This is a genomic window from Curtobacterium sp. LFS084 (genome assembly GCF_047977705.1).
Lineage (GTDB): Bacteria > Actinomycetota > Actinomycetes > Actinomycetales > Microbacteriaceae > Curtobacterium.
In genome coordinates this window covers 1-47,115 of sequence record NZ_JBFPFM010000027.1, presented here as the reverse complement: position 1 = coordinate 47,115, position 47,115 = coordinate 1, and the positions used below count along the sequence as shown (strand labels likewise).

Sequence of the window (47,115 nt, the reverse complement as noted above, 5' to 3'; positions counted from 1 at the left end):
CGGCGGGGGGGCCGGATGGGGGCGGTGGCGGCCGCCGGGTCGTCGGCTACACCCCCGTCCGTCTGGGGGGGGCGGGCCCGGGCGCCCCCCCGCCTCCTGTCCGTCCGTGGTCCCGCGCGTCCGCCGCGCACGCCCGGTTTCGGCCTGAGCGACAGTTCACGCGCTCCGGAGCGCGTGAACTGTCGCGCAGCGCGAAACGCGCCGCGCTATGCGACAGCGACCTCCGGCTCCGGCTCCGGCTCGGCCGACCGCTGCTGCACGCGCTGCCCGACCACGGCGGACACGCCGTCCTGCCGCATCGAGACGCCGTAGAGCGCGTCCGCGATCTCCATCGTGCGCTTCTGGTGCGTGATCACGATGAGCTGCGACGACGCCCGGAGCCGCTCGAAGACGCTCAGGAGCCGCCCGAGGTTGGCGTCGTCGAGCGCCGCCTCGACCTCGTCCATGATGTAGAACGGCGACGGGCGGGCGGTGAAGATCGCCACGAGGAGCGCCACCGCCGCCAGCGACCGCTCGCCACCGGACAGCAGCGTCAACCGGTCGATCTTCTTGCCCGCGGGCTTCACCTGCACCTCGATGCCCGTGTGCAGCAGGTCGTCGGGGTTCGTCAGCGTGATCGACCCGGAGCCCCCGGGGAAGAGGATCGGGAAGATGACGTCGAACGCCTCCTTCGTGTCGTCGAACGCGGACTCGAAGATCGTCTGCATCTTCCGGTCGAGCTCGTCGATGATCGTCATGAGGTCGGTGCGGGTCTTCTGCAGGTCCTCGAGTTGCTCGGCCAGGAAGGCGTGCCGCTGCTCGAGCGCCTGGAACTCCTCGAGCGCGAGCGGGTTCACCTTGCCGAGCTGGCCGAGGTCGCGTTCGGCCGCCTTCAGCCGCCGCTCCTGCTCCGCGCGCACGTACGGCACGGTCTCGACGTCCGCGGGGTCGACGTCGTCGGTGGCGTCGAACTCGGGCAGTGCGGGGCCACCGGGCAGCGTCGACTCGGCGTCCACCAGTTCGGGCAGGTCCCCGTCGGCGTCGCCGTCGGTGGTCGGGTCGACGTCGGAGACGGGGTCGGCGCCGGTCGGCGAGTCGTCGGACGGGAGGCGCGGCTCAGCCCCGTCGGCCACGGTCGCGTCCGGCGCGGTGGCGTCCAAGGCCGCGGCAGCGGCCGCACGCTCGGCATCGCGGTGCTTCCGCGCGAGGACGCGGGGGTCGATCAGGACGTCCACCGGCACCGGCACGTGCGGGCCGTACTCGGCGACCAGCACGGCCTCGACCAGCCCCAGCTCGCTCTGCGCCCGGTCGAGCACGCCGGACACGTGCAACTTCTTCTCGTAGATCTCCATCTCGAGCGAGTGCACGCCGTCGGTGATCGACTGCAGGCGGTCGCGGAGTTCGCGCTCCTCGTTCCGGATCGTCTGCAGCTCGGTGTTCCGCTTCGACCGCTCGGACTCCTCGGTGGCGAGCTGGACGCGGGCCTCGGCGAGCGATCGGTCCACCGCGCCGAGCAGTCCGGGCAGGTCGGCCAGCACGTGCTCGGCGACCGCGATCTGCCCGCGACGGATGACGGCGAGCCGGGCCGCCTCGGCAGCCGCGGCACGCTCCGCCTCGAGCTGCCGCGCCAGCTGGTCGGCGCGGCTCCGCTCCGCGCGCACCCGCTCACGGACGGTCTCGACCTGGATGCGCTGCTCGATCTCGGCGGCGCGAGCGGCCTCGAGCGCGTCCTGCAGCGCGGGTCGCTCCGACGCGTCGGCGACGGGACGAGGGCGGTCGGCGAACTCCTGACGTGCGCGTTCCGTTTCGGCCAGGACCGCCTCGGCCGACGAGGTCGCGCCGTCCGTCTCGGCGAGGGCCGCGCGGAGTCGCTCGACCTCGGCCGCGGCGTTCTCCACTTTCGCACGGGTGGACGCGCTCATCCGGTCGTAGTCCGCCTTCGCCCGGGCGTGCGCGCGCGCGGCGGCGTCCGCCTCGTCGGCGACACGACGGGTCTCCTCGACGGCGGTGCGGGCGGCCCGGAGGCGCGTGGCCTGGTCCTCGGCGTCCCGCGCGATCGCGTCGCGGCGGGTGACGGCGTCGTCGCGCTCGGCGACGAGCTCGATGCGCGAGGTCACGCGCTCCCCGCCGCCGGTCACGCGGACCGCGCGCACGAGGTCACCGGAGCGCGTGACCACCGTGGCCTGCGGGGCGGCGGCGAGCACTGCCTCGAAGTCGACCGCGTCGGTGTCCGCGACGAGCGTGTCCCGCAGGATCGCGGCGATCGCCGGCGGCCCGTCGACGAGGTCGAGCGCGCGTCGGACACCGGCCGGCAGTCGCGTCGGCAGGTCCGACGGCAGGGCACCGGGGTCGGCGACCACCACGTCGATGCGGCCGATGTCCTCGGCGCGGGCGTGTGCCACGGCGTCGAGGGCGACGGTCCGGTCGTCGGCGAGCACGGCGTCGGCGAGGCCGTCGAGGGCGATCGCGATCGCCCCCTCGAACCCGGGGGTCACGGTCAGCCGGTCGGCGAGGCGACCGACGATGCCGTCGCGACCGGCGTCGATGAGCGCCTGCGATCCGTCGCGGACGTCGATCGACATGCCGAGGGCGGCGACACGGGCGTCGAGGGCGTCCCGTTCGCGTTCGAGGGCGTGCAGGCGGTCGCGGAGTTCGTCGCGCGCGGCCTGGGCCGCCTCATGCTGCTCGCGTGCGGCGTCGAGCGCCGTGGTCATCGCGTCCTCGTCGACGCCCTCGGAGGGGTCGGTCCCGAGTTCGGCGAGGGCGGCCGCGGCACGGTCCGCGCGGTCCCCGGCCTCGGCCAGGGCGCGCTCACGACGTTCCCGGTCGGCCACCGCGGACTGGCGCTTCGAGGTCGCGACGTCCACCGCCGAGGCGAGGCGCTGGGCCTCGAGGTCGTGCTGCGAGACGAGCGCAGCCTGGGCGGCGATCCGCTCGTCGAGGGCGTCGAGGGCCGCGCGGGCGGCCTGCACGCGCTGCGCCGCCAGGGCCGTGCCGCCCGTCATGTCGGTGGCCTGGGCCTCGAGCCGGTCGGCCTCGTCCCGCACGCCCTGCACCTGCTCCGGGGTGATCGTCGGCCCCTGCTGTGGAGCGTCCGCCTGCTGCGCGAGGAACATCAGCCGCTGGTTCGCCAGGCTCGACAGCCCGCGGAGCCGCTCCTGCACGCTCTCCAGCCGGTGCACGACGGTGCGGGCGCGGTCCACGTCGTCGCCGACCATGCTCTGCTCGACGTGCTGCTGACGGGCACGGGTCTGATCGAGACGCTCCTGCAGCACGATGCGCTCGGACTTGCGGCCGGCCTCGACCTCCTGGTGCTCGTGGAGCTCGCGGCGGAGGCGGACGACCTCGTCGGCGAGGATGCGGGCCTTGGCGTCACGGGCGACCGCGGCGACGGACTGGGCCTTGCGGGCGACCTCGGCCTGGCGACCGAGCGGCTTCAGCTGGCGGCGGATCTCCCCCGCGAGGTCGGACAGCCGCGTCAGGTTCGTCTGCATCGCGTCGAGCTTGCGGAGGGTCTTCTCCTTGCGGCGACGGTGCTTCAGGATGCCTGCGGCCTCCTCGATGAAGCCGCGGCGGTCCTCGGGGGTGGCGTGCAGGACCTTGTCGAGCTGGCCCTGGCCGACGATGACGTGCATCTCACGGCCGAGGCCGGTGTCGCTCAGGAGCTCCTGGACGTCGAGCAGGCGGCAGTTCTCGCCGTTGATCGCGTACTCGCTGCCCCCGTTGCGGAAGAGCGTGCGCGAGATCGTCACCTCGGAGTACTCGATGGGGAGCAACCCGTCGGCGTTGTCGATGGTCAGGAGCACCTGCGCGCGCCCGAGCGGCCCCCGCGTCGAGGTGCCGGCGAAGATGACGTCCTCCATCTTGCCGCCGCGGAGCGTCTTCGCGCCCTGCTCCCCCATCACCCAGGCGAGGGCGTCCACCACGTTGGACTTGCCCGAGCCGTTCGGCCCGACGATGCACGTCACGCCGGGCTCGAACGCGAACGTCGTCGGCTGCGCGAAGGACTTGAACCCCTTGATCGTCAGGCTCTTCAAGTACATGCGGTCTCCGGATGCTCTGGTTGGGCGTCAGGCTAACGCGTGCGCGGGCGTGGACGCGGTTGGCACACGGGGCAGATGTGGCTCGACCGGTTCATGAAGGCCTCGCGCACGATCGTCGTGCCGCACCGGGGACACGGCTTCCCCTGCTGTCCGTAGACGTTGAGTCGCTGCGAGAAGTACCCGGACTGCCCGTTCACGTTGACGTACTGCGCGTCGAAGCTCGTGCCGCCGTCCTCGAGCGCCCGGCCGAGCACGTGCCGGACCTCGGCCAGCAGACCACGGAGGTCGCCGCGCGTCAATCGCTCCGCCGGTCGGTCGTAGTGCAGCTTCGCGGCCCAGAGGGACTCGTCCGCGTAGATGTTGCCGATGCCGCTCACGACCCCCTGGTCGAGCAGGATCCGCTTGATGCCGCTCGACCGCTTCCGGGCCGCGGCGATGAAGCGGTCGTCGTCGAACGCGGGGTCGAGCGGGTCGCGGGCGATGTGCGAGACCTGCTTCGGGATGCTCCGGCGCCACACGGCGTCCGGATCGGTCTCGTCGACGTGCCCCGCTGACCCGGCGGGGGCGCCGTCGATCGTCGGGACCATCTCGTCGATCGCCATCGAGCCGAAGGTGCGCTGGTCGACGAACTCGAGCTCGACGGGCGGCTCCGGCGTGCCGTCGCGGCCGGTCGCCGCCGGCTGGACGTCGAGGAGGATGCGGCGGTGCTTCGCCGCCTCACGCCCACGGCCGAGCAGGATCTGGCCGCTCATGCCGAGGTGCGCCACGAGCGCCTCCGGCCGGTCGCCCTCGTGCTCGGGCCGCAGGGGCATCCAGAGGAACTTGCCACGGCGGACCGCGGCCGCGATGGTGCGACCGGTCAGCCGCTCGGCGAAGTCCTCGGCGGGGCCGTCGTGCCGGGTGAGCGCACGGTCGTCGACGACGTCCACGTGCAGGACCCGCGCGCCGCTGACGGCGGGTTCGAGGCCGGCGCGGACGACCTCGACCTCGGGGAGTTCGGGCACGCGGTCAGGCCGCCCGGCCGGAGAGCTGCGTCCACGCCTGGAGCGCTGCCGCCATCTCGGCGGTCTTCTTGCTCGACCCGGTGCCGGTGGAGACGTCCTCGCCCTGCAGCACGACCGTCGCGTGGAAGGTCTTGTCGTGGTCGGGACCGGCCTCGGTCACGCGGTACGACGGGTTGCCGAGCGACAGGCTCGACGCGAGTTCCTGCAGGCTGGTCTTCGGGTCCATCGCGGCGCCGAAGCGGTCCGGGTCGACGAGGAGCGGCTCGACGAGCCGGAGCACGAGCTCGGTCGCGGGGTCGGGGCCTGCGGAGAGGTAGGTCGCGCCGATCACGGCCTCGACGGTGTCGGCGAGGATCGACGACTTGTCGCGGCCGCCGGTCTGTTCCTCGCCCTTGCCGAGGCGCAGGTACGCGCCGAGCCCGATCATGCGGGCGATCTCGGCCAGGGCGACCGTCGACACCAGGCTCGCACGCCGCTTGGCGAGGTCACCTTCGTCGAGGTCGGGGAAGGACCGGTAGAGCTTCACGGTCACGGCCTGGCCGAGGATCGAGTCCCCGAGGAACTCGAGGCGCTCGTTGTGCCCGATGCCGCCGTGCTCGTACGCGTACGAGCGGTGCGTGAGGGCGAGCTGCAGGAGCTCGAGGTCGATGTCGGCCCCGAGGATCCCCTGCAGGCGAACGACGTCCGGCCCCACGGGGCGGGACCCCGTGGTGCCGGACGTCGCGGTCATGCGTGTGGTCCGATCAGACGTCGGCGACCTTGCGGCCCTTGTACTCCATGTACAGGGGCGTGCCGGCGGAGTCCTCGACGACCTTGGCACGGTGCGGGAGGCTGTAGGTGACCTTGCCGTTCTCGATCGTCTTCACGAGCTGGACCGGCGCGGCCTTCCACTGCGAACGACGGGCGTGCGTGTTGGCACGGGACTGCTTGCGCTTGGGAACGGCCATGGTGGTTCTCTTTCGGTTGGTCGGTGGTCAGTGGCGAGGGGCGGCGGTCAGTCGGCCTGGTCGGCGTCGGACCGCTCCTGACCCTCGGTGGTCTGGGGCGTGGTCGTGCTGGCTGTGTCCGGGGTCTCGCCGCCGCTCGTCGCGTCGCCGAGGGTGAGGCCACCGAGGGCGGCCCACCGCGGGTCCAGGACCTCGTGAGCGCGCTGCTCGCCGATGTCGGCCAGTCGCTCGCCCGTCACCGGGTCGAGTCCTGGGCAGTCCGGTCGGCAGACCGGCTGGAACGGCAGCGCCAGCACCACCGCATCTCGAACGACCTGTTCACAATCCACGTGGTCATCGTGAACGAAGAAGTCGAAATCCTCCGAGGCATCATACGCGAACAGCTCGGCGAAATCGACCTCGACGGGTTCGCTGATGTCGATGAGGCACCGTGAGCACTCGCCCTCGGCCTCGGCGCTGGCGTGCCCGGAGACCAGGACGCCCTCGTGCAGGCCCTCGAGCCGGAGGTCGATGCGCATCTCGGCGCCCTCGCGGACGGCGATGACACCGGCTCCCATCGCATCGGGCACCTCGATGTCGAGCGAGTGCTCGCGCATCTCACCCGGCCGGTGCGCGAGGTCGCGCACGCGCAGGGCGTAGGGGCTGTTCACGTGGGAAGACACGATCGACGAGCCTACAGCCCTCCGGCCTGCGAGTCGAGGCGGGGACGGGCGTGTCCCGAGCGGGTCAGCGCCCGGTGTGCGCGTGCAGGGCCGCCGCGACGACCGCCGGGACGTACGGTGCGACGTCACCACCGAGGGACGCCACCTGGCGGATGAGCGAGCTCGACACGTGCGCACGCGCGGCCTCCGGCAGCAGGAACACCGTCTCGACGTCGGCGAGGTGCCGGTTCATGATCGCCATCGGTGTCTCGTAGGCGACGTCCTCGCCGGAGCGGACGCCCTTGACGAGCACCTTCGCCCCGACCTGCCGGCAGTAGTCGACGAGCAACCCCGAGGTCCACTCCCCCACGCGCACGTTGTCGGACACGCCCGTCTCGACGAGCGATTCCTCGATGAGGCGGACGCGGTCGACGGCGTCGAACATCGCCGGTCGCTTGTCGGGGTTGTGCACGACGAGCACGTGCACCTCGTCGAAGAGCCCTGCAGCACGCCCGATCACGTCGAGGTGCCCGAGGGTCACGGGATCGAACGAACCGGGGACCACCGCGATCTGCGCCATGGCAGCGACGATACCCGGCGTTCAGTTCTTGCCGAGGAACGCGGCGTCGGACTCGTCCAGCCGTCGCGCCAGGGCGTCGCGGAGCGCCGGGTGGCCGTCGAGCTGCGGATCGGGTCCGAGGACGTGCTCGGCCTCTTCGCGCGCGTCCATGATGAGGTCCGCGTGCTCCACGACGCGCAGCAGGTTGAGCGACGACCGACCGCCGGACTGCCGTTCGCCGAGCACGTCCCCCTCGCGCCGGAGCTCGAGGTCGACGCGTGCGAGCTCGAAGCCGTCGTCGGAGGCGGACACGGCGTCGACGCGCTCCCGCGAGGTGGTCTCGGACTCCGCCGTCGTCACGAGCAGGCACACGCCGGCGTGCTGGCCGCGGCCGATGCGCCCGCGGAGCTGGTGGAGCTGCGAGACGCCGAAGCGGTCGGCGTCGAGCACGGCCATCATCGAGGCGTTCGGGACGTCGACCCCGACCTCGATCACGGTCGTCGCGACGAGCACGTCGACGGCTCCGGCCGCGAACGACGTCATCACGCGGTCCTTCTCGTCCGCCGACATGCGGCCGTGCAGCACCTCGATCCGGCGGTCGGCGAGCACCGGCATCGTCCGCATCCGCTCCGCCGTGGCGAGGACGGTGGCCGGCGCGTGCTTCGGCGTGTCGTCGTCGGGCTCGGGGTCGGGTCCGCCGTCGTCCTCGGCGTGGGCGTCGTCGATCGCCGGGCACACCACGAACGCCTGACGACCGTCGGCGAGTTCCTCGGCCATGCGGGTCCAGATGCGGGACTCCCAGCCGGGGTGCTCGGCGAGCGGGACCGTGAACGTCTCGACTCGGCCACGTCCGGAGGGCAGCCCGGTGATCGTCGAGACGTCGAGGTCGCCGAACACCGTCATCGCCACGGTGCGCGGGATCGGCGTGGCGGTGAGGACGAGCACGTGCGGTGGCGTCGCCCCCTTGGTGCGGAGGGCCTCGCGCTGCTCCACGCCGAACCGGTGCTGCTCGTCGACGACGACGAGCCCGAGCTCGGCGAAGTCGACCCGGTCGCCGAGGAGCGCGTGCGTGCCGACCACGAGTCGCGAGCTGCCGGACGCCGCCGCGAGCAGTGCCCGGCGCCGTTCGTCGGTCGACTGCGACCCCGTCAGGATCACCGGCCGGAACTCGGCGGCGAGGTCGGGGCCGAGGAACTTCACGATCGACCGGAGGTGCTGCGCCGCGAGGACCTCGGTCGGGGCGATCAGCGCGGACTGCCCACCGGACTCGGCGACCGTCAGCATCGCCCGGATCGCCACGAGGGTCTTGCCGGAGCCGACCTCGCCCTGCACCAGGCGGTGCATCGGCCAGTCGCCGGCGAGGTCGTGGGCGATCTCGGCACCCACCGACCGCTGGTCGTCGGTGAGCGTGAACGGCAGCGCCCGGTCGAAGCGTTCGAGGATCCCACCCGGTGCGGCGGACCGTGCCGTGGCCGCGGTCGCGCGGGCCGCGATCCGACGCTGCACCAGGGCCGTCTGCAGCACGAACGCCTCGCGGTAGCGGAGGGCGTCCTCGGCCCGCTTGAAGTCCGCGACCTTCTCGGGGCGGTGCAGCAGCTCGAGCGCTCGGCGGAACGGCACGAGGTCGAGCCGGTTCCGGACGCGCGCGGGGATCGGGTCGTCGACGTCCGGGAGCGTGTCGAGCACGATCGCCATCGACTTCGCGATCTGCCACGAGGTGAGCGTCGACGTCGCCGGGTAGATCGGGATCGGCTGGCGCGACCACCGGATGGCTTCTTCCGACTCGGGGTCGGCGGTCGCCCGGGGGTCGTCGCGGTCGAAGAGCTCGTAGTCGGGGTGGGCGAGCTGGCGGGCACCCCGGTAGTCGCCGACCTTGCCCGAGAAGATCCCGCGCGCGCCCGGCACGAGGTCCTTCGTGCGCCAGCCCTGGTTGAAGAACGTGAGCGTGAGGAGCCCCTTGCCGTCGCCGATCTTCGCTTCGAGGATCGAGCCGCGCCGAGCACGCATGGTGCGTTCCCGGACGTCGACGACCTCGGCCACGATCGTCACCGACTCGCCGATCGCGAGCGAGTCGAGCGCCGTCAGCGCGCCGCGTTCGGCGTAGCGCCGGGGCGCGTGCTCGAGGAACTCGCCGACGGTGCGGTACCCGAACGCCTTCTCGATCGCACCCGCGGTCCGGCCGCCGAGGACGTTCGCGAGCCGCGCGTCGAGCGGGGCGGGGCCGAGGTCCGGCACCGCGTCGTCGGTCGTCGTTCCGGTCGTCACCACACGTCAACGGTACCCGGCGGCACCGACGCGATCCGCGCCTCCCGGACCGCCTGTGGAGAACTCCTGGAGCGTCCGGCGGCCCGCTACGGTGGCAGCATGACCCGCATCATCGCCGGTGCCGCCGGCTCCACGACGCTCCGGGTGCCGAAGTCCGGCACCCGACCGACGAGCGACCGCGTGCGCGAGGCACTGTTCTCCTCGCTCGAGGCACGTGGGCTCGTCGACGACACGTCGGTCGCGGACCTGTACGCCGGCACGGGGGCCCTCGGGCTCGAGGCCGCGTCGCGCGGTGCGGTCGAGGTCGTGCTGGTCGACCGGGCGTCGGCGGCGGCCGAGGCCTGCCGGGCGAACGCGAAGGCCGTGCAGCGGCGGGTCCCGGACGTGCGGATCGACGTGCAGCCGCAGCCCGTCCTCGGGTACCTGCGCGGGACCGTCCGGACCTTCGACCTCGTGTTCATCGACCCGCCGTACGACGTCACCGAGCACGAGCTCGCCGAGGTGCTCGAGACGCTCGTGCCCCGGCTGACGGCAGCCGCGGTCGTGGTCGTCGAGCGGAGCAAGCGCTCCCCCGAGCCGACGTGGCCCGCGGGGCTCGAGGCCTTCAGCAAGCGCAGCTACGGCGAGACCGTCGCGTGGGAGGCCGTGGTGGCCGCCGCCTGACGCAGGTGCGGCCTCGGGGGTTCGCTGGTGGCGCGCCCGCTGTGGTGCGACTTCGTCGTCGTCGTACGACATCGGTGATGTCGCACGCCCGCGCTCGCAACAGTTGCACGCGCGCAGCGACGACGTCGTCGTCGTCGTACGACGTCGACGATGTCGCACGACCCGCAGCCCCGGACACACACGCCGGACGACGCGCGTGCCACGCCGCCGGTCAGCCGGCGGCGCCGTCCCAGTCGGCGTAGGGATCCCAGCCCGTCGTCGGCACGGGGACTCCCCCGCGCACCAGGTCGTCGTCGCCACGGTCGAGGACGACGCCGACACGACGGAACCCTCCGGGCAGCGGGACGTCGGGAGGGAACGTGGCGAGCAGCCCATGGTCCTCGCCGCCGTGCAGCGCCACCTCGTCGAGGACGGCCGTCCCCTCGGACCGGTCGGCGTCGAGCGAGAGGGTGACCCGGCTGGCCCGCGCGAGCCGCCCGGCGTCGATCGCGAGCCCGTCGGACAGGTCGAGCATCGCCGTCGCGCTACCGGCAGCAGCGGCCGGGCCGTCCGCGATCGGCGGGACCGGCCGCCGCTGTCGTCCGACGTCGGGGTCCGTGTCCGCACCGCTCGCCACGGCCGCACGGCGAGACGGCTCACCGTCGGCGTCGACGCCTTCGCGGAAGAGCCGCGTCAGCCCACGCGCCGCCGGCCCGAGCTCCCCCGAGACGGCCAGGACGTCGCCGGGGCGGGCTCCCGAGCGGACGACGGGCGCACGACCCCCGAGGTCCCCGAACGCCGTCACCGACACCGTGAACGTCGCCGACGTCGAGAGGTCGCCGCCCACGACGCCGCAGCCCGGCGCCAGGGCGTCCACGGCCAGCCGCACCCCGTCGGCGAACGACTCGAGCACCGCCACCGGGGTGTCCCGCGGCGCCGCGAGGGCGATCACCAGGCCGGTCGGCACCGCGCCCATCGCGGCCACGTCGGACAGGTTCGTCGCCGCGGCCTTCCACCCGACGTCCTCGGGCGACGACCACGCCCAGCGGAAGTCCGGACCGTGCACCATCATGTCCGTCGTCACCACGAACCGGCCGTCCGGCGCCGCGACGACCGCGCAGTCGTCCCCGGGACCGAGCAGCGGCGACCCGACCGGCAGTCGGCGCACGATGCGGTCGAGGACGACGAGTTCGCCGAGGTCCCCCACGGTCGGTCCGGCCCAGGCGTCGTACGTCGCGTCCACACGAGAACGGTAGCCTGGACGTCGATGGACACCGTGCGCCGCCCCCTCCGGAAGCTCGCGACCGCGGGCGTCGTGATCGCCGTCGCCGCCGGGCTGACCGGCTGCACGAACGCCGTCGCGATGTCCCCGGCCCCCTCCGCCGACGCCGCCGCGTGCGCCGCCGTCCAGGTCCGGCTGCCGGCGGCGGTCGACTCGAAGTTCGACCTGCGGAACACGAACGCCCAGTCGACCGCGGCGTGGGGCGATCCCGAGGTGGCGCTGTACCACTGCGGCGTGGCGGTGCCGACGGTGTCCGACCTGCCGTGCTTCTCGCTCGGCGACGTCGACTGGATCCGCGACGACCGCGGGAAGCAGATCGTCTACACGACCTTCGGTCGGTCCCCGGCGGTCCAGCTCGTCATCGACGCAACGAAGACCACGAACCAGGTCGTCCAGGACGTCACCGACGCGGTGTCGACCCTGCCGAAGGACGGGCACCGCTGCCTCGACCCGTCCGACGTCACCGGCTGAGCCGCGGGCACGTCACCGGCTGAACCGCGGGCGCGGCTCCGGCCGCACGCGGGTGCAGGCGCCTCAGCGGACCGCCGCGCGCCCCAGCTCGATGAGTTCGCGGACGAGCTCGCCGTAGGACACCCCGGACGCCGCCCAGCAGCGCGGGTACATGGACAGCGGCGTGAACCCCGGCATCGTGTTGACCTCGTTCACGACGAAGCCGTCGTCGGTGAGGAAGCAGTCGACCCGGGCGAGGCCGGCGCCGCCGATCGCCTCGAACGCACGGGCACCGATCGAGCGGATCTCGTCGGTCTCCGCCTCGGTCAGCGGGGCCGGGCAGAGCAGCGACTCGTCGCCGCCCAGGTACTTCGAGGCGAAGTCGTAGAAGCCGTCCTCGGCGACGACGATCTCGCCCGGCAGGCTCGTGCGCGGCACACCGTCACGGCCCTCGAGCACCGCGACCTCGACCTCACGGCCGATCACGCGGGGCTCGACGATGACCTTGGAGTCGTGCTCGAACGCCAGGTCCATCGCCGCGCCGAGCTCCTCGGGACCGTCCACGCGGGACACGCCCATGCTCGAACCCGCACGCGCGGGCTTCACGAACAGCGGCCACCCGTGCGCGGCGATCGTCTCGGCGACGTCGACCGGGTCGGCCGACCACTCGCGCCGGAGCACCGTCGTCCACGGCGCGACGCGGAGCCCGGCGTGCTCGAGGACCGCCTTGGCGACGTGCTTGTCCATGGCCAGGGCGCTGGCGAGCACCCCGTCCCCGACGTACGGCAGACCGGCGATCTCGAGGAGGCCCTGGACGGTGCCGTCCTCGCCGAACGGACCGTGCAGGATCGGGAACACGATGTCGACGGCGATCGTCGAGACCGATCCGTCCGGGTGCGACACCACGAGCTCGTTCGAAGCGGGCGAGGTCGGGAACGCCACGCGGGTGCCGTTGTCCGGGACCGTGGGGAGCGTGCCGTCCCGTAGCGCCCACTGCGCCGGGTCGTCGGACTGGAGCGTGAACGCGCCGTCCTTCGTGATGCCGATCGGGACGAGGTCGTACTCGGCCCGGTCGACGACGTCCATGATCCCGCCCGCGGTCACGCAGCTGATCTCGTGCTCGCTCGAACGGCCACCGAACAGCACGGCGACGGTGGTCGTGGACACGGGTGTCTCCTCGGCGATCGTGGGCATGGCAGTCCTCTTGGTGGTCGGGGCCGGACCGGTCACTCGCCCTGGGGCTCGTCGGTCTCGGTGAGGTGCGGCGCGATGTTGCGCGGATCGAGCCTACCGGCGAGGACCTCGGCGACCTGCCCCACGATGGGCATGTCGACGCCGTTGGCAGCGGCGAGCTCGAGGATCGGCGCGACCGACGCCAGCCCCTCCGCCGTCTGGTTCATCTGCCGGACGACCTCGTCGAAGCGGTACCCCTGACCGAGCAGCCGGCCGGCGGTGTTGTTCCGCGAGAGCGGCGACTGGCAGGTCGCGATGAGGTCGCCGAGGCCGGCGAGCCCGGACAGCGTCGACGGCTGCGCGCCGAGCGACACCGCGAAGTCGGTCATCTCGGCCAGACCCCGGGTGATGATGGACGCCTTGGTGTTCTCGCCGTAGCCGACACCGTCGACGATGCCGATCGCGACGGCGATGAGGTTCTTCAGCACCCCGCCGAACTCGGTGCCGATGACGTCGGTGTTGATGAACGACCGGAAGTACGGGTTCGTGGCGACGGCGGCCACCGCGCTCGCGGTCTCGGCCGACGACGACGACACGACGGCCGCGGTGGGCTGCCGCCGGGCGATCTCGAGCGCCAGGTTCGGGCCGCTCGCCACCGCGATGCGGTCGCGGTCGATGCCGAGGCCCTCGTGCAGGACCTCGCTCATGCGGAGTCCGGTGCCCTTCTCCACGCCCTTCATCAGGCTGACGACGGGGACGTCCGGCGCGAGCAGCTCGCGGATCGCGGCGAGGTTCGAGCGCAGGGACTGCGACGGCACCGACACGTACACCTGCGACGCGCCGTCGAGCACCTCGGCGAGGGACGTCGACGCGGTGAGGGTGCGGGGCAGGTTGATCCCGGGCAGGTAGTCCGAGTTCCGCTTGGTCTCGGTGATCTCCCGCGCGACCTCGGCCCGCCGCGCCCACACGACGGTCGACGCTCCGCCCTCGGCGAGGACCTTGGCGAACGTGGTCCCCCAGCTGCCGGCACCGATGACGGCGACGCGCGGCTTGTCGGTCGACTGCATGACCACGCGGATCGCGGCGGTGTCCACCGCTCCGGGGGCTGCGACCGCGGGGTCCGGGTGGTCGTCGTGCGGGCGGAGGCCCGGTCCGTGCTCACTCAAACCGGCCGGTCTCCTTCTGGTTGTTCGCCGCCGGGTCCCAGCGGGTCCCGGGCGCCTGCTGCCCGCGGATCTCCTCGAGCAGCGCGGTGATGTGCTGCATCAGGAGCTCGGTGGCCGCGACGAGCGTCTGCTGGTCGATCGGCCTGCCGCGGTACGGCGAGAGGTCGACGGGGTCGCCGACGATGACGTCCACGCGGGACGGCGGGATCAGCCGGAGCTTCTTGCCGTACCGCGCCATGATGTTCTGCGTGCCCCAGTGGGCCATCGGGATGAGCGGGACGTCGTTCTCGAGGGCGATCCGCACCGCACCGGTCTTGCCGCGCATCGGCCACAGGTCCGGGTCACGGGTGAGGGTGCCCTCGGGGTAGACGATGATCGCGCCGCCCTGCTCGATGAGCGATCGGCCGCCGCCGAGCGGGTCGCTCAGCCGGGTGCGCCCGGAGCGCTCGACGGGGATCTGGCCCATGCCGGACATGATCTTGCCGAAGATCGGGACCTTGAACAGCGACGCCTTCGCGAGGAAGCGCGGCGCCCGGCGGGACAGCCAGACCGCCGTGCCCACGACGAGCGGGTCGATGTTCGTGAAGTGGTTCGGTGCGAGCACGAACGCGCCCTCGGCCGGCAACCGGTTCGGACCGTGCCAGTGGTAGCGCGCCGAGAAGCGGAAGGTCGGGATGACCACGGTCGCGAGGATCCGGAAGGCCGTGTTCAGCTCGCCACGGCGCCACCGGCGCCCGGGGACGGGCATGCCGGTGGTGACCTGCGAGGCGGAGGCGCGCCGCGCCTCCTGGCCGTCACCAGCGGGAGTCGACACCGCGCCTACCCCGCGAAGTCGAAGTCGGCGCCGAGCTTGCGGAGCTTCGGGATGAAGTGCTCGTAGCCGCGGCTGATGATGCCGACGTTGGAGATCCGCGACTCGCCCTCGGCGGTCAGCGCCGCGATGAGGTGGCTGAAGCCGCCGCGCAGGTCCGGCACGCGGACGTCCGCCGCGTGCAGCGTCGTCGGGCCGGTGATGACCGCGGCCTGCTCGAACGGACGACGGGCGACCCGGCGGTCGTGCCCGGGGAGCCCCTCCTTGTGGACGACGATGTCGGCGCCCATCTCGTTCAGCGCGTCGGTGAAGCCGAAGCGGTTCTCGTACACGGTCTCGTGCACGATGCTCTGCCCGTCGGCCTGCGTCAGCGCCACGATGAGCGGCTGCTGCCAGTCGGTCATGAACCCGGGGTGCACGTCCGTCTCGACGACCACGGGGCGCAGGACCTCGCGCTCGCGGTAGAAGCGGATGCCGTCCTCCTGGATGTCGAACCCGCCGCCGACCTTGCGGAAGACGTTGAGGAACGTCATGAGCTCCTGCTGCTTCGCGCCCTCGACGAAGATGTCGCCGTTGGTCGCGAGCGCTGCGGACGCCCAGCTGGCGGCCTCGTTGCGGTCGTTGATCGCACGGTGGGTGTACCCGCGGAGCGACTCGACGCCCTCGATGAAGATCGTGCGGTTCGGCTCGACCGTGACGATCGCGCCCATCTTCTGCAGGATCGCGATGAGGTCCATGATCTCGGGCTCGATCGCGGCGTTGCGGAGTTCGGTGACGCCCGTGGCGAGGACCGACGAGAGCAGCACCTGCTCCGTCGCCCCGACGCTCGGGTACGGCAGCTCGATCTTCGCGCCCCGGAGACCGTCCGGCGCGGTCAGGTGGATGCCGTTGACCTGCTTGTCGACGACCGCACCCATGGCGCGGAGGGCGTCGAGGTGGAAGTCGATCGGGCGGTCGCCGATGCGGCAGCCGCCGAGGTCGGGGATGAACGCCTCGCCGAGCCGGTGCAGCAGCGGGCCGCAGAACAGGATCGGGATGCGGCTCGAGCCGGCATGGGCGTCGATCTCGGCGAAGTGCGCCGACTCGACGTTCGACGGGTCGAGGATGAGCTCGCCTCGTGCAGGATCGGTGATGCGCACGCCGTGCACCTCGAGCAGCCCGCGGACGACCTTGACGTCGGAGATGTCCGGGACGTCCTTGAGGATCGACGGGGTGTCACCGAGCAGCGACGCCACCATGGCCTTGGTCGCGAGGTTCTTCGCCCCACGGACCTCGATGCGTCCCACGAGCGGCTTGCCCCCGCGGATGACGATCTCGTCCGACTTGAGGCCCACGCGCGCCCCTGCGGCCGCTGCGTCCTGTACGAGAGAGTTCACTACTTCACCGGCAATGTCTTCGGCCGCCATCTGGAGCGGCGGGATTCGAACTCCGTGATCGAGGTCTCGTCACGGAGGGTGAGCCCGATGTCGTCGAGCCCTTCCATCAACCGCCAACGAGTGTAAGCGTCGATCTCGAACGGGACGTCCACCTCGCCGAGCGACACGCGCTGGGCCACCAGGTCGACGGTCGCCTCGATGCCGGGGGTCGCCTCGATCTCGGCCCAGAGCCGCTCGACTTCCGGTTCGGTCACGATCGCGGTGACGAGGCCCTGCTTGCCCGCGTTGCCCTTGAAGATGTCCGCGAACCGGGGCGAGATGACGACCCGGAACCCGAAGTCGCGGAGCGCCCAGACGGCGTGCTCGCGCGACGACCCGGTGCCGAAGTCCGGTCCGGCGACCAGCACCTTGGCGCCCTGGTACACGGGCTGGTTCAGCACGAACTCGGGGTCCTGACGCCAGCCGGAGAACAGGGCGTCCTCGAAGCCCGTCTTCGTCACCCGCTTGAGGTAGACGGCGGGGATGATCTGGTCGGTGTCGACGTTGGACCGCTCGAGCGGTGCCGCGATGCCGGTGACGGTCGAGATCTTGTCCATCAGTGTGCCCCTTCCAGGACGGCGTTCGACTCGGACGTCTCCAGGTCCCACGGACTGGAGAGCGTGCCGCGCACGGCGGTGGCCGCGGCGACGAGCGGCGACACGAGGTGGGTGCGACCGCCCTTGCCCTGGCGTCCCTCGAAGTTGCGGTTGGAGGTGCTCGCGCAGCGCTCCCCCGGCGCGAGCTGGTCGGGGTTCATGCCGAGGCACATCGAGCAGCCGGCGAACCGCCACTCGGCACCGAAGTCCGTGAACACCTTGTCGAGTCCCTCGGCCTCGGCCTCGAGCCGCACCCGGGCGGACCCCGGCACGACCATGACCCGCACGCCGTCGGCCTTCGTGCGGCCCTTGATGACCGACGCGAAGGCCCGCAGGTCCTCGATCCGGGAGTTCGTGCACGAGCCCATGAACACCGCGTCGACCGCGATCTCCTTCATCGGGGTGCCGGCGGCGATGTCCATGTACTCGAGGGCACGCTGCGCTGCGGCCTGGTCGTTGGGGTCGCTGTAGCTGGCCGGGTCCGGGACGCTCTCGGAGAGCGAGACGCCCTGACCGGGGTTCGTGCCCCAGGTGACGAAGGGCTCGAGGGCGTCGGCGTCGATGAACACCTCGGCGTCGAACACCGCGTCGTCGTCGGTCGACAGGGTGTCCCAGTACGCGACGGCGTCGTCCCAGTCCTGCCCCGTGGGCGCGTGGTCGCGGCCCTGCACGTAGTCGTACGTGGTCTGGTCGGGGGCGACCATGCCGGCACGGGCACCGGCCTCGATCGACATGTTGCAGATGGTCATGCGGCCCTCCATCGAGAGGGCACGGATCGCCGAGCCGCGGTACTCGAGCACGTAGCCCTGCCCGCCACCGGTGCCGATCTTCGCGATGACGGCGAGGATGATGTCCTTCGCCGTGACCCCGGGTCGGAGGGTGCCCTCGACCGTGATCGCCATGGTCTTGAAGGGCTTGAGCGGCAGGGTCTGGGTCGCGAGGACGTGCTCGACCTCGCTCGTGCCGATGCCGAAGGCCATCGCGCCGAAGGCCCCGTGGGTCGAGGTGTGCGAGTCGCCGCAGACGACGGTGATGCCCGGCATCGTCAGGCCGAGCTGCGGGCCGACCACGTGGACGATGCCCTGCTCCTTGTCGCCCAGCGAGTGCAGGCGGACGCCGAACTCCTCGCAGTTGCGGCGCAGCGTCTCGATCTGGGTCCGGCTGGTCGGGTCCGCGATGGGACGGTCGATCGCGAGCGTCGGGGTGTTGTGGTCCTCGGTCGCGATGGTCAGGTCGAGGCGGCGCACCGGCCGACCGGCCTGGCGCAGGCCGTCGAACGCCTGCGGGCTCGTGACCTCGTGCACGAGGTGGAGGTCGATGTAGAGGAGGTCGGGGTTGCCGTCCTCGCCCTTGACCACGACGTGGTCGTCCCACACCTTCTCGGCGAGCGTCTTTCCCATCGGGTGCGACCCTTCCTCGTTGTCGTCGACGAACCGCTGTCGCGGTTCGGTGCGGCGAGTCTAGCAGGTTGGTATACCAACGTGCTCCCGCGCCGACCGGCGGCCTGGAGGCGCGGGCCGACTCCGCGACACCCGTCGCGGTGGGAAGATGGTCACGACATGACGACCCCTGCGCACTCGACCCGGACCATCAACCTCGAGGGCGCGGCCCGCGCCGCGGTCGCCGGCGGCGCCCCGCTCGCACTGCTCATCGCCCTCGACATGCCCGGGTACGCCGCCTTCGCCATGTTCGCCGGCTTCACGGCGATCTTCGGCGCCACCGAGCCCTACCGGCAGCGCGCGGTCACCACCGGGGTCGCCGGTGGCATGCAGGCGCTGTGCATGACCGCGGGCATCGGGGTCGCCCTCGCCGGCGGGCAGCTCTGGATGCAGGCCGTGGGGCTGGTCCTCGTGCTCGTCGTCGCCGTCGGCACACTGAGCGTGCTCCGCACGATCCCGGCCCAGCCGATCTTCCCGGTGTTCGCGTTCCTCGTGTCGTCGCTCGTCCCGGTGCGCCCGGCGGACGTCCCCGTCATCGCGACGATCATCGTCTGCTCGGTCGTGTGGGCGTGGCTCGTGGCGATGTCCGGCTCGGTGCTCCGGCTGGTGCTCCACCCGCGGGCACCCCACCGGTTCCGGCCGCTGGCGGAGCGCAAGCACCGTTCGCTCGCGGTGCTCCGGACGCCCGCGCTGTGGGAGACCGTGGCCCTCAACGTGGTCGGAGCGCTCGTCGCCGGGGCCGTCGCCGAGACGATCCCGGGGCTCGGGCACCCGTACTGGGCGGTCATCGCGGTCGTGTCGACGCTCCCCGCGCTCCGGCAGCGGCACACGGTGTTCCGCGCCTTCCAGCGGTTCATCGGCACGATCGGCGGCACCCTGATCGCCGTCGGGATCCTGCTGCTGGAGCCGTCGGCGTGGTGGATCGTCGTGATCGCCGTCGTCGGCCAGTTCTTCGCCGAGATCTTCGTCGCCCGGCACTACGCCGTCTGCCTGCTCTTCCTCACACCGCTCGCCCTCGCCGTGTCGTGGCTGAGCCTGCCCGAGGCGCCGGAGCTCCTCGCGCTCGACCGCGTCGCGCAGACCACCCTCGGGGCGCTCGTCAGCGTCGCACTGCTGTTCGTGGGGCGTGGGATCGAGCGGCGGCGCGGTCGCGCGCTGGGCGCGACGAGCGCGATCCGCACCGTCTGACCCGCGCGCGCCCGCGCCCGCGCGCGGCGCGGCGCCCGCGCCCGCTCCCGGCGTACCTGGTCGAATCGGGCGTACCTGGTCGTTCCTTCCGACCAGGTACGCCCGGTTTCGCTTGCCACCGCGTGCGACATGGGAAGGAACGGGCGCTGACGACGGACGGGAGGCGCGTGGCGGCGCCGACCCGCGCCTCCCGTCCGTCCGTGGTCGCGACCACCGCGCCGTGCCTCCGCGAGGCGGACCACCGCGTCAGTCGCGCGGCTGGATGTTCCAGGCGTCGATGACCGGGCGGCCGTGCTCGTAGCCGAGGACGCTGACGGTGGCCGTCCCGAGCTTCAGCACGGCGCCGTCCTGGGGGGCGAGCCGGATCCACGCGGCGCCGAGGGCACGCAGGACGTGACCGTGCGCGACGATGACGGCGTCCTGCCCCTCGGCGAGCACCGGCCGGACCTGGTCGAGCACCCGCTCCACGCGCAACCGGACCTCGGCGGCGTTCTCGCCGGGGGTGTCACCCGCGGGGACCCCGTCGGCCCAGAGGTCCCACGGACCGTGCCGGAGCACCTTGATCTGCGGCGTGGTGAGTCCCTCGTAGGCGCCGTAGTCCCACTCGTAGAGGTCCTCGTCGAGCTCCGGGTCGAGCCCGATCAGGGCGGCCGTGTCTCGGGCGCGCTGCAGCGGGCTGGACAGCGCCAACGCGAACGTGCGGTCCGCCAGGTACCGGCCGGCGCGCTTCGCCTGCTCGATGCCGTTGTCGGTGAGCGGGATGTCGGTGCGGCCGGTGTGCTGCCCGCTCTTCGACCACTCCGTCTCTCCGTGACGGACGAGGACGAGTTCGCCGGGGCGTTCCGAGGTCATGTGTTCCTTCCGAGCCAGAGGCCGAGCGCGGCTGCGCCGACCGAGACGACGAGCATCCCGAGGCCGTTCAGGACGGCGAGCCGGGGCTTGCCGGATCGGAGGAGCTGTACGGTCTCGACGCTCGCCGTCGAGAACGTCGTGTACCCACCCATCATGCCCGTTCCGAGCACGGCGACCGACGCGAGCGGGATCGTCCCCGCCTGGCCGAGGCCGGTCAGGACCCCGAGGACGAGCGATCCGGTGACGTTGATGACGAGGGTGCCGAGCGGGAAGCCGGAGACGCGGGCCTTCACGGCGCCGTCGAGGACGAAGCGCAGCGCGGCACCGACGCCCCCGCCGACCGCGACGAGGAGCAGTTCGAGGGGGCTCACCGGTCGCCCCCGGTGGTGTCCGCGGACCGCGCTGGTGCGGCGGTCGCCCGGGGCCGGACGAGCGCCGCGACCCACAGGCCAGCGACGACCGCGACGAGCCCCGCCGCGACGCTGAGCAGCGCGTACCCGCTCCCGGCGCCCCAGCGTCCGGCGTCGAGCAGCTGCGCGGTGTCGTCCGCCAGCGTGCTGTAGGTCGTGAAGCCGCCGAGCACCCCGGTGCCGACGAACAGCCGGAGGGTCCGGCGTCGGCCGACGTCCGGCCCGCGGTGGGCGAGTGCCTCGAGCAGCAGCCCGAGGACGAAGGCCCCGGTGACGTTGATCGTGAGGACCGCCCAGCTGACGCCGTCGTGCGCCGGGAACGCCTCGGCGAGGACCGCGCGGACGCCGGTGCCGAGGGCGCCGCCGACCGCGACCGTGGCGAGGGCGGACCAGCGGGGGTGGACCGGTCGGTCCGGACGGGTGTCGGTCTCCTCGACCTCGACGTCCGGGTCGATCGGGATGTTGCCGGAGTCGGTCGGGCGTCGTCGGTGGTCGTCGGTCACGGTGCTCCTATCGCCGAGCACGCCGGATCGTCTCCGCGCGTGCGGTGTTCTCGGGATAGGGACCGTTGGCGGTTGACCGCGGTTGGGTCCGGCAGGCCCCACTGCCGGGTCTGACGACGGGATCAGACTAGCGCGTCGGCGCGGGGTGGTCCGCGACGGCCGCGATCCCCTCGATCTCGACGAGCTGGTCGTCGTAGCCGAGGACGGTCACCCCGAGCAGCGTGCTCGGCACGTCGTGGTCGCCCATCGCGGCGCGGACGACCTGCCACGCCGCCACGAGGTCCGCCTGCCGCGTCGAGGCGACGAGGACCCGGGTCTGCGCGAGGTCGGTGACGCCGGCCCCGGCCGCGGCGAGCGCGGTCGTGAGGTTCTCGACGCACTGCGCCGCCTGGGCGCGGACGTCGCCCACGCCCACCGTGCGGCCGTCGGCGTCGAGCGGGCAGGCTCCGGCGAGGAAGACGAGCCGGCTGCCCGCGGGGACGGACGCGGCGTCCGCGTACTCCGCGACGTCGCTGAGGGCACCGGACCGGATGAGTTGCACCACGCTGGTCATCGCCCCAGTGTGGCCGACCCGCCGATCGGCTGGCACCGTGGGCACCACCAGACCCGGCGCGGCGGCGATCCGGGGCGCTCGACGTCGTCCCGTGCCAGGACGGGCGTCCGGCACCGCAGGCACGGTCGGCCGGCGCGACCGACGACCCAGTGGCGGGTTCCGCGGCCCGGGCGCCCGGTGATGACCTGGTACGCGGACGGCACCGTCGCCGAGTGCACGAGCATCCGGCGGGCGAGGTCGAGCATCGCCGGCAGGTCGACCCGCTCCACCGGGGTGTCGGGGTGGACCCCGCGGAGGAAGCAGAGCTCCCCGACCCAGAGGTTGCCGAGCCCGGCGACGGTGCGTTGGTCGAGCAGTGCGGCGCGGATCGTCCGGCCCGGACGAGCGGCGAACCGGGCGACGGCGGCGTCCCGGTCGAAGTCCTCGTGCAGCAGGTCGGGTCCGAGCGGTCCGAGCACGCGTGCCTCGTCGGCGGTGGCGACGTGCTCGACGACGGGGAGTGCGATGCCCCACAGCGTTCGGCCGTCCTCGAACGCCATCCGCACCCGAGCCTCGGCCACGGCGTGCGCGGGGAGCCGTCGGCCCGGTGCGGTGAGCGTCCACGAGCCCGTCGTGCGCATGTGCGTGTGCAGCGTCGTCCGGTCGTCGAACCGCGTGAGCAGGTGCTTGCCGTGGGTCGCGTGGCCGACGACAGTGCGGCCGCCGAGCGCGCGACCGGCAGTGGGCCCGCCACGGAGTTCGCCGGACCGGATGAGCGCACCGTCGACCTGCCGCAGTCGCGCGGCGAGGCGGAACACCGAATCGCCTTCGGGCATGCGGCGACCGTACCGGGGGCGACTGACACCGGCGACGGAGCCCCGTGGACGACGAAACGCCCCCCGGCGGACCGGAGGGCGTTCGTGGTGGTGTGACCCCAGCGGGATTCGAACCCGCGTTACCGCCGTGAGAGGGCGACGTACTAGGCCGCTATACGATGGGGCCGTCACACATGGGAATCCCCCGCCCTGGAGCGGGGGTCATGGTCGTTGCCGGAGTCGGAGGCTAGCCACCTGTGGTGACCCCAGCGGGATTCGAACCCGCGTTACCGCCGTGAGAGGGCGACGTACTAGGCCGCTATACGATGGGGCCGTTCCGACAACTCGACAAGTATGGCACAAGCGGTCCGCCGTGCCAAAACGAGGCGTGTCGCCCGGGTGCGCCGCCATGCCGCGGCGGGCATGTGCGCTCAGATCGTGAACGATTCGCCCGGCTGCAGCACGACGAGTGAGCCGGACGGCTCCACCGCCTCGCGGAGGCGACCGGTGTGCATGTCGAGGCCGACGTCGGACAGGGTCGCCTCGTGCACGGGGTAGGCCCGCCGGGGTGCGACCGCGAGCACGTAGTCCATCATCTCGGCGACCTTGAGCCACGGGGCACCGACGGGCGCGGCGAGGACCTCGACCGGCACGTCGGGGACGGTGTACGAGTCACCGGGGTGGAACAGCCGGCCGTTCACGAGGACACCGGTGTTGTCGACGACCGGGACGCTCGAGTGGATCACGTTGTGCCGCGTGCCGTGGAAGGTGAGGTCGAACGGGCCGACGGTGCGCCGGTCCCCGGCCGTGACGACGTCGACCGCGACGACCCCGTCGAGGGCACGCGCGACCCCGGCGGGGCCGATGACGACGGCTCCGGGACTGCCGTCGAGGATGCGCCGGACCTGGTCGGGCGTGACGTGGTCGGGGTGCTCGTGGGTGACGACCACGGCGACGACCCCGGTGACGTCGACCGGGCGGGTGAAGCCACCCGGGTCGAGGACGAGGCGTGCGGTGCCCTCGGTGACGACCTGGCAGGCGTGCTCGAGCTTGGTGACCTCCATGCCGGCGACCCTACGCGGCCGGTGGGTCCTGGAGCCGAACCGGCCCGGTCGTCGACCGCACCACGAGGTGTGCCGGGGACGCCGACAGCGGGCCCGCGACGCCGCCGTCGACCTCCTCCAGCACCGCCCGGGCTGCGACGCGCCCCTGCGCCACCGGGTCCTGGGCGATCGTGGTCAGACCGGCGACCTCGCCGTACTCGTGGCCGTCGATGCCCATCACGGAGACGTCGCCGGGCACCTCGAGGCCGGCTCGACGTGCGGCGAGGACCACCCCGAGCGCCATCTCGTCGGACGCGCAGAAGACCGCGGTCGGGATCGCCGCACCGCGGGTCCGGTCGAAGAGCGCCGCCCCGGCGTCGGCTCCCCCGGCGAAGGAGAACCGGCCGTCGAGGATCCAGTCCTCGCGGACGGCGATCCCCCGTGCAGCCAGCGCGTCCACGAAGCCGTCCCGCCGCAGCCACGGCACCGCGACGTTCATCCCGGCCTCGTCCTGCCCGCCGACGTACGCCACGTCCCGGTGGCCGAGGCCGCACAGGTGATCGACGGCGACGGCGGCGACGACGACGTCGTCCACGCCGACGTTCCGGAGCCCGGGCGCCGGCCCGCCGATCACGATCATCGGGTGGCGTGTGAGCTCGAGCTCGGCGCGCTCGGTCTCGTCGAGCACGAGCGAGAGCAGCACGAGCCCGTCGACGCGGTGCCGGAGCATCGAACGGCGGAACGCCCGGTCCCGGTCACCACCAGGACCGCCGAGGTTGTACAGCACCAGGTCGTAGCCGGCCCGCCGCAGCTCGGCGTCGACCCCGCCGAGGGCCTTGACGTAGAACCACCGGTCGATCACGGGGACGACGACGCCGATCGCCCGCTGACGTCCGGTGGCGAGACCGGCCGCCGCCGAGCTCGGGACGTACCCGAGCTCGTCGGCGACCCGTCGCACCTCGTCGATCGTGGTGTCCGCGACCGTCGACATCCCCCGCAGTGCGCGGGAGACCGTGGACTTCGACAGGCCCGTGACGGTCGCGATCTCCTGGATGCCCATGGACCGGCCCGGGAGGCCCGTCACCGGTCCGACGGCCGCCGCACGTCGGCGACGGGGCCGGCCTGCGCTCGCGCGGACGTCGGCGCACGGTCCGCCCCGTGGAACGCGTCCGCGTCCCGGCGCGTCCGGACGGCCCGGCGACCCGCGGGTGCGAGCTCGTCCCACCCGACGTGCCGGTGGACGCGTCCGTCCGGGCTGGAGGACGTCCGACGGACCGGGACCGCCGGTGCCGCGGGGGCCCCGCCGATGCCGTCGGTCGACGCCGTGCGGCGGAGCACCGACACCCGCCACCGGTCGAGGGCGACCACGCCGAGGACCGAGGCGAGGAGGGTGAGCGCCCAGCCGAGGGCCGGCCGGCCGGTGACCTCCGAGAACACCGTGACGCCGAGGAACAGGACCCCGAACATCCCGACGAAGCCGATGGCCTCCTCGATCCGGGCCGTGGGCCGGGTGGGACCGCGCTGCGCCATGACCGTCAGCCCTTCACGCCGCCGGCGGTGAGGCCGGCCACGATGCGCCGCTGGAACACGAGCACGAGGATCACGAGCGGGATCGTCACGATCGTGCCCGCCGCCATCACCGCGGTGTACGGCTCCTGGTGCGGCTGCGACCCGGCGAACGACGCGATGGCGACGGTGACCGGCTGGGTGGCGTCGCTCGAGAGCTGCGACGAGATGAGGTACTCGTTCCACGACGAGATGAACGCCAGGATCGCGGTCGTGAACACGGCGGGCGCGGCCAGCGGCATGATGATCCGCCGGAACGCCTGGATGCGCGTGCACCCGTCGATGCGTGCCGCCTCCTCGAGGTCCCACGGCATCTCGCGGAAGAACGACGCGAGCGTGTAGACCGTCAGCGGCAGCACGAACGAGATGCTCGGCAGGATGAGCGCCTGGTACGACCCCATCCACCCGATGTCCGTGAAGAGCTGGAACAGCGGGGAGATGAGCGCGACGCCGGGGAACATCGACGCGGCGAGGATCGCGCCGGCGATGACCGACTTGCCCTTGAACTCGAGGCGGGCCAGGGCGTACGCGGCGCTCGTGCCGACGAGCAGCGCGATGATCGTGACGACCGCTCCGATGAACACACTGTTGAGCAGTGCGCGTCCCAGGTGGTTGCCCAGGGCGGTCGAGAACGCCGTCGCGTAGTTGTCCAGCGTGACGTGCGTGAACCACGGGGTCGGATCGAACGTGAACCCGACGTCGCGGAAGCTCGTCACGACCATCCAGTAGAACGGCAACAGGCACCAGACGGCGATGACGGTCGCCTGGATCCCGGTGCGCAGCTTCCGCCCGGTGTGTCGTTGCACGCGCACCTCGGTGCGGTCGACCTCGCGCTCGCGGGACCGGGTTGCGGATCGGGGTCGGTCGGCTGCGAGGCTCATCGGAGTTCACCCTTCTGCTGTGCTGCCTGGGTCTGGACGACGTTCGCGCCGAGGAACCGGACGAAGACGAACGCGACGATGAAGACGACCAGGAAGGTGATGGTGGACAGGGCCGACGCGGAGTTGAAGCCCTGCCGGATCTGGTCGACGACGAGCACCGAGAGCGACACGGTCGCGTTGCCGGAGCCGCCGCCGCCGCCGGTCATGATGGCGATCAGGTCGTAGATGCGGAGGGCATCGAGGACACGGAAGAGCACCGCGACCATCAGCGCCGGCTTCACGAGCGGGATGGTGATGTTCCAGAACCGCTGCATCGTCGACGCGCCATCCATCTTCGCGGCCTCGTAGACCTCGTCCGGGATCAGCTGGAGCCCCGCGAGGATGAGCAGCGCCATGAAGGGGGTCGTCTTCCACGTGTCGGCGATGATGATCGCCCACCGGGAAGCCCACTCGCCGGAGAACCAGAGGACCTGGTGCCCGATCACGTGGTTGAGGACACCGTTCGCGTCGAAGATGAAGTACCAGAGCTTCGCGGTGACGGCGGTCGGGATCGCCCACGGCACGAGGATGGCCGCGCGGACGAAGGCGCGACCCTTGAAGTCGCGGTTCATGATGATCGCCATCCACACGCCGATCACCGTCTCGAGGGCGACGGTGACGACCGTGAAGAAGAACGTGTTGCCCATCGCGGTCCAGAACTGCGAACCGAGGTTGCCGGGCGGGCAGGCGGTGTTGCCGCACTGCTGGCCGAGCCAGTGCACGTAGTTGGTGACGCCGGCGAAGCCGCCCTGCACGAACAGGCCGGTCGCCTTGTCGAGTCCGGCGTCGAGCTGGAACGACTGGATGACCGCGCTGACGACGGGGTAGCCGATGACGACGGCGAGGAGCACGATCGTCGGACCGATGAGGTACACGGCCCATCGGCCGTGCTCGGCGTTGAGTCCGCCCTTGCGCCGCTTGTGCGGCTCCATGCCCGTCGGGTTGGGGATGGCGGCGGGGATCTCGGTTGCTGCTGACACGTGACGGCCTCCTTGCCGGGTGTCGGGACGCAGGATGAGGAGGACGGGAGGCGCGGGGCGGGGTCGACCCGCGCCTCCCGTCCGGTGCGGCGTGCGCCGCGGTGGACCGGCTAGTTGCCGTTGCCGCTGGTCGCCGTCTTCAGGGCGTCCTGCATGTCCTTCAGGGCTTCGTCGACGCTCTTGGAGCCCTTGAGGGCGGCGTAGGTGTTGTCCTGGATCGCCTTGGTCACGGCCGGGTAGAACGGCGTGACCGGGCGCGGCTCGGCCGACTCGATCGACTTGAGCAGCGTCGGCAGGTACGGCAGCTTGCTGGTGAGCTCGGAGTCCGTGTAGAGGTCACCGACGACCGGGGCGAGCGAGCCCTGGGTCGCGAAGAACTTCTGCGTCTCGTTCGACTCGAGGAACTCCAGGAAGTCGTGCGCGGTCGCCTTGTGCTTCGAGTACACGCTGATCGCGGCGTTGTGCCCGCCGAGCGTCGAGGCGCCGGTGCCGTCCTTGCCGGGGATCGGCGCGATGCCGAAGGTGTCCTTGACCTTCGACGAACCGTCGGTCTTGGCGAGGTTGTACACGTACGGCCAGTTGCGCAGGAAGAGCAGCTTGCCGGACTCGAACGCGGTGCGGCCCTGCTCCTCCTGGTAGGTGATCGCCTCGGCCGGGATGTTCCCGTCCTTGAACGCGTCGACCAGGTTCTGCAGACCGGCCTTGGCGTCCGACGAGTCGACGTCGGGCGAGCCACTCTTGCCCAGGACCGAGCCGCCGGAGCCGTTGATCGCCTCGGAGGCGTTGACCGTGAGCCCCTCGTACTTCGCGAACTGGCCGGCGTAGCAGCCGATGCCGGCCTGCTTGGCGATGTCGCAGTCCTTCATCATGTCCGCCCACGTGGTCGGGGGCGTCTTGACGAGGTCCTTGCGGTAGTAGAGCAGCGCGCCGTCGGAGGTCTGCGGTGCCGCGTACAGCGTGTCGTTGTACGTCGCCGTCTTCACGGTGGCCGGCAGGAGCTTCGACGTGTCGATCTTCATGCTGCCGGTGAGCGGCGTGAGCCAGCCCTTCGCAGCGAACTCGGCGGTCCAGACGACGTCGACGTCGACGACGTCGTAGTTGGCGTCCTTCGCCTGGAAGTGCTGGACGAGGTCGTCGTGCTGCTGGTCGGCCTGGTCGGACTGCTCCTTGAAGGTGACCTTCTCGTCCCGGTGGGCCTTGTTCCACTTCGCGATCAGCGGGCGGACGACGTTCGAGTTGTCCTTGCCCTGCACGTAGGTGATGGGTCCGCGGCTGTCCTGGCCGCTCTTGGCGTCGTCCGATGCCGAGCTGCCGCTCGAGCACCCGGTCAGCACGAGGCCGATGACCGCGACCCCAGCAACGGATGCGAACCGCACCCTGGCGCGTGTTGTCTTCACAGCGATGTCTCCTCATCGAGATCACCAGGAGACGTCGATCGGGTGACGACGACGCTGCCTGGAGCAGGCGACGCTGCCTGCTGGAGGAGGAAGCTACGCCCGCTCTCAGCCGTACGCAACCGGTTGCAACGACTCCGTGACCTGGTCGTGACCTCCGTGCGACGTTCGGTTTTCCGGAGTGAGCGCTCACCGTTCCCGCGCCGACGTCGCCGGGTCGTGCGGGGTTCCGCACGATCACCGCCAGCGGCACCGCTGCCCGTTGTCGCGGTCACCCCGGCCGACCTAGCGTCCAGAGCATGGCCACCACCAGCACCGCTCGTGCACTCCCCGCACCCCGACGCGTGATCGACGTCGACCTCGACGCGCCGCTCCCCCGCCTCGTCGCGGACGGGACGGGTTCCTCCGCGCTGGTGATCGGCTACCGCGGCGGACACCCGACGGGCACGCTCGACGTCGAGCTGACCGACGACCCCGCGGACGCTGCCCGGGCCCTCGGAGCGCTCCGCGAGACGGTGCTCGCCGACGTCGAGCCGGTCCCGGACGCCCTGCTGCCGGCGATCTCGGTGGTCGTGTCCACCGTCGTCGACCGCGTCGAGGACCTCGGCGACCTGCTCGACGTGCTCGAGCACCTCGACTACCCCGACCACGAGGTCATCGTGGTCGACAACCGGGTCCGCGTGCCCGCCGACGACCGGCTGCCGGCACTCCTCGCCGGCCGGGACGTCCGCCTCGTCACGGAGCGCCGGCCCGGACTGTCCGCCGGCCGCAACGCCGGCGTCGCGGCCGCGCGCGGCGATGTGGTCGCGTTCACCGACGACGACGTCCGGGTGGACCCGCAGTGGCTGCGGGCGCTCGGCGCACGGTTCGTCCGCGAGTCCGACCTCGACGCCGTGTCCGGCGTGATCCTCCCGACCGAGCTCACGACCCCAGCGCAGATCTGGTACGAGGCGTACTACGGCGGGTTCAGCGGCGAGCGCACCTTCGCGCCCGTCACGATCGTCCCCGACGACGTCCCCGGCACCATGCGGCACGCGCGGGTGCAGGCGGTCCGCCCGGACGGCTCCGTCGCGAAGCACTTCGCCGTCTACGGCATCGGTGCCTACGGCGCCGGTGCGAACATGGCGTTCCGACGGTCGGTGATCGAGGCCGTCGGCGGCTTCGACACCACGCTCGGCGCGGGTTCACCGGCCCGCGGCGGCGAGGACCTGGCGATGTTCGTCGAGACGCTCTGGCGCGGCGGACGCGTCGGCTTCGAGCCCCGGGCGGTCGTGCACCACCGGCACCGCCGGACCATCGAGGACCTGCACAAGCAGCTGCACGGCAACGGCGTCGGGTTCACCGCGCTGATGTGCGCCCTCGCCGCCAAGGACCGCCGCCACGTCGCGGTGCTCGCCCGGCTCGTGCCCGCCGCCGCGATGGTGAAGCTCCGCGAGACGATCGGCCGACTCCGCTCCGGCAGCGCCCCGGCCCCGGCTCCCGCGCCGGCCACCGTCGACACCCCGCGCCTCGACACCGTGCCGGTCGCCGCCGTCCCGGACGCCGGTGTGCCGCGGTCGCTCGCGTACCACGAGCTCCGGGGGTTCCCGGCGGGCCCGGCAGCGTGGTTCCGCAGCCGCCGTCGGTGGCGCGACGTCGAGGCCGGCCGCTTCCACGCCGGCTGAGCGCCCTGCCGCCGCCGGACGCGCGTCCTCCTGCCCCGTAGGATCGGTGCAGCTACCCGTACCGGACGGGTCGGAGGAGGACGCATGCCGCTGGGGCCCACACCCGTGCTCGAGGCGACGACCGCGCCGGTGCTCCGGGTCGCGACCGAGACCGCCGTCTGCGTGTGCGGGCACGTGCAGGACGCCCACGAGCACTACCGACCGGGCAGCGACTGCGCCCTCTGCGACTGCCCGCGGTACCGTCGTATGCGGTGACCGCCGCGGGCTGCGTCCCGTGCGGACGGTGACGGTCCGGACGTCACCCGCTGCGGGAAACCGCCGCTTCCCCGCACCCGCCCCGGAGCCGCCTTGTCGGTGCCCGGACGGCCCTGTTCACTCGAGACATGGCCAACTCCCCCGCGTCGCTCGCGTGCATCGTCCTCGCCCACGAGGACCCGCAGCACGTCCGCCGACTCGTCGAGGCTCTCGACCCGTTCCCGGTGTTCCTGCACGTCGACGCGCGGACGCCGGCGGAGGTGCACCGCGCCATGACCGCGGGACTGCCGGACCGCGTCCGGCTGCTCCCTCGGCTCCACACCGGCTGGGCGAAGTGGGAGAACGTCGCCGCCGAGGTCTCCGGCTACCGCGCCGCGCTCGCTGAGACCGGCGCCGCGCACGTGGCGGTGCTCACCGGCAGCGACTACCCGCTCGCGAACCCCGCCGAGATCACCGCGCTGCTCGACGCCCACCCGGACGAGTCCTTCCTCATCCCGCACCCGCTCCCGCACGCGGCGTGGGGCGCCAGCGGCGGGGTCGCCCGCATGCGGTACCCGCACTGGGCGTGGCGGAAGCACATGATCCGCGTGCCGATCCCCCGCCGGATCCCCCGCGACGTCACGCTCACCGGTGGGTCGCAGCTGAAGGTCCTCAGCGCCGCCCACGCGGCCGCGGTGGTCGAGGTCGTCGACACCCGCCCCGACCTCGTCCGGTTCTGGCGCCGCACCTGGATCGCCGACGAGTCCTTCGTCCCCACGGTCCTGAACTCGCCGGCACTCGTCGACGGCTTCGCCGAGGAGCACGTCCCGCACACCCTGTGGTGGATCGGGTGGGACGGCTCGAAGATGAAGAGCCCGCCGTGGCTCACGCTCGCGCACGCGGGTCGGCTGCTCGAGCGCTGGACCTCGGACCCGACCGCGATGCCGCACCTCTTCGCCCGGAAGTTCTCGACCGCTGCGAGCTCGGAGCTCCTCGACCTCGTCGACCAGGCGTTCGAGCTGCGCCAGCACGTCCGGACCCCGGAGGTGGGTGTCTCGTGACCGTTCCGCAGACCCGTCGCGAGGCCCGCCACGCCGCGGACTCCCCGCTCGACGCCGCCACCGCTCCCCCCACCGCCGCCTCCGCTCCCGGTGCCGCTCCCACGGCGAGCGCCCAGGCCGCCGCAGTCGAGGCGGGCGAGGCGGCTGCCGCGGTCGAGGCCGCCGCGCACGCCGTGCCGGACACGGGCAGCACCGCCGTGCAGAAGGGCGCCTCGGTGCTCTTCGGCCGCGGGCTCCTGTACGTCGTCGTGTGGTCGATGCAGCTCGTCGTGAGCTCCCTGATCTCGCCGATCCTCGCGCACCTCATGCCGCTCTCCGAGTTCGGCGTGCTCGCCTCCGCGATCGCGCTGTACCAGGCGCTCGTCGTGCTCGCGGTCGCGGGACTCGACCAGGCGTCCGTGCTGCAGCGTGCCGAGGACGGTGACGACCGCAAGGCCCGTGGGCTCATCGCGGTCGGCATCGTCCTCGCGGCGGTCGTCACCGCGACCGCGATCGCCACGATCCCGGTCTGGGGCGACGTGGCCGGGTTCGTCGACGAACACCCGATCCTCCTCGTCGCCGTCCTCTGGATCTTCCCCGCCGCGGTCGTGCAGCTGTCCCTGGCGATCCTGGTCGCCCAGGACCGGATCCGCGTCTTCGCGGTCACGAGCCTGCTCTCGTCCGTCGGCGGCTCGATCATCGGGCTCGGCCTGCTCGTGTTCGTGCACGCCGACGCCACCACGTACGCGTGGGGCGGCGTGTTCGCCCAGGCCGCGGCCATGGTGATCGGCTTCGCCGCGACGCGGCCGCGGTTCTCCGGCCTCCTCGACCGCCGGACCACCGCCCGCGCCTTCAAGCTCGGCATCCCGATCGCCCTCGGCAACCTGTCCTACTTCGTGCTGAACGCCGGCGACCGCATCGTCGTGCAGCGGCTGCTCGGCCCCGACGAGGTCGCGCGCTACCAGATCGCCTACGTCGTCGGGTCCGCCGTGATCCTCCTGCTGACGTTCACCAACCAGGCCTGGGCACCGCACTTCGCCGCGCTCCGGGACGCCGTCGCCCGCCGTCACCTCGCGCTGCACGCCCGCGACCAGCTCTACCTGCTGCTCGCCCCGGTGCTGCTCGCGGTGACCCTCGTGTCGCCCGTGGCGCTGCCGATCCTCGCGCCGTCGTCGTACCGTGTGCACGAACTCACCGTCGTGGTCTTCATCGTCGCGCTGACCGCCTTCCCGGTGATCGCGAGCGGTGCGACCGGACGCCTGCTCCTCGTGGAGCGGCGCGGCGTCGCGGTCGGCGTGATCGCGGCCGTCGCCGGTGCCGTGAACATCGGCGCGAACCTGCTCCTGGTCCCGCTGCTCGGCATCGCCGGCGCCGGGGTGTCCACGGTGGTCGCGTACATGGTGCTCGCCGCCCTGCAGCAGTTCTCGCTGCCCGACCGCCGTGAGTGGCGCGGCCCGCAGGCGCGCACGGTCCTCGTGCTCGCCGCCGTCGTGGTCGTCGCCGGGGTGTCCGTCCTGGTGCCGCAGGACCTCGCGTGGAACATCGTCCGCGTCGTCGGTGTCGTCGGCTGCCTGCCCTGGTTCGTCAGCCGTCTGAAGATCGCCCGCGGAGGGACGCCGTGACGGACTCGCCGCCCCGCTCCGGGCGCCGGCTGCGGATCGCCGCCGTCACGAACGGGCTCGCCATCACCGGCGGGGTCGAGCGCTGCGTCCTCGAGGACACCCGCGAACTCGTCCGCGCCGGACAGGACGTCGAGGTCTGGCACCGAGGCCACCTCCCACCCGCGACGGACGGCACCGAGCCCGGCAGCGAGCTGTACGACGACCTCGGCGTCACGACGCACCCGACGCGCGACCGGTCCTTCGGCGTCCGCACCGCGGCCCGCGACGTCTGGAGGTTCGTCCTCGACGGCGTCCGCCTCCGCCGCTCCCGCCCCGACGTCATCTGGCTGAACCGGCCGGAGCACCTGCCGTGGGGCCGTGTGGCATCGGTGGTCTCCGGCGTCCCCCTCGTCGTGCACCTGCACCACGCACCGAACTACCGACGACTGGGCCCGATCGCCGGCGGCCGCACCCACTACCTCGCGGTGTCGCACGCGATGGCTCGCGCCTGGGCCGCAGCCGGCGTCCCGGCCGCCCGGATCACCGTCGTCCCGAACGGCGTGGACACCGCGTTGTTCCCCGCGGCGACGCCGTCGGCCGCCCTGCGTGCCCGCCGGTCCCTCGGCCTCGACGATGACACCCGCACCGTGCTCTACTACGGACGACTCACCCGGTCCAAGGGTGTCCTCGCGCTCCTCGACGCCTGGCGTCTCGTGCTCGAACACGACGCCGCGCACCAGCGTGCGGTCGTCGCACCGACGCCCGCCGAGGGGCGCTCCCCGACGCCCGGCCCCGTCCACGCACCCGCCGCCCTGCACGCGCGCCGTCCGCCCGTGCTCGTGCTCGCCGGTGCGGCCGGCCCGGACGACGCCGAGGAGGTCCGACGCGCCGTCGCGTCCCTCCCCGCGGGCTCCGTCGTGCTCCTGCCGGAACGGGACGACGTCGTCCCCCTGCTGCACGCGGCGGACATGGTCGTCGTCCCCTCCATCGAACCGGAGGGCTTCGGCCGGGTGGTCGTCGAGGCGATGTCCGCCGGACGGCCGGTCGTCGCCGCCGAGAGCGGTGGCACCGGCGAGATCCTCGCCGGTGCGTGGGCCTCGTCGACCGTCGACCCGACCGACCCCGAGGCGCTCGCCACGAAGATCCTCGAGACCCTCGACCGCGCCGAGCGCGACCCCTCGGTCGGCGATCGCTGCCGCGCCTGGGTGCGCGACCACTACGGTCGGGGCCCGCACATGGCGGGTCTCCTCCGCGAGCTCCTCGCCCACGCCCGCCACTCGGGCCGACCCGAGCAGGTCCACTGAGCCAGACGATGTGAGAGAGTTCGCCCATGACGTCGGAATGGGACGGGGTGGGTGCTGCGCAGGCGTACGGGGCGACCCTGCTCGAAGGGGACCTCGTGCGATTCCGTGCCCTGGACGATGCCGATCTCCCCGACCTGGTGCGCTGGTGGCGCGATCCCAAGTGGGCGGTGCTCCAGCAGATCATCGTCCGTCCCGGCCCAGCGGACTCGGTCACTGAGATGTTCCGCAACTGGAGCAAGAGCGAACGCAGCGGCGACGTCGGCTTCAGCGTCGTCAACCGCACCTCGGACACGCTCGTGGGGCACGTGACACTCTTCGGCGCGACGCTCCCGGTCCGCGCCGCGACCCTCGCGGTCATGATCGGCAGCGAGCACGCTGGACACGGCTACGGCACGGACGCTGTCCGCCTCCTCACCGACTACGGCTTCCGTGAGATGGGACTGAACCGGATCGAGATCCAGGTGCACGCGTTCAACGACCGAGCACGCGCCGTGTACGCCAAGGTCGGCTACCACGTCGAAGGCGTGCGTCGCGAAGCGACCTTCCACGACGGCCGCTTCCACGACGAGGTCATCATGTCCGCACTGGCACGTGACTGGTCGAGCGAGCCATCCGGCACGACGCCCTAGACACCGCACCGCACCGCACGACACGGCACGGCACGGCACGGCACGGCACGGCACGGACGGAAGGTCCTGTCGCGTCGGCAGTGGTGCTCCCGTGGCACGACTGACCGTTCCGGTTCACGATCGTCGGTGATCACGAACCGGAACGGTCACAGAGCCGGCAGGAAACCGCCGTCCCCGGTCCGCACGGGTGGTCAGCCGGCGAAGGCCCGGACCTCGGCGAGACCGACGTTGCGGGTGCTCGCCGACACCCCGGTGACCGTGAAGCGGACCCAGGTGACGTTCCGCGCGGCGAAGTCCACCGTGAGCGGCGACGCGTCGTTCGGGAGCGTCCCCACGGGCACCTGACTCCCGTCGGAGAACGTCAGCGTGCCGCTGGTGACCTGGTCGTCGCCGTTCGGGCGGTCGTACAGGACGACGCGGCTCAGCGCCTTCGACGAGGTCCAGTCCAGCTGCAGCCAGACCCCGGTCGTGCCCCAGGGCGCGACCCACTCGGCCGAGGTGTTGTCCGGGTACCCGCTGACGATCCCGTCGATGGCCTTCGCGGCGGTCTGTCCGGTCGAGGCGTCGTCCCAGGCGGCGGTCGCGGTCGCCGAACCGGTGACGTCGGTCGGACCCGTCGGCGTCGGCGTGGGCGTCGGCGTCGGAGTGGGCGTCGGCGTCGGCGTCGGCGTCGGAGTGGGCGTCGGCGTGGGCGTCCCTGTCCCCGGTGCGAACGCCCGGATCTCGGCGAGCCCGACGTTGCGCGTCGTCTGGCTGACAGCGGTCACGGTGAACTTCACCCAGCTGACCTGGCGCGACGAGAACGTGACGCGGGTGAACGCGCCGCCGTTGTCGAGCGTCGGCACCGCCACGCTGCTGCCGTCGGAGAACGTCAGCGTCCCCGCGGTGACCTGGTCGTCGGCGTTGGGACGGTCCGACAGGTCGACGGCCCCGAGCGTGACCGGGCTCGACCATGCGAGCTGGAGCCACGAACCGGTCCCGCCGCCGCGCGTCGCCCACTCGGCGGTCGGCGCGTCGGGGTAGCCGCTCGCGACGCCGTCCACGGCCTTCACGGCGGTCTGTCCGTCCGCCGGGTTCTCGCTGCTCGCCGTGACGGCGGCACCGGCGGTCACGTCCGCGCCGACCGAGCCGCCCGACCCGGTCCCCGGGTCGGTGGGGGTCTGGGTGCCGACGGTGTACTCGCGGCTGAGCCACGATCCCTCCGGCCGCGAGGAGCAGGCCGCGACCGACGCGCACGTCTCGGCGTCGTGGGCGGAGTAGGCGAAGAACGCGTTCCCCTTCGCCTGCGTCTGCGCGGCGGTGAGGTTCGAGGGCTTGTTCGCGATCGGGTACCCCATATACCCCGTGAGCGTGCTGGCGGTGGTCAGCTGCTGCTGCGCGGTCTTGGTGAGGTACGCGACGGTGTGGTGGTCGCTGTGGTCCCCGTCGCCGTAGGTGCCGACGTGGTCCAGCGTGTGCACCTCCTGCGGCGCGTACCCGTTCATCAGCGCGAGGACGGTCGCCTGGAGCTGCGCGAGCGTGTAGCTGGTCGGGTAGTTCGCGCCCGACACGGTGCTCATGCTCGTGATCGACCGCTGGTACAGCTTCTGCAGGCTCTGGTACCGGGTCGCGGCGAAGCCGGAGCCGTCGATGTTGCCGTCCGGCAGCTGCAGGTACACCAGGCTGAGCCGCGGGGCCGCGGTGAGGGTCCGCGTCACGACGGTCTTGCCGCCGGCACTCACCGATCCCGACGTCCACGCGTTCGCCACGCCCGCGAGGTTCGCGTACGCGGCCTCGAGGCCCGTCTGACGGCCCTTCCAGTAGGTCGCCGACTTGCCGGCGTCGCCGGCCGTCACGATGACCGAGCGGACGCACTTGCCCGCGTCAATGTCCTTCCGGAGCTCCGTCCCCTCGAACAGCAGGTCGTCGTCGGCGTGCGCGACGACGGTCAGGACGCGACCGGCGCTGCAGTCCGCGGTGGTCGCCGCACCGGCGCTCGACGAGGCGACGAGACTCGGCGCGGACACGACGCCGCCCATCACGACCGCGGCCGCGACCGCGAGGGCCACCTTCCAACGGCGTCGGATGGTGGCACTCGGGGTCGTGGCGTCTCGCGGCATCTCGGTCTTCTGTACGGGTGGCGGGTGGTCGGTCCGGTGGTGACCGGTCAGGGGGTGTGGACGGGCTGCTGCGCGGGCGCGGCGACGGGCGCGGGGGCGCGGACGACGACGGTGCCGAAGACCCGGCCGACGGCGTAGCCGAAGACGGTCGAGACCGCCGAGGTCACGATCGCCAGGGCACGCAGCCCGCCGCCGCGGCCGAGGGCGCCGAGCTCCCGGAGCACGGCTCCCGGCAGCACCCGGGTGAGGTACGTCGACTCGCTGGAGAGCGAGTCACGCGCACCGACACGGCGGCTGAGGACGGCCTTGGAGATGCCCTCGTAGTAGCTCCGGCGACGCAGGTACCGCATCGTGACCCGGTCCGGGGAGACCCGGTGCGACACGTTCGAGCGCGGCTCGAAGCGGATCCGGGCGCCGGGACGGATCCGGGCGATGCGGATGCAGAGCTCGGTCTCCTCGCACCCCAGCGGGTGGTTGCCGACACGGCCGATGCCGGAGCGGAAGCCGCCCGCGGCGAGCACGACGTCGCGGTGGAAGGCCATGCTCGACCCGATGACGTTGCGGACGTCCGCGGACTCGGTGGGGAGGCCGGCGTAGCTGCAGCCGACGATCCAGAGCAGCTCGTCCGGGTACGGACCGGCACCGGTGGCGGTCGGCCACGACGGCGTCGCACGCCCACCCACGCCGACGACGTCCGGCAGTTCGAGCGCCTCGACGAGGTGCATGAGCCAGTCCGGGTCGGCGGTGGCGTCGTCGTCCAGGAAGGCGACGACGTCGGCGTCGGCCAGGGCGACACCCGTGTTGCGTGCTCCCGAGAGACCACGGTCCTCGGTGTTCTCGACGACGCGGAGTTCCGGCCACCGGGCGGCGGCACGGCGGAACAGCTCCGGCTCGTGGTCGATCACGACGATCACCTCGGTCGCGTCCGGCTGTCGCTTCGCCGACTCGACCGCGTCCTGCAGGTCACCCCAGCGCTGCTGCGTGTAGGCGCAGATGACGACGGCGACCGTCGCGACGCTCACGCCGCTTCCTCGTCCATCGCCGGCACGGCGGCCGGGACCACGAGGCCCGAGACCGGGGTCGGCATGAGGCGCATGCGGGCCTTCGCCTCGCGGGCGCGGCGACGCTCGTGCATGATCGACTTCAGGACGCGGATGCCGTCGCTGACCGCGTTCAGGTTGCTGGTGCCGTGCACGCGGAGCTTCTCGTGGCTCGGCACCTCGGTGATCGCGAACTCCGCGGCGGACCAGCGGCAGGTCAGGATCGTCTCGATCTCGAAGCCGTCGCCCCAGCGCATCGAGCCGTCGGTCGGCTGCGGGAGCGTCGACGACAGGAGCCCGATGGTCGGCAGGGTGTCGGCCCAGAAGGCGTTGTAGCCGTAGCAGAGGTCCGTGTAGCGCGCGCGGAGCAGCACGTTGGAGATCATGTTGAGCCCCTTGTTGCCGAGGCCGCGGATGATCGTGATGTCGTCGCTGCCGCCACCGGGCGCGTAGCGGGACCCCTTGGCGACGTCCGCGCCGTCCACGAGGGCCTGCACGAAGCGGGGGATCTCGGCGGCGTCGGCGGAGCAGTCCGCGTCGAACATGACGACGACGTCGCCGGTCACGGCCTCGAAGCCGCAGGCGAGCGCGTTGCCCTTGCCCTTGCGCGTCTGCTGCACGACCTTGATCGTCGGCATGAGGCGCTGGGCGGTGGCGATGGTGTCGTCCACCGAGTTGCCGTCGACGAGGATGACCTCGTACACGGGCGGGAGCTGCGGGAGGATGATCTCGAGGTTTCGGGCCTCGTTCCTCGCGGGGATGACGACCGAGACGCGGGGGTCTCGGGGTCGGGCGGTGCTGGCGGACATGGTGCTCCTGTCGGGTTCAGGCTGCATGCGGAAGTGGTCGAGGGAGGACCCGGCGCTGGGTGGGCGTCGGAACGGGGGTACACCGTTCCCTGGGCTTGGACCAACCATCGTCCGGCCTGAGGGGCTGGTCAATGCGGGTCGGCAGGGGTTGCGGACCCCCGAGTGCGGATACGGAAACCCGCAAGGCACGGTCGGTGGGTGTGTCGGGACGCACGACGGCCCTGGAGGCGCGGGACGGGCCCGCCCCGCGCCTCCAGGGCCCGTGCTGGTCACGTCAGGGACGCGACGCGTGCGTCGTGAACGCGTCGCGCAGTGCCGTCGCCAGCTCGGCGACGTGCGGCTCGCGGAGGAGCGAGCTGTGCTCGCTCTCGATGCGCACCGTGGTGGTGTCCCCGCGGAGCACGTCGCTCCAGCCGTCGACGTCCGGGTTGCCGTCGGCCAGCACGAAGGTGGCCGCGCCGTCGTAGGGCGTCGGGGTGTGCCGCCTGGTCACGATCGTGGCCTGGTCGAAGAGCGCGTCGAAGTCCTTCTGACCGCCGTAGCGGAGGACGCCGGCACCGTACGCGCGGACGCGCTTGGCGAACTCCTCGCCCACCGGCACCCCGGCGGGCAGGATCCGCTTCGCCGCCCGGTCGAGGCCGCGCTTGAGGGCACGGAGTGCCGGGTTCCGGACCGGGCTCTCCGCCATCCGGCCGAAGTGCAGCTGGGCCTGCTCGCTGCTGCTGCGGGGCAGGTAGGTGTCGAGGATCGCGACGTGCTCGACGCGTTCGCCGCCCTCGGTGAGGAGCCTCGCGACCTCGAGGGCGACGAGTCCGCCGAGCGAGTGCCCGACGAGCAGGTACGGGCCGCGGGGCTGCACGATGCGCATGAGCTCGACGGTGCGCCTGGCGGTGCGCTGGATGCTCCAGTCCGGGATCGCCCGGCGTTCGAGTCCGTGCTGCTGGAACGCGTAGACGTCGTGCTCCGGCAGGTACCGGGACAGCGGCAGGAACGTCAGCCCGAGGGCACCGGCGCCGCTCAGGCAGAACACCGGTGGGCGTCCGGGCTCGCGTGCCTCGGAGACCTTGACGACGTCGGGGTGGCTCGGCAGGGACTTCGAGCCGGTGCGCACCCGCCTGGCGAAGGCGCGCAGCGTGGGCTGCTCGAGGAGCTCGGACGCGCGGAGGTCCACGCCGAGCCGGGTCTGCACGATCGCGAGCATCTCCTCGGCCGAGAGCGAGTCGCCGCCGAGCGCGGTGAAGTCCTCGTCGAGGTGCACACCGCGGAGTCCGAGCACCTCGGCCCAGATCTGTCCGACGACGAGCTCCCACTGGTCGTACTCCCCCTCGACCATCTCGACCTCGAGCGACGGCGCACCGGGCAGCTTCGCCCGGTCGACCTTGCCGCGCTCGTTGCGGGGCAGCTCGGGCATGGGGACGATCGCCGCGGGCACCATGTACTCGGGCAGCTTCGCCCGCAGGGCACGGCGGAGCGCGGCCGGCGCCGGGGTGCGTCGACCGGGACGGCCCACGACGTAGGCGACGAGCCGGGTGACGGCGGGCGGATCGACGAGCGCGGTGACCACGACGTCGTGGACGTCGTCGACGGCGCGGAGCGCGGCCTCGACCTCGCTCGGCTCGACGAGGTAGCCGCGCACCTTCACCGCGTCGTCGTCGCGACCGAGCAGGACGAGGCAACCGTCCTCGTCGAGGCGGGCCAGGTCGCCCTGCCGCCACAGCGGGGTGCCGTCCACGTCGACGGAGAGGTGCTCGGCCGTCTTCTCGGGCGCGCCCCAGTAGCCAGCGGTCATGCCGTCGGCGATGACGACCAGCTGGCCGGTCTCCCCCGCCGCGGCCGCCGAGCCGTCCTCACGCAGGACACGCGCGGTCTTGCCGGGCGACGTGTAGCCGGCCGGCACCACGCCGGTCGGGACCTCGTCGTCCGGGCCGACCGAGAAGTACGACACGGCACCCATCTCGCTCGAGCCGAAGCCGTTCCAGATGACCGTGTGGGCGCCGAGGACCGGTCGGGCGGCGTGGACGTCGGTGCCGGTGATGGGCTCGCCGACCGTCATGATCAGCCGGAGCCCGGCGAGTGCCGGGTGCAGGTCCGCGCCGCGGTCGCGGACGGTCGAGACGACCGAGCGGAGCAGGTGCGGCGTGCAGACGACCGCGGTGACGTGCTCGGCGGCCATGCCCTCGAGGAGCCGTTCGGTCCCGAGGTCCCGTGCGTCCAGGAGCACGGCGGCGGCCCCGCTCAGCAGGCTGTCGAGCGTGGTGAGGATGCCGGCGGCGAAGGACAGCGGCAGCACCACGCCCACGTGGTCGCCGGGGCGGTAGGCGGCGCTCCAGGCGCTCTGCTCGACGTTCCGCAGGAACTGCCGGTGCGTCATCGCGACGCCCTTCGGCAGGCCGGTCGAGCCCGAGGTGAACACGATCGCGGCGGGGTCGGTGCCTCCGGGGCGGGACGCCGCCGCACGGTCGGTGCCGGTCGCGCGCTGCTCGGTGCTCGTCGCGATGAGGGCGTCGAGGTCGTGCACGGTGCCGTCCGGGCCGAGGACCGCCGCGGCGAGGTCCGTTCGGGTGGCATCGGCGAGCACCTCGCCGATGCCCGCGAGCGTGACGACGTGCTGCAGACGCGCCTCCGGGAGGTGGTCGTCGAGCACGACGATCGTCCGCCCGGCCGCGACCAGCGCGAGCATCCCGACGACGGTCTCGGTCGTGTGCCCGGCCATGATGCCGACCGGGACCGAGGCCCCGGTGCGCTCGGGTCCGACGCCGGCTCCGGTCCGGTCGTCGGGGCGGAGCACGTCGCCGAGCCGCGCAGCGAGCGCTCGGACGGTGCGGTCCGTCTCGGCGAAGGTGCGGGCGGTCCCGGCACCGGCGAGCGCCGGGGCGTCGGGGAACGCGGCGACCACACGGGTCCACCGGTCGAGGAGCGAGTGGTCGTCGGACGCCGGGACGGCCGGTTCGACCGTGCGGTGGCGTGCTGTCGGGTGTGTCGGACGCATTGCTTCTCCCCTTGGTCGTGCGGGCCGGTGGTGCGCTGGTGCGCGGGTCCAACGCTGGTGGTGCGCTGGTGTGGCGCTGGTGGTGCGCTGGTGTGGCGCTGGTGCTCGCCGCGTCGGTCGCTCCCGAGGACGGTAAGCCGACCGTGCCCCCGCGATCGAGGGTCCGGCGACGGCCGTGCGGGGATCCTGCGGTTTGGCGCATCCTCGCGATCCGCCGTGGATCTCCCGTGGCGGGCCTATCGATCTGCTGTGCGCTCCCGTGCGCGGACGGTGCGGCGCGAGCGGGCGTACCGGAGGACACCGCGGCCGACGGCGAGGAGCTCGACCCACCGCATCCGCCCGACTTCGCGGAGGAAGGCAGCGTCGTCGAGCGGCGCGGTCACGGCCTCGGTGGCGGCCGGCGCCGGGGCCTCGACCTGGGCCGTGGTCGGTTCGGCCGCGGTCCCGGTGAGCAGGTGGCGCACGGCCCGCGGCGCCCGCTGCAGTGCCATGCCGAGCGTGTGCGGGTGCAGGGCGATCTTCGTCAGCCAGGCGCCGAGACCGGTGCCGTAGCCCTCCGCCTGCTTCCGGAGCGCGGGGAGGTCCGCCCGGTGCCGGTGCCACACCAGCGCCGCGGGCTCGACGACGAGCGCGGCGCCCGAGAGCACCACGCGGGCGAACATGTCGATGTCCTCGCCACCGCCCGTGACCGTGCCGACGCCGAGCGCCTCGTCGAAGCCGCCGAGCTCGGTGATGGCCGACCGGCGCATCGCGAAGTTCGCACCCGTGCCGTAGTCACCCACCGCGAACGGGAAGAGCGGCCGGTCCGCGGGCGGCGCCGACAGCCGGTGCACGCGTGGCTCGAGGTTGCGCGACCACGTCACGCGTTCGTCGAAGTACCGCTGGGTGGGGGTCCGGAGCTCGCCGCTGGCGACGAGTCCGCTGACGCACACGACGTCGTCGCCCCGGGAGAAGCCAGAGGCGACGGCGCGGAGCCACGACCGGTCGACCACGACGTCGTCGTCGGTGAACGCGACGATCTCGTACCGCGCCGCGCGGACGCCGGCGTTCCGTGCGCTCGAGAGCCCGGGGACGGGTTCCCGCACGTACCGGACGCGCTCGTCGTCGAGGGCGTCGACCAGCAGGCGGGTCGACTCGTCCGACGGGGCGTTGTCGACGATGACGACCTCGAAGTCGGGGTGGTCGAGCGCGAGCAGCGAGTCGAGGGCCGCGCCGAGCTGGTCGGCTCGGTCACGGGTGCAGAGGACGACGGAGGTGCTCGGCAGGCGGACCGGGATCGGCGGCTGCGGCACGGCCGGCAGCGCGGCGACCGCGGCGCGGAGGGCGGCGACGTCGAGTGTGCCATCGGAGACGGGCAGGTCGACGAAGCCGAGCGGGGCCACGCCGTCGCGGACGAGGAGCCGGGCCGACCGGTGGCCGGCGGCGTCGTCGAGCAGCACCGTGCCGGCGTCGTCCCCGGGGACCTCGGCGAGGTCGACGGCACCGACCCACACGGCACCGGTCCACGTGGGGTCGGCGGCGCTCGACATCGGGCGGGCGAGCTCGACGCGGGGCGGGAGCGAGCGCTGGATGGTGTCGGTCATGGGAGAGCCTGTCTGGTGTCGGGGACGTGCACGGTCACAGCCGGCCACCACCACCGTCGCCGCGGGGACGACGGGGGTCAACGGCCGGGCGGAACCGTGCGGTTTCTCCTCGCGCCGCGGCCGCGACGCGTGCGTGATCCCGCAATGCCGCAGGGCCTCCGCACTTCCCGTCCACTGCTCTCCCGGGTGGCCGCCGGCCGCGGTTAGCGTCGTCAACACCCGCAGGCCGGAGCACGTCGCCGGCCCAGACCCGAAGGGACGCTCGATGCGTCAGTCGATCGCGGTGGTCGATCAGTGACCGCCACCACGACCCCCACCCGCATGTCGATCCGCCACGGATCCCGTGTGCTCCCGACCTCACCGGTGCCGTCCCTCGTCGCGGCGGGACTCGGGTTCGCCGCCGCCGCCCTCATCGCCGCCGACGCGACCGGTCCGCTCCGCACCGCCGTCGTGCTCGTCGCACTCCTGGTCGTGCCGGGCCTGCCCGTCGTCCGGCTGCTCGGACTCCGCGAGCCGATCGGCCGCGCCGGTCTCGTCGTCGCGACGAGTGCGGCGATCGACGCGGTCCTCGGGCTCGTGATGGTCTGGACCGGGCAGTGGGTCCCGCTGCCCGCGGCCGGACTGCTCCTGCTCGTCGCCGGCTGGGTGTCGCTCGGCCAGGGCGTCCAGGTCGCGCGCACCGTCCGCCGGCCGGACCGCGTGCGGGCGGCGCTGCCGACCGCGGTCCTCGTCCGCACCGTCGCCGCGTCCGGCGTCCTCGTCACCGGCGCCGCGCTCTGGGCGGTGGGTGTCGCGCAGACGGACTCGACCGCGCTCGGCGAGTGGGGCCTCCTGACCGCCCTGCCGGCCGCCTGGTGGGCCGGTGCCGCCCTGGTGTTCCTCGTGGCGCTCGTGACCATGCTGGACCGGCGCCACCACGTGGTGGTCCGCACCGTGTCCTCCGGCGTCCTGCTGCTCGTCATGTACGGCACGTCCAACCTCATCGCCGCCGAGCCCCGTCCCCCGTGGGTGTTCAAGCACATCGCGGTGACGGCGTACATCCTGCAGCACGGCGCCGTCGACCCGTCCATCGACATCTACAACCGCTGGCCCGGGTTCTTCAGCGTCAGCGCGTTCCTCGGCGCCGCCACCGGCACCCTCGACGCCGCTGACCCGGTGCGCTGGACCGAACTCGCGTTCGCCCTCGCCGACGGCGCGCTCGTCCTCGGGATCGCCCGGGCGCTGGGCGCGCGGGGACGCTGGGCCTTCGTCGCCGCGGTCCTCTTCAGTGCCGCGAACTGGGTCGGCCAGGACTACTACTCGCCGCAGGCGTTCGCGTTCTTCCTGTTCCTCGCGGCGGTCCTCGTCGCGCTCACCGTCCTCCGCGGCACGCCGAACGCCGTCGGGCGGTGGACCGCGACCGTCACCGGCAGGCTGCTCCGCGCGCGCCGCGCACCCGTCGCCGTGGCGGTCGCGACGCCGACGCGTGCGGCGACCGTGGCGGCCGTGGCCCTCGTCGTCGTCCTGCAGTTCGTGATCACCGCATCGCACCAGCTCACACCGTTCGTCGTCGTCGCCGCGTTCGTCCCGCTCCTCGTCCTCGGGTACCTCCGCCCCTGGTGGCTGGCGGTCCCGCTGACGCTCCTGCCCCTGCTGTACCTCGTCCCGAACCTCGACTACATCCAGGAGAAGTTCGGGCTGACCACCGGCTTCGACCCGGTGAGCAACGTCACCGCCGCGTCGACGTCGATCGCGATCCCCTCGATCGCCACGACCCTGCAGTCCCGCGCCGTCCTCGGCATCACGGCGCTCGTCGCGGTGTGCGCCCTGGTCGGCCTCGTCCGGCTGGTCCGCGGCGGGCACGCCCGACGTGCCCTCGTCCTGCTGTGGCTCGCGGCCTGCCCGGTGGTGCTCGTCCTCGGACAGAGCTACGGCGGCGAGGCGAAGTTCCGCGTCGTGCTGTTCTCCGCGCCGTTCCTCGCGATCGCTGCCGTGCACGCCTTCCACGGCCGGCGGCTCCGGGTCGCCGCCGCGGCACTCGTGCTCACCGTGACCACGGCGCTGTTCCTCGGCGCCACCTTCCAGACCGAGCAGGCGAACCAGACCGCACCGGCCGACGTGGCCGCGGCGAACTGGCTCGACGGCCGGTTCCAGGCGGACGACACGCTGACCACGGTCGGCAGCTTCCCGTCGATCATCGGCGGGAACTACGAGAACTACCTCCGACACTGGGGGCAGGTCGACTCGCTGCAGAGCGAGGCGGCCTGGTTCCCGAAGGGCATGACGGCGGACGACCTCGACGGCGTCCTGCAGGACCGCGACCAGGGCGGGCACGCCTGGTTGGTGTTCTCGGCGGCGCAACGTGCCGACGCCATCACCCGCGGGACGCTCACCGGCGCGCAGATCGACGCGATCGAGCGGTCCGTCGCCGACGAGGGGACGCTCCGGTACGACCGGGACGGTGTCCGGATCTACGAGGTCCGCGATGCAGCATGAGCCCGGGGCACGGCACCGCGACCCCAGCCGGCGGACCTTCCTGCGGCGCGGCGTGACGATCGCCGGCGTCCTCGGGGTCGCCGCCGTCGCCGGGACCACCGCCGTCGTGCTCCCCACACGCGCCGGCCAGGGGTCAGCGCGTGCCGAGACGATGCCGACCGGCGCGGTCGAATCAGAGGGCACCCGGTGGATCCCCTACCTGGCGCAGGACTTCGACCTCGACGCCGCGCTCGGCGACCTGCTCGCGGTCTACCCGAAGATGGCGGAGTACAGCGGGATGCGCGACACGTCGGGCAAGGGGCTCTACGCACCCGACCAGGTGGTGTCCGTGCACGACTCGGTGCTCGACTTCCACCTCCGCAGCAGCGGATCGCAGCCCCTCGTGGCGACCGTGCTGCCGGCCGGCTACCGGGCGTACACGCACCAGCGCGTCTCGATCCGCTACCGTGCGGACGAGGTGCCCGGGTACAAGTTCGTCATGATCCTGTGGCCGCTGTCGGGCGACTGGAACGAGGGCGAGATCGACTGGCCCGAGGGTGACCTGTCGGGCGACGTCCGACCGGTGTCCGCGATCCCCGGCAGCTACGACGCCGAGACGCAGGCGATGACGTTCATGCCGGAGAACCCGACCGTGGTCCCCGGCGGACAGACCGACTGGCACGTCGCGACCGTCGAGTGGACCGCCGACGCGGTGCGCTTCTACTGGGACGACGAGCTGCTCGAGACGGTCACGGGCGCCGTGCCCACGACCCCGATGCGCGTGACGCTGCAGGCCGAGACGATCATCCACGACGCCGATGTCCCCGAGGACGCCTCCGGCCACGTGCTCGTGGACTGGGTCGTCGCCTACCGCCAGAGCGGAGCCCGTTCGTGAACTGATCCGACGCTCCGACGCGTTCGGGCGTGTCCGGGCGTCGGGTCCGGCGTGTCCGGGCGTCGGGTCCGGCGTGTCCGGGCGTCGGGTCCGGCGTGTCCGGGCGTCGGGTCCGGCGTGTCCGGGCGTCGGGTCCGGCGTGTCCGGGCGTCGGGTCCG

General features: G+C 72.6%; 41 protein-coding genes and 2 tRNA genes. 11 read left to right on the top strand and 32 right to left on the bottom strand.

Annotation, left to right across the window (positions count from 1 at the left end; translation table 11 throughout):
- Positions 1-206 precede the first annotated feature (206 nt).
- The 7 genes from ACNQOV_RS13565 to ACNQOV_RS13535 all read right to left on the bottom strand — a co-directional run bounded on the left by ACNQOV_RS13565 (position 207) and on the right by ACNQOV_RS13535 (position 9,438).
- The gene (locus ACNQOV_RS13565) at positions 207-4,022 is read right to left on the bottom strand and encodes a chromosome segregation SMC family protein (protein WP_416395072.1); all 3,816 of its coding nucleotides are present in this window, start codon (positions 4,020-4,022) and stop codon (positions 207-209) included.
- 32 nt (positions 4,023-4,054) lie between these two features.
- Complete coding sequence (gene mutM, locus ACNQOV_RS13560) at positions 4,055-5,026, bottom strand: bifunctional DNA-formamidopyrimidine glycosylase/DNA-(apurinic or apyrimidinic site) lyase (RefSeq protein WP_402263702.1); 972 nt, start codon at positions 5,024-5,026, stop codon at positions 4,055-4,057.
- 4 nt (positions 5,027-5,030) lie between these two features.
- On the bottom strand, positions 5,031-5,756 hold the full coding sequence (gene rnc / locus ACNQOV_RS13555; RefSeq protein WP_402263704.1) for a ribonuclease III: 726 nt from the start codon (positions 5,754-5,756) through the stop codon (positions 5,031-5,033).
- A 13-nt stretch (positions 5,757-5,769) separates the two neighbouring features.
- Positions 5,770-5,973 carry a 50S ribosomal protein L32 gene (gene rpmF, locus ACNQOV_RS13550; protein ID WP_022905230.1) on the bottom strand — a complete coding sequence of 68 codons (204 nt, stop codon included), beginning with the start codon at positions 5,971-5,973 and terminating at the stop codon, positions 5,770-5,772.
- 47 nt (positions 5,974-6,020) lie between these two features.
- Positions 6,021-6,635, bottom strand: a complete 615-nt coding sequence (locus ACNQOV_RS13545; RefSeq protein ID WP_416395069.1) for a YceD family protein — start codon at positions 6,633-6,635, stop codon at positions 6,021-6,023.
- Positions 6,636-6,699: 64 nt separating this feature from the next.
- Entirely contained in the window at positions 6,700-7,194 is a 495-nt protein-coding gene (gene coaD, locus ACNQOV_RS13540) for a pantetheine-phosphate adenylyltransferase (RefSeq protein WP_022905228.1), read from the bottom strand.
- A 21-nt stretch (positions 7,195-7,215) separates the two neighbouring features.
- Positions 7,216-9,438: an ATP-dependent DNA helicase RecG gene (locus ACNQOV_RS13535; RefSeq protein WP_416395076.1), complete on the bottom strand. Its 2,223-nt coding sequence runs from the start codon at positions 9,436-9,438 to the stop codon at positions 7,216-7,218.
- 99 nt (positions 9,439-9,537) lie between these two features.
- Here ACNQOV_RS13535 and ACNQOV_RS13530 point away from each other — a divergent pair, with 99 nt between their 5' ends.
- Positions 9,538-10,101: an RsmD family RNA methyltransferase gene (locus ACNQOV_RS13530; RefSeq protein ID WP_416395067.1), complete on the top strand. Its 564-nt coding sequence runs from the start codon at positions 9,538-9,540 to the stop codon at positions 10,099-10,101.
- A gap of 211 nt (positions 10,102-10,312) precedes the next feature.
- Here ACNQOV_RS13530 and thiL read toward each other — a convergent pair whose 3' ends face one another.
- Complete coding sequence (gene thiL, locus ACNQOV_RS13525; protein WP_416395065.1) at positions 10,313-11,323, bottom strand: thiamine-phosphate kinase; 1,011 nt, start codon at positions 11,321-11,323, stop codon at positions 10,313-10,315.
- 24 nt (positions 11,324-11,347) lie between these two features.
- On the opposite strand from thiL, the gene ACNQOV_RS13520 reads away from it, so the two are divergent.
- The gene (locus tag ACNQOV_RS13520; protein WP_031260804.1) at positions 11,348-11,833 is read left to right on the top strand and encodes a DUF3515 family protein; all 486 of its coding nucleotides are present in this window, start codon (positions 11,348-11,350) and stop codon (positions 11,831-11,833) included.
- Positions 11,834-11,896: 63 nt separating this feature from the next.
- Here ACNQOV_RS13520 and ACNQOV_RS13515 read toward each other — a convergent pair whose 3' ends face one another.
- The 6 genes from ACNQOV_RS13515 to leuC form a co-directional block, all read right to left on the bottom strand.
- Entirely contained in the window at positions 11,897-13,006 is a 1,110-nt protein-coding gene (locus ACNQOV_RS13515; protein ID WP_416395062.1) for a D-alanine--D-alanine ligase family protein, read from the bottom strand.
- Between the two features lie 32 nt (positions 13,007-13,038).
- The gene (locus ACNQOV_RS13510; protein ID WP_402263851.1) at positions 13,039-14,052 is read right to left on the bottom strand and encodes an NAD(P)H-dependent glycerol-3-phosphate dehydrogenase; all 1,014 of its coding nucleotides are present in this window, start codon (positions 14,050-14,052) and stop codon (positions 13,039-13,041) included.
- A gap of 91 nt (positions 14,053-14,143) precedes the next feature.
- The gene (locus ACNQOV_RS13505) at positions 14,144-14,965 is read right to left on the bottom strand and encodes a lysophospholipid acyltransferase family protein (RefSeq protein ID WP_416395060.1); all 822 of its coding nucleotides are present in this window, start codon (positions 14,963-14,965) and stop codon (positions 14,144-14,146) included.
- A gap of 5 nt (positions 14,966-14,970) precedes the next feature.
- Positions 14,971-16,338, bottom strand: coding sequence for a UDP-N-acetylglucosamine 1-carboxyvinyltransferase (murA, locus tag ACNQOV_RS13500; protein ID WP_402263717.1), 1,368 nt, complete (start codon positions 16,336-16,338; stop codon positions 14,971-14,973).
- Positions 16,338-16,934 (bottom strand): 3-isopropylmalate dehydratase small subunit, encoded by a 597-nt coding sequence (gene leuD, locus ACNQOV_RS13495; RefSeq protein ID WP_416395058.1) that lies wholly within the window; start codon positions 16,932-16,934, stop codon positions 16,338-16,340. Before leuD ends, murA begins: the two co-directional genes overlap by 1 nt.
- Positions 16,934-18,373, bottom strand: a complete 1,440-nt coding sequence (gene leuC / locus ACNQOV_RS13490) for a 3-isopropylmalate dehydratase large subunit (RefSeq protein WP_416395056.1) — start codon at positions 18,371-18,373, stop codon at positions 16,934-16,936. The genes leuD and leuC overlap by 1 nt, the downstream gene beginning before the upstream one ends.
- Positions 18,374-18,532: 159 nt before the next feature.
- On the opposite strand from leuC, the gene ACNQOV_RS13485 reads away from it, so the two are divergent.
- Positions 18,533-19,600 (top strand): FUSC family protein, encoded by a 1,068-nt coding sequence (locus tag ACNQOV_RS13485; protein WP_416395054.1) that lies wholly within the window; start codon positions 18,533-18,535, stop codon positions 19,598-19,600.
- Positions 19,601-19,846: 246 nt separating this feature from the next.
- Here the strand turns inward: ACNQOV_RS13485 and ACNQOV_RS13480 are convergent, their stop codons facing one another.
- The 13 genes from ACNQOV_RS13480 to ACNQOV_RS13420 form a co-directional block, all read right to left on the bottom strand.
- Positions 19,847-20,452: a histidine phosphatase family protein gene (locus tag ACNQOV_RS13480; RefSeq protein WP_416395052.1), complete on the bottom strand. Its 606-nt coding sequence runs from the start codon at positions 20,450-20,452 to the stop codon at positions 19,847-19,849.
- Positions 20,449-20,823 (bottom strand): fluoride efflux transporter CrcB, encoded by a 375-nt coding sequence (gene crcB, locus ACNQOV_RS13475; protein WP_022906291.1) that lies wholly within the window; start codon positions 20,821-20,823, stop codon positions 20,449-20,451. Before crcB ends, ACNQOV_RS13480 begins: the two co-directional genes overlap by 4 nt.
- Complete coding sequence (locus ACNQOV_RS13470; RefSeq protein ID WP_416395050.1) at positions 20,820-21,365, bottom strand: fluoride efflux transporter FluC; 546 nt, start codon at positions 21,363-21,365, stop codon at positions 20,820-20,822. Before ACNQOV_RS13470 ends, crcB begins: the two co-directional genes overlap by 4 nt.
- A gap of 127 nt (positions 21,366-21,492) precedes the next feature.
- Entirely contained in the window at positions 21,493-21,918 is a 426-nt protein-coding gene (locus ACNQOV_RS13465; RefSeq protein WP_031261747.1) for a RidA family protein, read from the bottom strand.
- Positions 21,915-22,733 (bottom strand): DNA-formamidopyrimidine glycosylase family protein, encoded by an 819-nt coding sequence (locus tag ACNQOV_RS13460; protein ID WP_416395047.1) that lies wholly within the window; start codon positions 22,731-22,733, stop codon positions 21,915-21,917. The genes ACNQOV_RS13465 and ACNQOV_RS13460 overlap by 4 nt, the downstream gene beginning before the upstream one ends.
- A gap of 93 nt (positions 22,734-22,826) precedes the next feature.
- Positions 22,827-22,899 (bottom strand) — tRNA-Glu (locus tag ACNQOV_RS13455).
- Between the two features lie 71 nt (positions 22,900-22,970).
- A tRNA-Glu gene (locus ACNQOV_RS13450) sits at positions 22,971-23,046 on the bottom strand.
- Between the two features lie 97 nt (positions 23,047-23,143).
- Positions 23,144-23,776 carry an MBL fold metallo-hydrolase gene (locus ACNQOV_RS13445; RefSeq protein ID WP_022906287.1) on the bottom strand — a complete coding sequence of 211 codons (633 nt, stop codon included), beginning with the start codon at positions 23,774-23,776 and terminating at the stop codon, positions 23,144-23,146.
- A 10-nt stretch (positions 23,777-23,786) separates the two neighbouring features.
- Positions 23,787-24,839, bottom strand: coding sequence for a LacI family DNA-binding transcriptional regulator (locus tag ACNQOV_RS13440; protein ID WP_022906286.1), 1,053 nt, complete (start codon positions 24,837-24,839; stop codon positions 23,787-23,789).
- The gene (locus tag ACNQOV_RS13435; protein ID WP_022906285.1) at positions 24,836-25,285 is read right to left on the bottom strand and encodes a hypothetical protein; all 450 of its coding nucleotides are present in this window, start codon (positions 25,283-25,285) and stop codon (positions 24,836-24,838) included. The genes ACNQOV_RS13440 and ACNQOV_RS13435 overlap by 4 nt, the downstream gene beginning before the upstream one ends.
- Before the next feature lie 5 nt (positions 25,286-25,290).
- Positions 25,291-26,202 (bottom strand): carbohydrate ABC transporter permease, encoded by a 912-nt coding sequence (locus ACNQOV_RS13430; RefSeq protein WP_022906284.1) that lies wholly within the window; start codon positions 26,200-26,202, stop codon positions 25,291-25,293.
- On the bottom strand, positions 26,199-27,173 hold the full coding sequence (locus tag ACNQOV_RS13425; RefSeq protein ID WP_416395074.1) for a carbohydrate ABC transporter permease: 975 nt from the start codon (positions 27,171-27,173) through the stop codon (positions 26,199-26,201). Before ACNQOV_RS13425 ends, ACNQOV_RS13430 begins: the two co-directional genes overlap by 4 nt.
- A 158-nt stretch (positions 27,174-27,331) precedes the next feature.
- Entirely contained in the window at positions 27,332-28,618 is a 1,287-nt protein-coding gene (locus ACNQOV_RS13420; protein WP_416395044.1) for an ABC transporter substrate-binding protein, read from the bottom strand.
- A 296-nt stretch (positions 28,619-28,914) separates the two neighbouring features.
- On the opposite strand from ACNQOV_RS13420, the gene ACNQOV_RS13415 reads away from it, so the two are divergent.
- The 6 genes from ACNQOV_RS13415 to ACNQOV_RS13390 all read left to right on the top strand — a co-directional run bounded on the left by ACNQOV_RS13415 (position 28,915) and on the right by ACNQOV_RS13390 (position 35,087).
- On the top strand, positions 28,915-30,279 hold the full coding sequence (locus tag ACNQOV_RS13415) for a glycosyltransferase (protein WP_416395042.1): 1,365 nt from the start codon (positions 28,915-28,917) through the stop codon (positions 30,277-30,279).
- An 84-nt stretch (positions 30,280-30,363) separates the two neighbouring features.
- Entirely contained in the window at positions 30,364-30,534 is a 171-nt protein-coding gene (locus ACNQOV_RS13410) for a hypothetical protein (protein WP_416395040.1), read from the top strand.
- Positions 30,535-30,662: 128 nt separating this feature from the next.
- Positions 30,663-31,574: a beta-1,6-N-acetylglucosaminyltransferase gene (locus tag ACNQOV_RS13405; protein WP_402263748.1), complete on the top strand. Its 912-nt coding sequence runs from the start codon at positions 30,663-30,665 to the stop codon at positions 31,572-31,574.
- Complete coding sequence (locus ACNQOV_RS13400) at positions 31,571-33,175, top strand: lipopolysaccharide biosynthesis protein (protein ID WP_416395037.1); 1,605 nt, start codon at positions 31,571-31,573, stop codon at positions 33,173-33,175. Before ACNQOV_RS13405 ends, ACNQOV_RS13400 begins: the two co-directional genes overlap by 4 nt.
- Complete coding sequence (locus ACNQOV_RS13395; protein ID WP_416395035.1) at positions 33,172-34,458, top strand: glycosyltransferase family 4 protein; 1,287 nt, start codon at positions 33,172-33,174, stop codon at positions 34,456-34,458. Before ACNQOV_RS13400 ends, ACNQOV_RS13395 begins: the two co-directional genes overlap by 4 nt.
- A 26-nt stretch (positions 34,459-34,484) precedes the next feature.
- Complete coding sequence (locus ACNQOV_RS13390; RefSeq protein ID WP_416395033.1) at positions 34,485-35,087, top strand: GNAT family N-acetyltransferase; 603 nt, start codon at positions 34,485-34,487, stop codon at positions 35,085-35,087.
- Positions 35,088-35,278: 191 nt separating this feature from the next.
- Here ACNQOV_RS13390 and ACNQOV_RS13385 read toward each other — a convergent pair whose 3' ends face one another.
- From ACNQOV_RS13385 to ACNQOV_RS13365, 5 genes are all read right to left on the bottom strand, one after another.
- Entirely contained in the window at positions 35,279-37,186 is a 1,908-nt protein-coding gene (locus ACNQOV_RS13385) for a discoidin domain-containing protein (protein WP_416395031.1), read from the bottom strand.
- 47 nt (positions 37,187-37,233) lie between these two features.
- Entirely contained in the window at positions 37,234-38,208 is a 975-nt protein-coding gene (locus ACNQOV_RS13380) for a glycosyltransferase family 2 protein (RefSeq protein WP_022906274.1), read from the bottom strand.
- Positions 38,205-39,035: a glycosyltransferase family 2 protein gene (locus ACNQOV_RS13375; RefSeq protein ID WP_022906273.1), complete on the bottom strand. Its 831-nt coding sequence runs from the start codon at positions 39,033-39,035 to the stop codon at positions 38,205-38,207. Before ACNQOV_RS13375 ends, ACNQOV_RS13380 begins: the two co-directional genes overlap by 4 nt.
- A gap of 274 nt (positions 39,036-39,309) precedes the next feature.
- On the bottom strand, positions 39,310-42,024 hold the full coding sequence (locus ACNQOV_RS13370; RefSeq protein ID WP_416395029.1) for an alpha/beta fold hydrolase: 2,715 nt from the start codon (positions 42,022-42,024) through the stop codon (positions 39,310-39,312).
- A gap of 236 nt (positions 42,025-42,260) precedes the next feature.
- On the bottom strand, positions 42,261-43,607 hold the full coding sequence (locus ACNQOV_RS13365; protein ID WP_022906271.1) for a glycosyltransferase family 2 protein: 1,347 nt from the start codon (positions 43,605-43,607) through the stop codon (positions 42,261-42,263).
- A 294-nt stretch (positions 43,608-43,901) separates the two neighbouring features.
- Here ACNQOV_RS13365 and ACNQOV_RS13360 point away from each other — a divergent pair, with 294 nt between their 5' ends.
- Both ACNQOV_RS13360 and ACNQOV_RS13355 read left to right on the top strand, forming a co-directional pair.
- On the top strand, positions 43,902-46,082 hold the full coding sequence (locus tag ACNQOV_RS13360) for a hypothetical protein (RefSeq protein ID WP_022906270.1): 2,181 nt from the start codon (positions 43,902-43,904) through the stop codon (positions 46,080-46,082).
- On the top strand, positions 46,072-46,956 hold the full coding sequence (locus ACNQOV_RS13355) for a glycoside hydrolase family 16 protein (protein WP_416395026.1): 885 nt from the start codon (positions 46,072-46,074) through the stop codon (positions 46,954-46,956). Before ACNQOV_RS13360 ends, ACNQOV_RS13355 begins: the two co-directional genes overlap by 11 nt.
- Positions 46,957-47,115: the final 159 nt, after the last annotated feature.

What these genes read in the sequence shown, in the direction of transcription:
- ACNQOV_RS13565 (WP_416395072.1), bottom strand. Translation starts at nt 4,022, where the DNA reads ATGTACTTGAAGAGCCTGACGATCAAGGGGTTCAAGTCCTTCGCGCAG.
- rnc (WP_402263704.1), bottom strand. Translation starts at nt 5,756, where the DNA reads ATGACCGCGACGTCCGGCACCACGGGGTCCCGCCCCGTGGGGCCGGAC.
- rpmF (WP_022905230.1), bottom strand. Translation starts at nt 5,973, where the DNA reads ATGGCCGTTCCCAAGCGCAAGCAGTCCCGTGCCAACACGCACGCCCGT.
- coaD (WP_022905228.1), bottom strand. Translation starts at nt 7,194, where the DNA reads ATGGCGCAGATCGCGGTGGTCCCCGGTTCGTTCGATCCCGTGACCCTC.
- ACNQOV_RS13530 (WP_416395067.1), top strand. Translation starts at nt 9,538, where the DNA reads ATGACCCGCATCATCGCCGGTGCCGCCGGCTCCACGACGCTCCGGGTG.
- ACNQOV_RS13520 (WP_031260804.1), top strand. Translation starts at nt 11,348, where the DNA reads ATGGACACCGTGCGCCGCCCCCTCCGGAAGCTCGCGACCGCGGGCGTC.
- ACNQOV_RS13515 (WP_416395062.1), bottom strand. Translation starts at nt 13,006, where the DNA reads ATGCCCACGATCGCCGAGGAGACACCCGTGTCCACGACCACCGTCGCC.
- ACNQOV_RS13510 (WP_402263851.1), bottom strand. Translation starts at nt 14,052, where the DNA reads ATGCAGTCGACCGACAAGCCGCGCGTCGCCGTCATCGGTGCCGGCAGC.
- leuD (WP_416395058.1), bottom strand. Translation starts at nt 16,934, where the DNA reads ATGGACAAGATCTCGACCGTCACCGGCATCGCGGCACCGCTCGAGCGG.
- leuC (WP_416395056.1), bottom strand. Translation starts at nt 18,373, where the DNA reads ATGGGAAAGACGCTCGCCGAGAAGGTGTGGGACGACCACGTCGTGGTC.
- ACNQOV_RS13485 (WP_416395054.1), top strand. Translation starts at nt 18,533, where the DNA reads ATGACGACCCCTGCGCACTCGACCCGGACCATCAACCTCGAGGGCGCG.
- ACNQOV_RS13480 (WP_416395052.1), bottom strand. Translation starts at nt 20,452, where the DNA reads ATGACCTCGGAACGCCCCGGCGAACTCGTCCTCGTCCGTCACGGAGAG.
- ACNQOV_RS13465 (WP_031261747.1), bottom strand. Translation starts at nt 21,918, where the DNA reads ATGACCAGCGTGGTGCAACTCATCCGGTCCGGTGCCCTCAGCGACGTC.
- ACNQOV_RS13460 (WP_416395047.1), bottom strand. Translation starts at nt 22,733, where the DNA reads ATGCCCGAAGGCGATTCGGTGTTCCGCCTCGCCGCGCGACTGCGGCAG.
- ACNQOV_RS13445 (WP_022906287.1), bottom strand. Translation starts at nt 23,776, where the DNA reads ATGGAGGTCACCAAGCTCGAGCACGCCTGCCAGGTCGTCACCGAGGGC.
- ACNQOV_RS13435 (WP_022906285.1), bottom strand. Translation starts at nt 25,285, where the DNA reads ATGGCGCAGCGCGGTCCCACCCGGCCCACGGCCCGGATCGAGGAGGCC.
- ACNQOV_RS13430 (WP_022906284.1), bottom strand. Translation starts at nt 26,202, where the DNA reads ATGAGCCTCGCAGCCGACCGACCCCGATCCGCAACCCGGTCCCGCGAG.
- ACNQOV_RS13425 (WP_416395074.1), bottom strand. Translation starts at nt 27,173, where the DNA reads ATGGAGCCGCACAAGCGGCGCAAGGGCGGACTCAACGCCGAGCACGGC.
- ACNQOV_RS13415 (WP_416395042.1), top strand. Translation starts at nt 28,915, where the DNA reads ATGGCCACCACCAGCACCGCTCGTGCACTCCCCGCACCCCGACGCGTG.
- ACNQOV_RS13410 (WP_416395040.1), top strand. Translation starts at nt 30,364, where the DNA reads ATGCCGCTGGGGCCCACACCCGTGCTCGAGGCGACGACCGCGCCGGTG.
- ACNQOV_RS13405 (WP_402263748.1), top strand. Translation starts at nt 30,663, where the DNA reads ATGGCCAACTCCCCCGCGTCGCTCGCGTGCATCGTCCTCGCCCACGAG.
- ACNQOV_RS13390 (WP_416395033.1), top strand. Translation starts at nt 34,485, where the DNA reads ATGACGTCGGAATGGGACGGGGTGGGTGCTGCGCAGGCGTACGGGGCG.
- ACNQOV_RS13385 (WP_416395031.1), bottom strand. Translation starts at nt 37,186, where the DNA reads ATGCCGCGAGACGCCACGACCCCGAGTGCCACCATCCGACGCCGTTGG.
- ACNQOV_RS13375 (WP_022906273.1), bottom strand. Translation starts at nt 39,035, where the DNA reads ATGTCCGCCAGCACCGCCCGACCCCGAGACCCCCGCGTCTCGGTCGTC.
- ACNQOV_RS13370 (WP_416395029.1), bottom strand. Translation starts at nt 42,024, where the DNA reads ATGCGTCCGACACACCCGACAGCACGCCACCGCACGGTCGAACCGGCC.
- ACNQOV_RS13365 (WP_022906271.1), bottom strand. Translation starts at nt 43,607, where the DNA reads ATGACCGACACCATCCAGCGCTCGCTCCCGCCCCGCGTCGAGCTCGCC.
- ACNQOV_RS13355 (WP_416395026.1), top strand. Translation starts at nt 46,072, where the DNA reads ATGCAGCATGAGCCCGGGGCACGGCACCGCGACCCCAGCCGGCGGACC.